The following is a 57,671-nucleotide window of genomic DNA, read 5'->3' on the forward strand; positions in this document are numbered from 1 at the left end:
TTTCATCTGATACCGTTATATTTATATTGCAATTTTCATTCTTTGAAGGATCAAATACGGAAGTTGCTGTAGCAGTTATGCTTGGAGGATTTGTAAGTAAATCTTTAACTTTTTTCATTATTGTTCCAGATACTGATGGATCAACTCCTTCTAAACCAAAGGCTAAATACACTACTCCGAAATGTTTATCTGGATCTATATAATATAAGCCTGCTGTACCTGATGAGGCTGTAACCTTGTTAACAATGGATGGTGATTTCTTAACCTTTATTTTCTCTGGTATTTTAATTTCAGGCATTATAGGTGATGGTGAAATATTAGGATCGTACATAAAAATAGGTACTGCTCCTTCTAATGGGTCAATTTCATCAAGATATACTTGGTTCATAGCAGAGTCTCTTGTATTAATATTAAAAGAAATATTTGAAAATGGAGTATTACTTAAACCTTTTACAGAATATATACCCACATCATCTTGTACAAATTCTGCTTTTAAATATTGATTATAGAATTTAGGATCAATATAACCTGCATAGTATCCCCATCCAAGATCTTGACTTGATATAAGTAATTTTCCTCCATTATCTAAATATCTCATTATTTCCTCTTGTATAGATGGATCGTATATGGCTCCCCAATCTCCAGCCCATACTACAAAATTGAATAATGCCATATCATCTGCTGATGGTACGGCATTATCATTAAATACATCTATTATAAAGTAGTTTATATTCGCGTCTATTAAACTTTTCTCAATATATGGAGCTATACCATATTCTCCTCCGTCATCGGATACTAGTAAGGCTTCAAGAGTTGTTGGGGTTGTGAAGGATTTTGTTGTCCATGGAGAGTAACCTATAGAGTTTTTAGATCTTACCCTTACATAATAAGTGGTTCCTGGATATAAGGTTTTTTCAAGAGTTGGTCTATATTCAGTTTTGTCTGTAGTTATATCAATGATTATCTTTTCAAAGTTTGGATCTTCTGCTACTTGAAGTTGGCTTTCTGTACTATTTGGAGCTACCCACTTAAAGAGAGGTCTTAAGGTGTTTGGATTCTCATTTAGCCAAGCAAAATGGGATATAAATGTTGGTGCAGATGGTACAGCCTCTTGCTTAACAGCTATATCACAAATAATATTTTCTCCTGAAACTGAGATATTTCTTACAGCGACTCCTGTGGGAATTTCTCCATAAGCATTACTGTTTGGTGTGCTATTAGCATCAAAGGTAGTATTTCCTGTAGATCCAGGGTATGGGTGTCCAGGATTTCCAGAAGATTGACGTTTTTCTAGTTGCCATAAACCATTTGCTTGTTCAAGAGCTACAAGATAGTGTAGTGTTGGATCAAGTCCTGGATACCACTCAACATCATTTTGATAATTTCTCATTTTTTCATCAACATGGTAAATAAGAAGTCCAAAGCCTCTTAAGAAACGATCAAATCCTATAGCTTGTCTATTTTCCAATAAGAAGTATTGAGGACCTTCTTCTCCGTCAGTCCAAAGTTTATATACTACTGATTCTTTTTCAACAGGTGGAATTGTAACATTAGTCAAATTATCTTTTGGTACAATTGGTGTAACCCATCCAAGCTGAATTTTACTCCAAGCATCGAAGTGGGAAGGTCCACCACCAATGCTATACCCTCCAGGACCAGTAGGTCCATTCCATGATCCTCCTGCCATAAGACTCCATCTCCCGAGTCCTAATGAAGAGTAATCTCTATCATAAAGGTCGGGAAGTTTACCAAATGCATGCCCCATCTCATGCACAAAAACTCCTACAGTTTGAGGAACAATTACAGGATTATTATTGTTATTAGAGTCATAATCTAACATGTATTCTGGTTGAATGGTATATCTTACCGGAACTTTTTGACCATCTATAGTTACGTATACTGCAGAGGCATGAGACCATATATCATTTGTATCTCCAGTCCACTCAGCTCCTTGGCCAGAATGGATAATAAAGATCACATCATAATTTCTCAAATCATAACCATTGTTGACTGCATTTTGCAAGACCTCTGAAACTAATACAAAGACTCCCCCGGAAAAACCATAATCTCCATCATTTATATATGTAGTGTAGGTATATTTTGCTGTATACCATGGAAGTATGGTGGCTGTTATATCAAATTGGTTGTAAGAATTTTCTAAATAAAACTCTCTTACACTTCCCACATTATATGGATTGATAGTACTCCAATCTGCACCTTCGCTATTAAAAAGGATATTAAAGTAGTTCGAAGGAATAACATCATCTGGTTGTTTGGGCTTATCTGTAAATTCTACTGGAATTACGATAGCCTTTCCTATACCTTGAGCCTTTTCAATAGTTCCATAAATTCTTGTTCCTTGTGGAATACTTTCGGGTGTTACTTCGGGAATTTTTGGTATCTCAACTTTCTTTTCTAAAAGTTTTTCATGAGGTGGCATTATGTGTATTTTGGTGATTGGGAAAGAGTGGGCAAAGGTAAATGTAAATAAGAGTAATAAGAAGATGATAGTTGTTAATAGAATTGATATACCCCTTCGCATCTTGAACCTCCCTCATTTATTTTAAAATTCCAATGTTAATTATTATATAATAAAATTATGGTTTTTGGGCTTGTAAAATTAAGGGGGTATAATGAAATGAACACAATAAGATTTATAATTATGGTTTTGAGTGTCTTTTTGCTTTGGGAATATACTTTTGCTCAAGGTATGCCGATTATTGAAAATAAAAGTTTGATTTTGGCAAGAGTAAAAAGTGTAATCTTAGGTAAATTTCCATATGTGGAATTAGTGTTAGAAGTATTAGAAAGTAGATCAGTAGAAGGATATAAAAATTTTGTTAAAGAAGGAGACTTGATTTTAGCTGTTCCCTATTCTTTGAAAAATATTGATCCTAAGGTTTTTCTTCTTACTGAAAATAGAAATCTACTTTTATGTTATTATTTGAGACCTTTAGATCTTATCTATGCTACTGTAGAGTTTGTAGGAGATGAGGGAGGAGCAGGCTATGTAATAAGAGAAGTGGATAGAGTAGGAGAGGTTTCAAAGGATAATATCAATGATGTAATTAAAGATTTTATGAAGGTTAAAGGAATAATAAAGGAGGAAGATGTTCAAGTAGAGGTGGAAGTAAAAAATAGTTATTATTTTGTAAGGGTTTTTGTTGGAGATAAAGTATATAATTTAGTTTTGGATAGATCTCTTGCTATTATCTCTTTTGATTAGCTTTTTCGTATAAAAATACTGAATCACCTTCATCTACACCTAAATTCTTTGCTACAATTTCACATTTTGCCTTAAGAAGGAAGAATATATTGTAGCCTCTTCCTTCTAATCCCTCATAATTGGCTTGCCCTTTCGATATTATTAATTTTGCATTATAAAAGATATCTTGATATTCATTGGATCCAAGCTCAGGTGGCTTTCCTACAGATCCTGATCCTGTGGTAATTACTTTAGAGTACTTATTAAGTCCAACCTCTATTACATCTTCGAGTATGGCATCATTTATTATAGGGTATTCATTTGCCACACTTATGATAAATTTTGTTTTAGATAATTCTTCTATCAGAATTTTATCAAATACTATTTCACCTGCATTATCCAAAAGATAAAGAATCTCATCTGTTTTTTCCAATTCTTGTTTAAAATAGTGATAATGATCTATAGCAAGAGGTGTATTTATGATATCTTTAATATATTCCCTTAAATTTAATTTGGATATATCAAGAATGCCAAGATCAATAATATTTCCAGATATTGCAACCTTTATAGCTGTATAGAGGGGGTCTTCAGAAGTTTCTACAATATTTTTAAGGGTATCATATAGCTTAAGGGCTAAGTTATTGTAATGTTTCTTTTCCTCATAATAGGGATCTTTAAGATTTGCCATCTCATAGATTTTTTTAAATGTAAGGTAAGTATTGTAGGCTGGTGATTCTGTAGGAGATAAAGTAGATATATACTCAGCAGCTTTTCTTATTATCTCAATCTTTTTTTCTTCAGATAAATTGGCTCTTTTCAATGCAGAAAGAGCTTGTTTTAAAAAGCAAGGATAGCAATCTAATTTTGTCCACATAGCATTTATTTTTTACTTAATTGTGAAATAAAAGTCAATTAAAGTAATTTTAAAAGGATTATTTTTTTAGTTTTTCATAAAGAATTAATGATGATTTAAAAAGTTCAGAAAATTTTTCTCTATCTTTTATATGTTGATATAAAGAGGAGTCTCTTATATTTCCATGTACAGCACTATTTCTTACTCCTTCTAAAATTTTAAAATTATCTTGCATCCATTTTTCTTTTAATATTTGTGGAATTTTATCTCTTAAGAATTCTTTTCTGTTGGGTATATCATGAATTTTAGTAATCCCTAATCTTTTTAGCATGCGTATAGTTATAGCTTCATATATCAAAATGAGGCTTTTCAGATATTGATTTTTCTCAAAAAAATATTTTGCTCTTTCTATCATTCGATCTTCTAAGAGTTCCTTTTCAAGAAGAGGTTGTAATTCTTTCTTTATATTTTCTGCACATAATGTTTTATAGCTTTCTTCAATATTGTCCAATTTTGCAGTAATTTCTTTTAATTCTTTTTGGGGTCTCCAGTTCATCTCTATTTGAAAATATGTATTTTCCGTATTTTGAATACCAAGATTTTTAAGGATTTCTGGAAAATAGCCTGAATATTTATAAATTTCATAAGATGTGGTCAATTTGAATAATTCATTTATAAAATCTATTTTTATGACAGGTGCTTCGTCTCCTTTCATTTCCAGGGCTCCATAATATATATCTAAGTCCACGATCTTTTTAAAATTTTTTATGTACATTATAGAGAAACTAAGGATAAATGGCATAAATCTATAACCATGGGTAATATCCAATATTATGTAAAGCTCGTCATCAGGGAGATTTTTTATTAAAAATTCTACATAAAATTTGTAATCTAAAGGGTCTATATTTATTAGCTCTATACCTGGTATGTAGTTAGAAAGTTTTTCTTGCCACTCGTTTAGAGTGTTTTTCGATATTCCAGATCTTTCTTCATCCCATACTTTATAATATAGTTCTTCTAAATTATTTTTATAATCTTCATCTATAGTATCGATAATTTCAGACCACGACGATTTGTCTGTTCCAAAGATATACCACTTATCTATATTCTTCTCATTAAATAAGTATCGATAAAGAGCAGATCCAAAAAAAGCAGTCTCGTAGGTTTGTCCATTCTCAAATTTATATTTTGTCTTTATGTACCCTTTTCCACTTTGATTTCTACCAATTCCTATGATAGAAAGAAGTATGTTTTTCATTTTTTTATGTGTAAACTTTTAAAAAGTCTTTTATGTAATCTTCTATTTTCTTTTTATGATCTTTGTCAAGAATTTCTCCTAATTTGTAAGATAATCTTAAATTTTTATAATCTTGATCTATAAATTCGTATAGTAGTCCAGCATGAGCATTAAAATTTCTTTCTAAATTTGAAGAAGGGTATTTTCTTTCTTTTTCGCCTTTTTCAAATATCCTCTTGAAGTTTTCTAACTCGTTATCAAGTAAAGTATATGCGCTGGATTCATTAAAAAGATTCTTGATTATCTTTTCGTTAAAGTTTTTTAGAGTATCTATTTTTACCCATTTTCTATGTTCTTCTATATATATTTTGTTTTCATATTCCTTATATATTTTATAAAAGGTTTCAAGAAGATAAATGTAGATCCACAAATTTCCCAAAGAGTATTCCATACATAATTTTATTTCTTTAGTATTATCTTTTTCTATTGAGAAGGTCTCAATTAGTTCTTTTATTCTTTTCAAAGTAATTTTTTCATAGGATAGGTTCAGTAATTTTTCAATATTATTCCAATTTATTATGGTAAGAAAGGCTAATGCAAATCCCTTTTTTATGGCAGATATACATTCATTAACACAAGAAATTATTTCTTTAATGAAGTTAAATTCTTGATAAAGGAGAAGAGATTCTGGGTAGTAATCTGTGTCAAATTTAAAAGGAAGTTTGTTTACATTTTTAAAATAATCTACGAAAAAAGGTGTTTTTGTTTCCTCGAAGGTTACTTCATACTCTTGTTCCTTTAGATTCACTGGAGTAAGATATACATAATAAAATTTTGGGCATTTAGCTTTATCAATATAGTTTTTGGCTTGCTGAGCTACAAGAAATCTTCTATATGCATCCACGATAACTAAAATCTGAAAATTTAGTCCTCTTGATACATCCAAAATTATTTCTCTTATTTCATCATCGGTACTATCTTGTATTGCTAAAAAAGCAATATCTGCAGTAATGATATGATTATTCAGATTGAATTTTTTACTTTCATAATTTCCTTTTACAGGAACTTCAACACATTTAATATTTTCCTTAGGAACGTTATATTGTAAAAGTTCTGATATTAACTTTTCTTCTTCGTATTTGTCAATGGATGCAGGTCTTAAAAGGAGAATTTTAAATTCTTCATTTTGGGAGATAAGATATTGGGTTATTGCTCCAATAGTAGAATTCCCTTTAAAGGATTTTTTGTTGGAGGTTTTATTATCATTAAAATGATAGATATATTCGTTTCCGCCCTTGGGTACAAGAGCACATATTAATTTACTCATCTCTTACTAATACACACCATCCTAAGGGGTAATATTTTTCTCCTAACTTTAAAGCCCATCTTGTGGATGGGAAAAATTTTGGTAATATATTTCTTTTTGTTATTACTTTATCTTTCAAAACACTTTCCGGTAAAAAGTATCCTAAGGAATTAAAATAATAAGTTTTACCGAATCCTATAGGAATATAAACAACTTTATTGTTCTCCAATCTTTCTTCTATTTTTTTATAATGTTCTATGAGGTTATTAAATAGGTCCTTATTTTCTTGAGTTTTGTTTTTTAATCTTTCTAAGATTTCTATTTCCTTTTTAACTAATAATAGGGAATAATTTTTTAAAGCTTTCCAAAGGTTATCATCTTTATTCTCAAAAAATTTATTCCAAAAATTAGGAAGATTTTTATTATAGATATTAAACTTTATCTCTGTATAAAACTCTTTTGATCCTGGTATTGCTAAGATGTATTGAGAAAGTTTTTTATGGGGTAATCTTTCTATTTTATAGACTTCTAAGTCTGTAATTGGAATACTAGATGTATCTTTTACTATTATATACTTCATTATGTCTGTAGATGGATCATATGGATCATCTCTTAAAGCCTTATCAATTTCTTTTTGGGTTATATCAAGTTGTTTTTGTTCTTTGCTTAGATTCTCAAAATAGTAAAATAGTAAAGCACTTCTAATGATTCCTTTTAAAGTACTTCCTGGAATGTATGCTTTATTTCCTGTAGTTATTGGCATATATATGCTTCTTCTCTCAAAAGGATCTATTTTGCTTTTAACTTTAAGAGTATACTTTGTTACTTGATCTATGTTAATTTTTTTGTTATTTAGAAAATCATAGATAGTTCTTTTTTCGTTAATTATAGTATTTGAAAGCTCAACCACAAAAGATTTGGGGTCTTTTCCTTTAAATATATTTAAGAGTTTTTCCTTATCTATTATTTTTAGTTCATTTTCTTGTATAACACAATCTGTTACATTGGAAAGCTCTTCACCACTTCTTATTAAAGTAGGGGTTATAGTTTTTATTTTAACCTTCATATTTAATCCCCTTCCTCATGAAAATTTCCAGCCAATAGATTTCCCATAGGAGATAACTCTCATATCTTTTATTGGCGATACATCTATATTTTCTCCTCTGTAAGGTGTCCTTACCAGGGATCCTTCTCCTATTTTGAAGTGGGTCTTTTTTCTATATCCTGTTGGTTTTTGATAATATATAAATCCATCCCTTTTTACCAAATTAAAATATATAATATTGTTTACTTCTTCCTTTCTTGGCGAGCTTAGAGATAATGTAATTTCAAAATCCCCATCATCTGGAAGATCTAATTCATCTTTTTCATAGAAGTCAAATTGTCCTTTTCCAGTACTTCTTTCCCCACCAATACCTTCCTCTATGAAAAGATTTAAGGCGGGAATAAATATTTCATTTAATGAATCATCTTTAGTTTTTAGAAAATATAGAAAAGGTTTAAGTTTCTTTCCTGTAGAAGTAGTGATAGTAAAAAATTCTAAATTTTCTTGAAAATATAGTCCTTGTGTTCTTTCTTCAGATATTGTTGGAACTCTTGGTATAGAAACTTTAGGCTCCAAATTTGTTTCCATAAATATAATATTTTCATCTTTTTCCCTAAATTCTTTTAGTTCTTCGTATTCTTCTTTAGAGATTAAGAATTTTGAGTTCATAGGTTTTAAGTTTTCTATTGTCTTTAAATAGATTATTTCATTGTCTTTATCGTAATTTTTAAGTAATTCTTTTAGCCCATTCCAAGAAATCCATTGAAATCTCTTAAACTTTTTGTGATCTTTATCTTCTTCTAGTTTTAGGGGAATATTGGGCATTGGTAAGAAAAGTATATCTTTTGAAGGTCCTTTTAATCCAGGAAATACTGATGAAATTATTAATTTCTCTTCAAATTCCTTAAATTTATTCTCATCAAATATTTTAAATAATGAATTACTAAGAGCAGAAAAAAGGGTATCTGAGTGAATTAAATGAGAGGTTCTATCCATTCTTCTAAGCCCTATATGTAATACGATAGGTCCTTCTCTAAAAAGCTTATAAATTTCAACTCTCATTCTTTTTCACCTTCATTTGTCTTTCTAATTCTTCAATTAATTTGCTAATATCTATATCACTTAAAGATTTTATGTTTGTGTTGATAGGCTGCTTTTTATTATCTCCAATATAAGAGTTAACATTTTTTACATAAAAATTAAGGTTTTCAAATTTGATTTGTCCATAACCTCTGGTGCCACTTCCTCCCAGATAATCATCTTCCAGCAATCTTAAACCTTCTATAAATCTAGTAGTTAACTCTTTTATGTTGTCTTTTTCGTAAAAACTTATTGCACTTGAGAATTTAAATCTTGCTCCTGCGGGAACTCTCTCCATAGTTCTTGGATGTAAAGCTGTACCCCTTATTCTATCTATAATATTTTCAGTTTTTTCTTCTGTATACTCACCCTCTAATATCTCTCCAAATTCCTTTCTAAAATGTTCTTCATCTAAGAAGGAATCTCTGACAATTAAACGGGTTAAGGTTTTATTTCTTGCTGAGTGAGAACCAAAAAGATTGCAAATTACACAATTTTCTTTACCACAACCGCATGGATCACCATTCTCTAAATTTAAATGTTTTCTTTCAAGAAGACATCTAATTTTACCTTTTAGAGAAGAACCGGGTATGTAAGGAACACCTTTGACTGTTTTAATTACAGGGTTATCAAGTCCACCAATCTCTCCTGTTTCTTTAGATCCACCTATGTGTAAGCCTGTAACTAAGGTTATCTCACCTTCTATAAATAATTTACCTATGAATTTATTCATTATTCTCCCCCCTTAAATTAATCTTTACCATAGAATTTCTGGTATGCTACAAGGGTTTCCATAAATTTTTGAATATTTTTAACATGGGTTTTGTCATCTGTAGCCTGCATTATTGGTTCTTTTAATAGTATATAGATCTCACCTAGAGCCTCTTTTTTGGATTTACTATCTTCTCTTCCTACTAAGTAGGCTAAGTAAGGTAGAGCCATTACAAGATCTGTAACAGACTTGGCTTTTTTAATAATTTCAAAGATTTTTCTTAACTTTGATGATGTGATATTAGAGGCTCTTTCTTGCATATAATCTTGTATTTGTTTATTGAATTTTTTAAATTCTTCTAATTCCAAGTTATCGAAGTTTAAAATTTTGTTTGAAAAACTTTGCTCTAATTTTTTTGTTACGTTTTCTTTCCATATAGATTCAAGAGATTTATTCTCTTTTATTGGATTGTTATTCATTGTTCACGCCCCCTTCTTGTTTTCATTTTGGCTATTTTAGTAGCAACTATTATTAATCTTGGATTTCTTATCTTTTCTTCCCCCCTTTCAAAGAGATTAGTGAGAAGAATCTTAGATAAGTTCTCTGCTAAATCTTTATAATCTCTTAAATAATACATAAATCTCCATATTGCAGGAGGGCTTATCTTACCTTTTAAGCTTGCTTCGAGAAGAGGATTAAAGCCTTTTATAGATCTTTGAATTTTTGAAATAACAGCTCTTGAGTATTTTTCTTTACTCATTTTTAAAATTCCTTTTGTTAATTTTTCAGAAATTTTCAAGGCTTCTTCAAATTCCCTATAGGTTAATATGTCTTCCTCTATACATATCTTTCCTTTTTGAGGCTTTTCTTCTTCAGGATATTTAAAACTTTTAGCCTTTTCTAAACCTTCTTCTATTAACGATGCTCCTCTTATTAGGGGGAAATTATCTGGCAAGTAGTATATACTTCCTGATATTGTGAATACATTTTTAGAACCTGTATATTCTTTGTATTTTGAGTGTATTTTTAATGCAAGTTCATTTATTTCATCATATGTACCAATAATGAATAGATCATCTCCTCCTATAAATACTGGATATATGTATCCTTTTTTGTCCTTTTCTGATGTCTGATTTTCTTTTTGTTTTTGACATTCTTTTATTAAATTGAGTACTTCTTTTTCAAAAAATAATTCTATCCTTCTACTCAATATACCATATCTTGTTAGGGAGATAGTTGTTTCTTTGTTCTTGATTCGTTCTTTTTCTTTTTCAGAAAGTTCTTTGAATATAGAGCCCATGTTGTCTGCATCCATTTTTAAGTAGGCAAGTTTTTTATCACCATATTCTTCACTATCTATCTTTTTTATGTTACTTTTTGCTATTTTTTCAAAGTCAGTAATTTCTATTCGATAACTGCCTAAAAGAAATCCATGAGGAATGAAATTTTTGTCTATAGATATGTCTTCAAGTTTATATATTCTTGTGTTTTTAGATTTAAAAGGATCTTCGGAAAAAGATAAAGAATAGCCAAGTGTTTCAAAAAAATCAAATACTGATTCAGGATAGTTTTTATTTATTTCTATTTTTTCTTCTATGAGATATTCTGATTCTATGGCTTTATTGGCTAACTCTATAAAAGATTTACATGTGCTACACCATCTTTCTTGTGGACTTGCATCTTCTATTTTTCTTTTACCGCATACTGTACAGTGTTCTCTTTCTTTAATATCTTCGTTTTTGGGACTGATGATTAGATCATAAAAATTTTCAATTTCTTTAAATCTACTCTTTTTTCTTATCTCTAATTTATCTTTAAGTTCTCTTTTTTTCTCAATAAAGTTAAATAAGTCGTTTATAGAAAGGTAACTCCATTCAATACCAAGATATAAGTCTTCTTCAAGAAGTTTCCACAAATTTTCTATAATAAAAGATCTAAGTTTTTTTAAGATATCTTCAGGAATGTATGATAATAAAAGTTCAAAATTACCTCCTCCAATGTATATAGCATTTACCTGAGAAAATCCTGTATTTTCAAGAATATATTTTGCCGAATATCTTGTTAATAGATCTAAAAATATGGATTTTCCTTTTAACATTCTGCCAGCCCTTTCTGAAGAGACGTTAAAAAGGAAACTTTGGATTCCAGAAAGGTCTCCGTTTATAAAAGTAAATAATTTTTTATCAAATATATTGTCTTGAGTATTATCTCTTTTTTGTGATTGCAGTCCTTTTTTTATTTTTTCTAAATCTTCTCTTGTTAATATTCCATTTGTATAATTTTTGTATAAAATGTGAGAAAGAGCTGTTGTAATTCTGGAATGATCATATATGGATATATCAGGTTCAAAACCTACAGTTTGAGCAGGTACATTGGAGAAGTAATATTCATAAAGAAGTAAAAGTTGTTCAAAATCTTCCACATATTTGAGTTTATTTAGAAATTCATTAAAGAGTTTGTCATATTCATATGGATCTATTTTTACTTCTTTTTTAGGGAATATATTTTCTAAAGTTGTTAACGGGTAAAAAAGATCATCAGCATTTTCGTCTATTCTTTTGAAGGGGGCTGATAATGGTATATTTGTGTACTCTCCTTTTTGTTCTTCTTTTTCCTCTCTTTCTGAAGAAGAAAGCCAATCTGCAATTTGTACTATAAGTCCGTATTCATTAGTAGGATTATGATGATTTAAAACTATATCTTCTACTTCTTCTGTTAGATTTTCAACTAAAAACTTGGGAAAATTTTTGTCTGAATTTTCTCTTATGACTCTTACTAATAAGGCAGAATATCTTGGGTGTCCATAAGAAATTTTCTGAAATTCTGGGGGTAATTCTTGTTTTTCAAATTTTTTAGTCCTTTCTAAGACTTTTCCTATATCGTGAAATAAAGAGGAAAGCAGAATTTTTTTATCATCCAAGTTTATCCCTCCCCATCAATATAGATATCTAAAACATCCCCCACTTTTATTGAAGGTACATGTGTTTCTATAACAACAGCTCCTAATCTTGGATCGTATACAGCAATAAATGGAGTAGAGTGGTAATAATGAATTAAAAAGCCATAAAGCCATATAGGACCTCTTCCACTTATTATTAAACCTTTTCTTGAATTAATCTTTGGGGGTGTTATTTCTCTAAGAACAGATGGTTCTATATTCTCACTAAGGGTAAAGGAGAGAATTGTATATTCCTTATCCTCTTCGGTTTTTATAATTACTCTTTCCCCCATGTTTTTCATTTTAACATATTTTTATTCATTAATGACAAATATTTACAAAAATCTTATTGATTTTTATGTTAATTTTACTTCCATTTTTGAAATATCTTTTTGATTATTATTAAAAAGATTACACTCCATAGAAATATAATTGGAATACTAAAATACCATTTCTTTTTTAAGCGGAGATTTTCTTTTTTTTTCTATGCCTTTTTCACATTCTTCTATTATATTTTTAGGAATTACCTTTATAGTTAGAGAAATTAATAGGGGAAGAATAACTAAATCATCTAAATAGCCTATTATAGGAATAAAATCAGGAATAAAATCTATAGGAGAGAGAGCATAAGTAATAGTAATTAGGGCAAATAGTTTAGCTATAAAAGGAGTGTTTTTCCTTTTTAGGGCTAAGAATATCGCTGGAATTTTTTTTTCTTTAAATATTTAGCTTTATCTTTCATTTTATGTACAGTATACCATTTTCAATCCCTTATAGGTACGCTACAAACTTTTTTGAGATTTTCGCCTGAGCTTTCGCTCAAGCGTTTCAATCCCTTATAGGTACGCTACAAACCAAAGATAAAGCAAATGCTATTGCACTTAAGAAAGAGTTTCAATCCCTTATAGGTACGCTACAAACGATATCTTCCTCGAGACTTTTATCAGTCTCGAGGAAGTTTCAATCCCTTATAGGTACGCTACAAACCGGGAGATTCCTCTCGGGAGCCTACCCGAGAGGAGAGTTTCAATCCCTTATAGGTACGCTACAAACATACTTCTTTTTGTACATATTCCGATTTGTAGAAATCGTTTCAATCCCTTATAGGTACGCTACAAACAAACAAGTAGGCAGAAAGTGTATCCCGTCTTGGCATGGTTTCAATCCCTTATAGGTACGCTACAAACGTTGTAGTAGATTTGCCAAAAAAAAAGGAAAAAGTGCGTTTCAATCCCTTATAGGTACGCTACAAACAATCGAGTATGAGCATACGTCTTAATTTACCTCTTATGTTTCAATCCCTTATAGGTACGCTACAAACAGGGAGTGCATCGCAATTTAATTTATCCCAATAGTGTTTCAATCCCTTATAGGTACGCTACAAACTCTTGTACTTTGTATTCCCCCAACTCTACATATTCTGTTTCAATCCCTTATAGGTACGCTACAAACCAGGTTCTCTTTGATTCCTTTCCCATCTGCTTACAGGTTTCAATCCCTTATAGGTACGCTACAAACATGTGATCGTCACAGAAATTGAGACAGAGGCAGATATGTTTCAATCCCTTATAGGTACGCTACAAACCAGGATGGCTTGCAGTTCGTCAGAGAATTGCAAGCCGTTTCAATCCCTTATAGGTACGCTACAAACAGTTCATCAGAGAACTGCAAGCCTAAAGGAAACGGTAGTTTCAATCCCTTATAGGTACGCTACAAACTGGCAACAAGTAATAGTCGTGTTGTAGCGCATCTTTGTTTCAATCCCTTATAGGTACGCTACAAACTATATTCATACTTTCTCATTTTCCCAACCTCCTTATCGTTTCAATCCCTTATAGGTACGCTACAAACGTTTCTGTCAATAGAGTATCATACTCTATGTTTTTTGGTTTCAATCCCTTATAGGTACGCTACAAACAAAACAATTCTGGAGGTGAAAGTATGAGGAAAAAAAGTTTCAATCCCTTATAGGTACGCTACAAACAGGGAGTGCATCGCAATTTAATTTATCCCAATAGTGTTTCAATCCCTTATAGGTACGCTACAAACTCTTGTACTTTGTATTCCCCCAACTCTACATATTCTGTTTCAATCCCTTATAGGTACGCTACAAACCAGGTTCTCTTTGATTCCTTTCCCATCTGCTTACAGGTTTCAATCCCTTATAGGTACGCTACAAACATGTGATCGTCACAGAAATTGAGACAGAGGCAGATATGTTTCAATCCCTTATAGGTACGCTACAAACCAGGATGGCTTGCAGTTCGTCAGAGAATTGCAAGCCGTTTCAATCCCTTATAGGTACGCTACAAACAGTTCATCAGAGAACTGCAAGCCTAAAGGAAACGGTAGTTTCAATCCCTTATAGGTACGCTACAAACTGGCAACAAGTAATAGTCGTGTTGTAGCGCATCTTTGTTTCAATCCCTTATAGGTACGCTACAAACTATATTCATACTTTCTCATTTTCCCAACCTCCTTATCGTTTCAATCCCTTATAGGTACGCTACAAACGTTTCTGTCAATAGAGTATCATACTCTATGTTTTTTGGTTTCAATCCCTTATAGGTACGCTACAAACAAAACAATTCTGGAGGTGAAAGTATGAGGAAAAAAAGTTTCAATCCCTTATAGGTACGCTACAAACAGGTTTCTACATAGCTACAGTAATAGAGGCAGAGAAGTTTCAATCCCTTATAGGTACGCTACAAACGGGAATGCGCGTTTGCGCGCATTCCCTATGATTGCAAGGTTTCAATCCCTTATAGGTACGCTACAAACTTTTTGTCAATACCCTCCCAAATATGTCAATACACTGTTTCAATCCCTTATAGGTACGCTACAAACTGAAATGCGCAAGAAGGAAGATACGCAACAGAAAAACGTTTCAATCCCTTATAGGTACGCTACAAACTATATCTGTTCTGTACAGTGCGCATGTTTCTGTACTAGTTTCAATCCCTTATAGGTACGCTACAAACATTTTCGAATATGCGAATTTGCGAAAGAGAGAAAAAGTTTCAATCCCTTATAGGTACGCTACAAACATGCTTTGTACTTGTATAAGTTTCTGGTGTAGCTTCGTTTCAATCCCTTATAGGTACGCTACAAACCTATGACAGAAAATCGAAAAAGGGAGGTAGGCAAAAAGTTTCAATCCCTTATAGGTACGCTACAAACTCTATATTCGCGAGTATTGACATATTTTTGAGGGTATGTTTCAATCCCTTATAGGTACGCTACAAACATATATACAAGCGTTCGATGTATATTCGAATTTTCGAAGTTTCAATCCCTTATAGGTACGCTACAAACCATTTTATACAGAATATCCTAGAACTTTAAATGAAGAGTTTCAATCCCTTATAGGTACGCTACAAACTCTATATTCGCGAGTATTGACATATTTTTGAGGGTATGTTTCAATCCCTTATAGGTACGCTACAAACTCAGACCAAACCGGTCAAAACCGGAACCAGACCGGTGTTTCAATCCCTTATAGGTACGCTACAAACCAGACCAGACCGGTATGAAAAAATTAAAACTGGAGGGTTTCAATCCCTTATAGGTACGCTACAAACTAGCAAGGACGAGATATATTGTAATATTCAAGCGATCGAGTTTCAATCCCTTATAGGTACGCTACAAACCTTTCATTCTTTATGGAGGATAAGAATGGGAAAAAAGGTTTCAATCCCTTATAGGTACGCTACAAACCTTTCACATGTCAACACTGAAAATATTAAAATTATGTGTTTCAATCCCTTATAGGTACGCTACAAACCCGAAGAAAGGGCCAAAAAAGATCTCTCTAAAAATTACTACCCTTATAGGTACACTACAATTTTGTTGGTAGTATAGCATGAGAAAAATTAGATGTAAATAGGTTTTGATGTGAAAATTTATATTTCTGTCGATCCCCCAGGGTTTTGGGGTTATCGGGGGTAGACTGTAAAAATAGTTTTTAAGAATAAGCTAAAATATTTTCTAATGAAGTAAAGAACTATTTTGGAAAATATTTGAGATAAAAAATCATTAAGAAATTAGTAAGAATCAAGTTGTGCAATAAAAGAAGGTTATCCCTAATTATTACATTTTCTGTCAATCTCAAAAAAATATGAATAAGCCTAATTTGATTGAGATTTTTATGTAACAAAAATTTAGACTTACGATGATATAGAGAAGTTATAAATTTTTGACTTAAATGGTATAATCTATAGAGATTTATTAAGAGGTTTATATAAATCAAGTAAGGAGTAGGGTAAAAAAATGTTTCTAATTAAAAAATTTAAATTTGATGCAGCTCACAATTTAGTAAGCTATAAAGGAAAGTGTGAGAGATTACATGGACATACTTATGAATTAGTAATAGTTTTGGAAGGTAAGCCTGATGAGGAAGGTATGATTATGGACTTTGTAGAATTAAAGGATATCGTGAAAAAGGAAATTATTGATGTACTGGATCATAGTTATATAAATGATATAATCTCACAACCCACAGCTGAGAATATAGCTATATGGGTTTGGAATAAATTAGAAGGAAAATTAAGAGGTAAAAATTTTTCTCTTTATGAGGTACAAATATGGGAAACATCAGATAGTGGAGTGATATATAGAGGTGGATAATTTAAAAGATGTACAAAATGAAAAAGATGAGAGAGGTATATCCCTGAAAAAAGTAGGGATTAAGAATTTTTATTATCCCATAAAGGTTTTTGATCAAAGGAGAGGGCACCAATATACGATAGCAAAAATAGATCTTTCTGTGGATCTTAGACACGATTTAAGAGGTACACATATGAGTAGGTTTGTAGAAGTGTTGAATGAAATTGATGTAATTAGACCTGAAAATTTAGAAAGAATTTTGCAGAAGGTTAAGACAAAGTTAAAAGCAGAAAGTAGCCATATAAAACTTACTTTCCCTTATTTTATATGGAAAAAGGCTCCAATTTCGCAAATGGAGTCTCCTAATAAAATAGAATGTATAATTGAGGCGGAGCTTTTTGAAGATTTGGAGATGGTTGTAGGGGTAAAAGTTCCTATTCATACTCTTTGTCCCTGTTCTAAGGAGATAAGCGAATTTGGAGCTCATAATCAAAGAGCTATAGCAAATATAGAAGTTAAGTCGAAAAAACTTATATGGTTTGAGGATTTAGTTGAAATAGCAGAGAGTTCTGCAAGTGCCCCAATTTATTCTCTTTTAAAACGTCCAGATGAAAAATATATTACAGAAATGGCATATGATAATCCAAAATTTGTAGAAGATGTAGTAAGAGATATAGTTTTTATTTTGGATAAAGATAAAAGAATAGAGTGGTATAGGGTGGAAGTAATAAGTTTTGAAAGTATTCATAATCATGAAGCTTTTGCATGTGTAGAGAAGGGGTGGCTAAAGAATGATAATGGAGTTAACACTTGATTTTTTAATTAAAGAGATGGAAAAAGTAGGAGCTCATTTTGATTCTTTTTCAATTTTTCTAAGAAAAAGTAGAATTATTCCATTAAAGATTTTTGACATTACTTCTCCTACTGCCAATATTTTGAAGCAGGAGATGCTTTCTATTGGAGGAGATGTTGTAGTTCATAAAAATGTTGTTAATTGTGGAATAAACAAAAATGATGTAATTCTTCTTGGGACAAAAAAACATTATGATATTCTTATTAAAAAATTGGAAAATATCAATTATTTCGATATTCCTAAAGTTTATAATCTTTTAAAGAATTTTTTTGAGAAGGATAAAGTATCTTATATTGAATCTCCTTGGAAGAGAAAAATAATTTTTGATAGAACTTTAATAATGGGAATAATAAATGTAACCCCAGATTCTTTTTATGCCAATTCTCGTAAGATAAATTTAGAAGAGATTTTAAATACTGCTAAATATATGATAGAAAACAAGGTAGATATTATTGATATAGGGGGGCAATCAACAAGACCTGGCTCTGATCCTGTAGATGAAGAGGAAGAAATTAATAGGGTTATTCCTGCTGTAAAGATAATTAGAGAAAATTTTTCAAATATTTTTATTTCAGTGGATACTTATAGAGCAAGAGTAGCTGAAAAAGCAATTGAATTGGGGGCAGATATGATAAATGATATTAGTGGGTTTAGATTTGACGATAATCTTGTCAAAGTTATTTCTGAATATAAAATTCCTTATGTTTTAATGCACATGAAAGGTACACCTAAGGATATGCAAATAAATCCATATTATGATGATGTAATTAAAGAAATATATGAGTTTTTCTTAGAAAGATTAAATTATGCAGAGGGATATAGGGTTGATCTGGATAAGGTAATTATTGATCCGGGTATAGGCTTTGGAAAGAGATATGAGGATAATTTAGAAATATTAGCCAGAATAACTGAATTTAAAAGTTTGAAAAAACCTATTTTAATAGGAGCTTCAAGAAAAAGTTTTATAGGAAAAGTTTTAGGTGATATTCCTCCTGAGGAAAGATTAGAGGGTACTCTTGGAGTTACAGCTCTTTGTGCACTTAAGGATGTTGATATTGTTAGAGTTCACGATGTAAAGGAAAATAAGAGAGTAATTGATGTTATAGAGGCTATAAAATGCATAAGGTCTTCATAGCATTAGGGAGTAATTTAGGTGATAAAAGAAAAAATATAGAAATAGCTATAGAAAAGATTAAAGAAATAGGAATTAATATTTTAAAAATGTCTTCTATAATAGAAACAGAACCTTATGGATATAAAGATCAGGACAGTTTTTTAAATGCTGTTTGTTTGGTAGAGACAAATCTTGATCCATTTTCCTTATTAAAAGTTCTGCTAAAAATTGAAGAAGAGTTGGGAAGAAAAAGGATTTTTAAATGGGGTCCGAGAAATATTGATTTGGATATTATATTTTATGATGATTTAATAATTGAAACGGAAGAATTAATAATACCTCATCCTGATGCCCATAATAGGATCTTTGTTATGGGACCTATCTCTGAGCTCGAGCCAGACTTTATACATCCAGTTTTAAAAAGAAAAGTGCTAGATATATATAAAAGTCTTTTATAGTATCTGTTCTCTTTTATTTTTCTCTATTCCTATTATCTGTCTTTCCGAATATTTTGTGGTTCTCATAATGTAGAAAATAACAGAATCTTCTTCCTCATCTATTATTAATTCTATTTCTCTTTTTAGTCTTTCATATTTTGCTTCTGTAATTTCTCCTTCAAGAACAGAATTTTGTATCCATTCTAAATACTTTCTTGCTGTATTTAGTACTTTATTAACTCTTTTCTGATTTACATCATAAACCATTATTATATACATTTACCAAGGAGATATGTAAGGAGAATATTTTTCTTCTCCTAATAAATGTTTCTCAAGTTTATAGAGTTCTAATCTTATTAATCTTCTGTAAGAGATTTTTCCTAAATCTTTATATTGAATAGTAGTTTTCATTTTTTCTTCAAAGTTTTGCACAAAGAGTTTCATCCCTTTTTCCTTAAGGTATACACCTTCCAATTTTTCGTCAAAATCTTTAGGTGTTATCTCTTTTTTATTTACCATAGAAAAGATAATTCTATCCACAATTATTGGTTTGAATATCTCTGCTATATCTAAATTAAGGGAAAATCTTCTGAAGTTTGTAGCATGTAGATATCCTATTCTTGGATCTAAATGGGTTTTGTATATTTCAGAGAGGATTGCTGTGTAGAGTAGGGAATTTCCAAAACTTATAAGGGCGTTCATATAATTAGAAGGTGGTCTTTTGGTCCTTTCCTTAATGAAGAAATCCTCATTTTCTGTAATATCATTGAAACAAGAATAATAAATATCTCTTATATTACCTTCTAATCCCATGATTTCATCTACTTTTTTGCAACCTTCAATACCTTCAGCCAAATCTTCTATGGATTGTATCTTAGGTTTTAATAAATCTTTACCTCTATTTGTATAATAGTTTAAAACCTTTCTTATATTATCAATAGCTCCTTTTACAAAACTTTTTGCTAATTCTAGTCTTTTTTCTTGATCTAAATAATATTCTGCTTGTTTTAGAATCATATATCCTGAATTGTAATGCTCCCTTGGATAAAAACTTCCCACATAATATTCATAGTAATTGTAAAAATGAAGAATTATTTCTTTTTGAGATAGATATTCTAATATTTCTTTATTTAAAGTTACTTCACCAAATATATGCAAATCTCTTACATTTTCTATTGGTAAATATTTTTTCTGACCATCAGAAGTTTCAAAATATATAGTGTTATGCTTTCTTTTTAATTCTCCACTGGTAAAGATATATATACTTTCGCTCATGACCAGCAAAACTCCCTATATGCACAGAGTTTACAATAAGGAATTTTTTGGGGTAACGGGGGTTTTCCCTTATATATGACAATCTCGATCCTTTTAATAGTGTCCTCAATTTTCTCTTCCAATTCTTTGTCTAATACTACTCTAACTCTTCTTTTTTCTTTGGGAAATATAAGTAATCCATCAGCTTTTATGCCATAGTTATTTTTAAGAGAATATAGGTAAAAAGCGAGTTGAATTTTGGCGATTTCTTGCACTTTTGAACTCTTTTTTATCTCTCCTAAAATTAATGTTTTATTTTCAGTTTTTATAAGGTCTATAATCATGTTTTCTAAGCTTATTTTTTTCTTTTCGTCTGTAAAACTTTCTTCATCTATTAATCTACCAAGCTCTAAGTATGGATGGTCTTGGTCTGGAGTTATTTGATGGGCCATAAGCCATGCTTGTCTTTCGCATATTAAGAAACTCTCAATTAAACTTCCTGTAATAATATTTCACCAGAGTAGGATACCGCTTTTAATTTTATATCCTGTTTCTTTGTCATAGAAATCTTCTAAATTATCCTTAGATATATATCCAAAGCCATATTCAATAGCTGGTAGATTTTCTGCTCTTACAGGGATTGATATTACATATTTATAGAAATTACTTTTTATTTTTAGGAATTCTATTCTTCTTTCATAAATATCTTTTATTTCTTTAAGTTTTATATATTGATTCCATAGATTTTCTGCTTCTTCATTTAATTCTATAAATACGTCAATCTTGGGTTGATCTTCTTCAATAAGTTTGAAATCTTCAATACCTATATATTTATCATTTTCATTTTCTGTATATCCCGAATATCTTAATGAATAAATTGCATCCAAGAAGTTTTTAGATATGTCTTTGGCCTTTCTTTCATTAATCTCATAAAAATAATTTTGTATATAGTTGAGAAATTCTACTTCTTCAATTTTTTCATCTTTTTTAAGAATATTGTTAGTAACATCCAAAAGAATTTTGTCATATATGTATGAAGCATATCTTCTTTTATCATCTTGTAATGAATATAGATATACCTCTCCTATATCTTTTAACCAGTTTCTATTACATCTTCCTGCTGATTGGTTTATAGAATCCAAGGGTGCAATATCTCTATAAACAATATCTAAATCAATATCCACACCTGCTTCTACTAATTGAGTTGTAACCACTATTCTTTTTTCTCCTTTTTTTATACTCTCGATTCTTTCTAAACGATCCTTTGGTATTATGTGGCTTGAAAGAAAAACTATATCTTCCTTAGTTTTTTCTTTTAAAAGACTGTAAAATTTTTGAGCTGAGTTTATTGTATTAAAGATAAACATATAAGATTTGTCAAGTTTGATGTCAATGTTTTCAATGAATTCCTCTAATAAGAGAGATTCATTAAGACGAGGAATTAATATTGTGCGATTTAATTTTGTAAAGTAGTCTTCAGCGTTTGTTAAGTTGAGGGTTTCGTCCTTTTTAAATATAAGGGGTTGAGTTGCTGTAGAGAAAATAATATAGGTATTAAATTTTTCTACAAGTTCTTTAAATATTTCCCTTAAAAGGTACCAATATTTAATAGGAATAGATTGTACTTCGTCTAATATGATAATACTTCCAAATATTCTATGTAATTTTCTTAGATTTGAATTTTTATTTGATATCAATGTATGAAATAGTTGTACAAATGTAGTTATTATTATCTCTGAATTCCAGCCTTCTATTAATATTTTTGCATGGTCAGGCTCTATTTCATTGTCATTGTATGTATAGTAGATTTCCGAAAGGTGGTGATGTTTTAATACTATGGTAGAATCTATGTTTCCAAAATACTTTATTAGGACTTTTTCGAGTACACTTGCATTTTGCTCTATAATACTTAGGAAAGGTAATGAGTATATAATTCTTGGGGTATATCCTTTCTTTTTTCTTATTTCTTCTCTTAGCTTAAGGGCGAAGGCAAAAGAAATGAAGGTCTTTCCAAGACCTGTTGGGAGAGTTAGAGAATAAATTTTTTGATCAAGGTCAATCTTTTTGTTTATTACTTCTTGATATGCATTTTCTCGAAGCTCATTTATAGGTTTTTTGTCAGTTTTTAAATCTTTTTTATAATGATCTACTACTATGTATGGAATATCTAAGGGGTTTCTTTCTGGCTTTCCTATAGTTACTTCACTTTTGTCTGCATCTATTAAGAGGGAGAAGAGTAGGTTATTTAATAAGTAGTATTCTGTAGCATTTTCGTGTTTAAGGTTTTTGATTTTTATTCTTTTAATCTTTATATCTTTTGATACTGCTTCTACGATATCTTTAAGTTTATCTTTTGTGATTTCACTAAATAAAGCTTCATCAATATTTTTTATCAATATATTAAATTTGTCTTCATCTATACTTTCAATTTGTCTATAGAGCAATTCTTTATCTTCTTCAGAAATATCAATTTCTATGAGTATGTCTAAAAAATTTCCATGATGCCTTTTAACATTTATATAAGAGAACATGGGGAGTATTATTTTGATATTATCCGAAATATTTTCTTTTTCAAAAACTTTCTTAGTGATGTAATAAGCAATGAAGGAGGAGAGGAGAGAGTGCCTTGTTTCTTTACTTCCCTCCTCTCCAGAAAGTAAATATTCTTGGAAAAAACTTGTAGCTTTTCCTATATCATGGGATAAAGTATTAATTTTTATTAATTTTTGTAGTTGTTCCTTTGATAGGAATAAGTTTTCCATAGGTACATCGTTTAAGAAACTGATAGCAAGATTCATAGTGTTATTTAAGTGTACTTCTAAATATTTATTTGGATGGGAAAATAAATTAGAGAAATATGACATTTGTTCCATCTTCTCCTTGATAAAATTTATCTATTTTAACTTTGATGGGTTTTCCTTGGCTTTCAAAGATGATATCTTCGTATCTTTCTACTATTCTATTACTATTCATTATTAATGGAATTCTTTCTTTAAAATAGCTTTTTCCTTCCTCAAAAATTATTTTGTTTTCTAATATTTGGGATATAGGGATTATTGTGGATACATAAATTTCATTATTCTCTTTCTCTGTAAAGTTTTTTATTCCAACAAACTGAAAATCTCCTAAAAGTTCTGAAAGGCCTAAAGAGAATGTGTAATAACTTCGATGGTTTTTAATATTTCCTACAAGTTTATTAAATAATTCTTCATTCTTATGGTAAAAATATATTCTATATCTTGGATTTTTAATAAACTCTGTTTTTACCTGGGTTCTTGCATCATGGTTTTTCTTTTTGACTGGTATCCAAATGTTTCCTTTTGTGTTTATCAAATTTAAGCCTAATCTTATCTTTTTAATAGGATTTATAATTTGCAATGCTATTTTGCAATTATTAAAGGAAAATGTTTCTAAATATTCTTTTCTATCTATTCCTAAAATAGCTCCAAGCATACCGAATATGGTAGGAGGGGGAGGAAAAGGAAAGGAAAGGGGAGATGATGTGGTATAGAATTTTCTAAAATGGGCAAATTCTCCAAAAATATCAAAAACCAAGACTTTCATTAAAAATCATCTCCTAAATCGGTAGTTCTTCTGCTTGGAAATCTTTTAGAGACTCATTTAACGATACTTCTTTACCGTCTAATACTAAGTTTACTCTTTCGTCTACTTTATATCTGATTTTTTCAATTTTATTATTATTTTCCGTTAATACCTTTATTAGTTCTGTGATGTCTATTTTTACTTGGGATATATCTCTTATTTTTTCATCCTCTATATCTGATATAAGTTTTATTCTTCTATCTAATTCGCCTATGTAAAAATATGAGTCAGGTTTATAGATAATTTGTATTAATAATCTTGGAACTTGACCAAATTTTGAGGTAGATATCAGGTTCTTTGTACCATGCCAAATTCCTTCTAACATATGATCGATATCTTCTTCGGTAAGGGGAATATTTTGGACTTTTGCTAAATTTTCATTTACTATTCCATAAAAGGCTATTAAAGAATAAGGAAGAATGTATTTTTCAGTAAATGTACCTTGAGTTTTGCCTGATTTTGATGGCATGACTGTTGTACCTTTTATATAAGTCAGATCAACTTTATGAAGAGATCTTCCAAATTTAAACTGTACTGGTCCAGTTAAAGTCATGGTTTTCCCTTCTACTGCAGTGGTTGCTCCAAAGAGTCTTATATCAATGCATTTTTCAATAATCTCGTTATTATCTTTGTATTCCTTTAATCTATCTTCTTTAGTTTTTAGTTCTCCTTTATCATCTCTTATTTCTCTGACAAAAACTTCTAACCCTTTATATTCATATAAATAGTCCCTTATTGTTCTTTTAAGTCTTACGTCTGTAACAATATTTGTTCCTGTTTCTTCATCTATTCTTGGTTTGTTTTCATCCATTGGATCACCATTTGGATTTGCATCTGTTACGTCATAGAGAAAAAGAATTTCAGATCTATTTTTTAGCACACCCATCTAAAACACCTCCTATTTTATTTTTTGTCTGGATAAATATATGGTTTTAGTTCATCTAATAGGTTCATACCACATGCAAAGTAGAAATTAAGCTCATCATTTGAAAGTTTCCAGTTATCTCCAGCGAGAAGTAGATAGTAGGAAGCTTCTTCTGCTAATTTTTGTTTTCCTATATCAAAGGAATCGTACTCTTGTAATTTATTTATTACTTTTGGAAGAAGCCCTTTAAAGTCTTTTTCTTCCATTTTTAAACTTTTTAGTTGTTTTCTAAAAGGATCACTACCTCTTTCTAAATATTGTACATTTAATAGCATTTGGGTTAAGGCGCCGAGCAAGAAAAGTCCCTTTTTAATAGGATGATTGAAAGTTGGAGAAAATTTTTTAAATATAGGCTCAAATAATCTTTCTTCTTCCATATTTATCACCTCCATAGGGATTAAATCTAAATAAAGTAGAAACAAAAGTGACATTAGGGCATCTTTTACTACATAGGAGAAATATTCATCTCTAACATACTGAGTTCTTATTTTCCTCGTAAAAAATTGAAATATGAAATTTTTGTCTATGGATCTATCTTTGAATATGCGATCTACAATTTCTAAAAAGTAATTTACAAGGTCTGTTTCTCTTTTGTCAGGATCTGATTTTGAAAAGAATGTCCATAGATTTCTCATAGTGAAATCTGTGTTAAATAACTTATCTACTTTTTCTTTTGCTTTAAATATACTTCTTAGTCGAGAGGGTAAAACATCTTCTATGAGTGCAAGGATTTTTTCTGCACTTTGTTTTCTTTCTATAAATAAAAAGTTTAAAGTAATGTAATCTTCGGTATCAGATAAATACTGTAAAATATCTTCTTCATCTCCAAGATATCTCTTGGCAGTATTTTTCTTTAGAGATAGCAGTTTTGGAGTATCGAAAAATATATTATAAACATCTTCTTTTATAAATTCCCTTCCTAAGAGGAATTTAGGAATAAGTTGATAAGAAATTCCTGCCATTTTGAAAGTAAGCTCTTTTTCAATGTATTCTTTTCCTTTTTCTAAACTTCGTCTACAATCTTCACATAATGGAAAATTCTTCCATGCTTCTTTTTCTTTGAAACCACCACAGATAAATCCTGGTTTATCTATTGTATAGAAGGCATATATACCGTCTCCTATGGTAACTTCTTTTTCCTCTAAGCATATAGAGCATTGGCCTATATTAGAACCTTTTTTACTCTCTTTTATTTTTACCAATTTTTCTAAGGTTTTTATAAAAACCTCCTTGTCTCCTATATATTCTGTTTTTCCTTCTTTTTTGAATTTTAAGGTTAGAAATATACCTTCCTTTTTCGAAATGTCTTTTGATTTTTGCTTAAATTCCTCAATTATTTCATTTTCGTGATTTTTTAATACTGTATAAATCTTTTCTAAATACTCTTTTTCCTCTTTGGATAGCTCTAAATTTTTTCGGGAAAACACATCTTTGAACCAATTTAAAACTTTAATGTATAGAGTTTTTTCTATCTCTGTAACTTTTGTTGAAGGTGTAAAGTTAGGTCCGTTAGAGGGTCCGCTTCTGTATAGGTATTTTATTTTCTTGTCTGATTCATAGTCTTCAAGTTCAATTCCTATATACTTTATTTCACCATTTTCTTCAAAAGTTAAGCAAAAAACGTTATTATATTTTTGGTTAGGGTTTGGATCTTCTATAAGGATTTCAATCTGGTTTTTGATATCCTTTTTTAGTAATATATCTCCTATCTCTTTAACCGCATCAAGCATCTTCATCACTCTCCTTTCCTCTCCATATTTCCCACATTCCAAATCCTGCTGAATTTTTATTTCCTAAGCCTGTCTCGTAGGTGAGATAAATTAATTCTGGATCCCCTAGGAGTTCGTAGATGCCAGTGTATCCTTCTATAATGGTGTCCTTAAATTTTATAATTTTTAAGTTTTCTTGTACTGAGAATTTTAAAGGTTTTATTTCAAGAGACATTTGTTCTGCATCTTTTCCGTAAAGAAGATGATATTTTTTCTTTGCGTTTTTCTCAATAAGTTTTGAGAATTCTTTATCAATTGGTTTGTAATAATGTACAATTTTTTCACCATCCTTTTTATGTAAAGTGCTGTATATGGTAATAGGGGATAAAGCTTTAATTATTACTTTATTTTCTATCTTTGGAGTAGTTACTATTTCAAGCTGAGAGATGTATATCTTTTTATTGCATAATTTAAATTCTCTTTCTTTAAAACTTCTTTCAGCTAAATTCCCTACTATATCTTCTATGGGAGAAGAGAAATATATGGTTATTTTTCTTTTGAATATTAATTTTTCATTATCTTTTGTGGGAATTCCTTTTTCTAATATGCGGGAAAAGGTGAAAAGTTTAAATCTTCTTTTTCCTAAGGGAAAACCTACATTATGAAGTTTGGTGGCAAGATCAGGGGTAAAAGTTTTGTATATGAGAGCTTGAATATGGTAGTTATAATGTTTTGGAAGTATTATGTCCCCATCTAGGCTTTCATATGTTAATTTTATTCTCATATCTTCCCCCTTTTTATAATTATACTAATTATACTATAATTATACTTATACATTATTACTTATTCTATTTTATTTACAATCTTATAATTTTTATTTTGAGAGTACCATAATAAAGTGACAAAAATAGACCCTGATAAAATATTTTTAGAGAAAAAATTTTAGGAGGGTTAAGAATATGATGAAATATAGATATGAAAATATGTTTCCCCATCAACTAAGGGAAGTTTTAAATAGTAAACCTATAGTTTATTTACCTATAAGTCCTATAGAGTGGCATGGAGAACATTTGATTTTTGGTACCGATGCTTTTAGGGCAAGAAAAGTATTGGAGTTGGTATGGGATGAAATAGGGGGAGTTTTATTTCCTACTTTATTTATAGGTGCTGATGGTATAAAGATAAAAAATGGAGAGAATTTATGGGGAATGGAGATGTTTGCAGAAGAAAAAATTCCAGGAAGCGTATTTGTGAAAAAAGATGTTCTTTATTATCTTCTTAGTGATGTACTTTTCTTTTTAGAGAGAACAGGATTTAAAATGGCAGTAGTTTGTAGCGGACATATGGCTAAAGAACAGATCAAGGTTATTGAGAGATTGGAAAGTGAATATAGGGGCAGGGTTATGAAGGTTTTGGGATGGCATTGGGGTAAGGTAAAGTATCCAGAGGAACTTGTATCAGCAAATCCTATGCATGCCGGAATAGAGGAAAGCAGTGAAATGATGAGTATAGATTTAGGTTATGTTGATCTTGATAGAATAGGAAGCAATAATGTGGATGTAAAGGTTGGGCTTACAAAAGAAGCTCTTAAAAGTATAGATGAAAAACTTGGGGAGAAAAGATTAAATTATGAGGCTCAATGTTTGATAAAAGAAATTAAATCTTTAATGAATTTGTGATACAATTTAATTAATAAATGATATAAAAATAAATAAATGGGGTTAATCTTGCAGAATATTAATTATTTAGAATCTCTCCTTGATAGGGAGAGAATAGTATATTTAGATTTTCCACAAGGAAGTGGAAGAACATATATACTAAAGTCTTTATACAATAAATTAAAATCCCAATCTATCTTTACTCATTATGCATCACATAGGACTCCTATTGGTGAATTTTTCTTATCATTGCTTAATTTGATTGATAAAAAAAGGTTTTTAGAAGAGAAGGGTCATATAGTTGGACCTATTTTAAGGCGTTATATACATCCAAGGTTTTTGTGTCTTTTGAAAGATTATGATGCTGAAGAGGTAATCACAAAAGATGCTGAGATCTCTCAAATTTTGGATATTATTAAGGTAATTCTTGAACGTAAAACTATAAAATACTGGTTTTTCGATAATTGGCAAGAATACTTGTATTTTAATGAAATTTTTTCAGAACTAATCCCCTATTTAAGGAAAAAGTATGATATAAGATTTTTAATTGCGGGGAAGGATTTTGCTTTGAATTGTTTTAGGCTTAATCCTGATAAGTATGTTGTACCTATAACTAAGGAAGGTATTGTAGTTTATGAAATGTCTAAGGCTTTTAATATTACCCCTAAAGAAGCTAAAAAATTATATAACTTAAGTAAGGGTAATTGGAATAATGCAGAAATTATTTTTGTGAATCAATTTAAACCTTTAGATGAGATTATACATGAAAAAGTCTCTAACCTTTCTGAGAGTGATAAAAATGCCCTTTTTACTTTCACCATAGTGGGTAAAACATTTTCTTCTACTACTATAAAGGCTGTTAAGGATATTTATGGCCCTCTTAAATTTATGAAGGAATTTGCTGAAAGCAGAATTCTAAAATGGGAATATCCTTTATGGAGATTTGCTTCAGAAGATGTACTTAATAATATTAGAAGCTATATAAAGGATGAAAAAGTTTTAAGAGAGAAATTTGCTAAAAAGCTTTCTTCATACAATTACTCTGATTTATGGGGAAGACTGGCTTTACTTTCAGAGGATGATATAAGAAGTTGGACTTTATTTAAACTTAAGGAATATAGAAGTACATATAATCTACAGAGAAAAAGCAATATTCTAAAGGAGATTCTTCAAAAAGAGATACCCAATAAGGATCTTTACAGAAGGGAATTAATTGATCTACTTATTAATTTCCAAGAATTTTCTTGGGCTTTAGAACTTATAAATGATTTGGAAAAAAATAATTTATTAGATTTAGCAACTAAGGTTAGATGTCTATCTTATCTTGGTAAATATGAAGAGGCAGAAGAAATTATTAAGAATAATTTTATGGATATTTCTGTATCTTATGAAACCCCAGAGATTCTTTCAAGAATAGGAAGTTATTATTTCTTATCTAAGAAGGTTGAGGATGGATTATATCTTTTTAACAAATATCTTGATCAAGTTATAAATCTCAAATCTTCTCCTAAGTATTTGGCTAATTTTTATAACATGCTTGGACTTTTGACTATGGGAGAGAATAAATATGAGAAGGCTTTATCCTTTTTTGAGACTGGCCTTTCTTTTGCAAATAAGACAAAGGACAAAGTAATTTTGCATAAATTATTGAATAATATAGGGGATTTGAAGGCTTACTTGAACGGTCCGAGAGCGTCTATTTCTGCTTCTTTGAAGGCATACGAGCTTTCAAAATATCTATCACCAAATTTAGTGGTTATAAGTTTAGGAAATCTTATAAAGAATAAGATTCAATATTGTAATTATGAAGAAATGATAGGTTTAATCAATATCCTTGAAAGTCTTTTAGAGGATATTAAATTTGATTATTTTTTATATTCAGGTTATAGGAGATTAGCAATATCATATCTTTCTTATGGAAAATTAAATGATTTGGAAAGAATAATTCAGAAACTGGAAGAAATTAAAAATATAAAAGAGAGTGAAATATTAGTGAAGATATTAAAGACTTTTCTAAATAAGGAATATGATATTTCTGAAGAAGAAGTCCTTAATACTAAGGAGGAACAAATAATTACCTTATATATGAAACTTTCTGCTGAAAGAGGATTTGATCTTTCAAAGTCATTAAGAGAATATCCTACAGACTTTCCTTTGCATGTTTTCTTGAAGGGGTTTATTCTAAGAGAAAGTTTTTTTAATCTTATAGGTTACATTGATGAAATGTTAGAAAGATGGGAGTTTTTAGATGCTTTATATTCATACATGCTTCTTGATGAATATATGGTTAAGAGAGAATTTTTTATGGGATTTCTTCCATATGTAAGATTGGAAGCTTTTGAGCTTGCTATTCTTCTTGGGATTGAAGATGTGATAAATAAAATAAAAGAAAAGATGGGTGATACTTATAAGGAGATAATACAAGAACACTCCAAATTAAGAGCTCTTGATCTTTATATGGGAAAAGCACTGATGGAGGCAAGAGAAGAGGAAGAGGCTATGGAGATTATATATAGAATTTTGACAGATTTTTTGGAAGATTTTATGGTAAGGATAGATATAGGGGATAGAGTCTTAGAGAAAGGAAATAGACTTTTATATGATTCTCATTTAAGACCTACTTATAGAAGAATGCCGTATACAATTAAGCTTTATTCCTTAGAAAAACCTTCTCCTAAAGTCTTCTTTATTATGAGAAATATACTTAAGAATTTTATTATCTTTTGGGAGAAAAAATATGGAATTTATGATCCTTTAACAGGTATTTTTAATAGATCTTATGGAGAAAGAAAAATAGAAGAAGCCTTTTCTGACTTTGTAAGAGAAAAAGAGAAATTTAGCGTTGTATTTATAGATATAGATTCTTTTAAAAAGATTAATGATACTTTGGGACATTTATATGGTGATTACTTATTGAAAGAAGTTGCTAATATTATTAAAAATTCAATTAGACAAAGCGATTCTGCTATTAGATGGGGTGGAGATGAATTTCTTGTAATTTTGAGAAAGGCTGATTATGATGATGCTTTAAAAGTGGTGGAAAGGATAAAAATGCATATTGATAATTCTACCAACGGAAAAATAAAAATAAGTTATGGAATAGAGACTTCTTCCGAAGATATTACTTCACCTTATGAATTAATAAGTAGGGCTGATTTTAAGATGTATAAGTATAAGTATGAAAGAGGGGAGAGGTAATTCTCCCCTCTTTTTTATTTATTTTCTATATCAAAATTTGAAAATGTCCATCCAAATTTTGCAGATGTAGTATAAGGATCTCCAAATTCAGTTCCTATTTCCCAATCTGTAACGTACATTTGGTCAAACTGTTCTGGAGTAATTCTTTTAGAGTATTGCTTAATAATATCTCTCAAATTTTTTAGAAAATCATTTATAGGTATCTTTACTTCTCCTTCCTTTAAATTCTCCTTTGATCTGTAGGCTATATAATCCCATGACATAGGAGATACATAGACCTCCCAAATTATATCTTTAACCCTTCCATTATATATAATTGGAATCTTTACTTCTGCAACCTTTCTACCAGCTGGTCCTAATTTTTGGGCGTATAGCCATACCATCATTTCAATATCACCAGAAGAAACTGATTTTTGTTTTTCTTCACGTGTGATCCATGTTTCCATGGCAAAATTTATTGGTAGATAGCTTTCATGCCATAAAGAGTATTTAAAGTTAAAATAGATGTCGGGGAATTTAGATACTTTTTGTGGAAGAACAAGTTTTTCGCAATATGTTCCTCGAACAGACCATGGTTTATACCCATAATAGACTTCTGGGTATCCATGTACCCATGAATTTTTATCCTTTAATACAATATTTTTTATGTCTGCATAATACTCTACTGTATCATCTTTTTCATAAAATGCCATCCAAGTTTCTCCTTCATAGCTTGAAATATTCCAAAAATTAAGCTCCATAGTAAGAGGAAGATTTTTAGTTTTGATATCTGCAGAAGAAGGTTCTCTAAGAATAAGAGCATCTTTATAGCGTGGTTCTGCCCCTAATATAGGTATCATAAAAAGAAGGAGAAAAATTAAGATAAGTAAGCGTTTCATTTTATACCTCCCCTCTATGTTTATTAATTATTATAGCATTGAAATTTATCTAATGTTATAACACGTTCGTGATTATAAACTTTAATTAAATGTTCTTTTGAATTAATGTTATGATCGAATATAAAAGAACCAAACCATGGCATAAACCATAAAAAACAAGCCTCATATTCAAAAAGTAAATCAGGATCGGGTATAGGTCCATTTTCGGTTAAAGCAAGAGGTTTTTTATAATCTGTTAAATGGGAAAGATAATCATAAGAAAATTTCATAGGACCATAATTTCCAGCAGGGACATAGTTATCTATACCAGCTATATCATAATACTCATCATCAATTTTCCATTCTTGATGAGGAGCATTCCAAATCCAAAGGAGATTATTTAATCCGTATTTATTTGTTAAAATGTCAAAAAGAAGATAATATAGTTCTTTGTAAGCTTTGGGTCCTTTTGCTCCCCACCAAAACCATTTCCCATCAGCTTCATGTAGTGGTCTCCATAATACAGGAATATTAGCTGATTTTAATTTTAAAAGTTCCTTAGCTATTAAATCTATATCCAACATCAATGCTTTATTTTCTTCTGTTCCAGGTTTTAAGGCTTCTTCTAGATCAAAGTTAGTGTTAATTGTATAAAATGTTTTATCTTTTCCACCTGTTGGAGCATACCAATGCCAGCAAAAAGTTACAACTCCATTATAATCTTTACCCCATTCTATGGCTTTTTCTATAGAGCCTTTATTTCCCTCTATCTCTATTATTGCATCTTGTGTCATGTTTTCAGTCCTTGTTTTAGATGAATAACTTAAAAGATCAAAACCTCTTAAAGCAGGAAGTTTACCTGTAATATATTCAAGGTAGGCTATTTCAGGCCCTGCTGACGTATTTGTATGTTGACCTGCAATTATGTATTTGGAGTATATTTTTTCAAAAAATTCTAAAAGTTTCTTGGCAGAATTGGCTAAATTATTTCTAATCTTAAATTCAGGAAATTTAAAGTTACTTTTTTCTTTCTTAAAAAGCTCAATATGATGAATTTTAAAATCTTCTGGAATATGGCCTATGGAAAGGGTATAATTTCCCTTTTTTAGTTTTAGGTCACCCATGAGGCGGTAATTTTCATTAGGAAAAAGATTAGCTTCTCCCAAGGCAAGATCGTTTAGGAAGCAATAACATTTTAAATGATATTCCTTAGAAGTATAGTAAATATAAAAATCGTAATAGGATTCTTCTAATATGGAGAAGTTAAATTCTAAAATTCTTACTTCTCTTGAATGGAAATGTTCCTTTCTTTCGGTAAAATTTTCTATTTTTATCATATTTTTAATACCTTTCCTCCTCTTATCTTACCTTGTTTTAATTCTAAAAGAGCTAAATTTGCAGATTCTAATGGATATATTTGAACCTCTGGCTTAAAATTAAACTTTTGAGCAAGAGTTAAAAATTCTTCTACATCTTTTCTTGTTACATTTGCTGTTGATTTTATCTCCTTTTCCATCCATAAATCTCTTTCATAATTTATATTTAAAAGAAATTCTTTATCTTTTTCTTCTTTTCTTATGGCATTTATTACAAGTCGACCTCCTTTTTCTAAATTTTTTAAGACCAATACAATAGGTCTCCAAGCAGGAGTAGTATCTATTATTGCTTTCAATTTTTCTGGTGTTTCTTCTTCAAAATCTCCTGTCCAAAAGGCTAAAAGTTCTTTAGCAAAGATTCTTTCCTTTTCATTCCTTGAGAATACAAAAATTTTAGAATTAGGATATAGAGCTTTTATCATTTTTAATACTAAATGACCTGAAGCCCCAAATCCAGAAAGTCCAATATTATCTCCATCTTTTATTTGAGCAAGTTTAAGAGATCTATAACCTACTGCTCCTGCACAAAGTAAAGGGGCAGCTTCTTCATCTGAGTAATTTTCAGGAATTTTATATGCAAAATCTTCTGATACTATGGCGTATTCTGCATAACCACCATCCACATCTCTTCCAGTTGCTTTAAATTCATCACATAAATTTTCTTGTCCTGAAAAGCAGAATTTGCATTTACCACAAGAAGAGTTTATCCATGCAATGCCAACTCTATCTCCTATCTCAAATCTTTTGGCTTTTTCTCCCTTTTCAACTACTCTTCCAACTATCTGATGTCCCAAGATAATGGGAAGTTTTGTGGGAGGAGTTCTTCCTTCAATAATATCCAGATCAGTTCTACATACTCCACAGGCAGAGACCTTTATTAAAATCTCCTTTTCCTTAGGTGATGGAATAGGTAGCTCTTCAAGTACTAATGGATTGTTACATTCTGAAAGATCGCATATTCTTTTTAATACCATTGCCTTCATCTTAATGTTTTTAATTACCCATACAAATTTGATTTATCTTTTAAAAATGTGGAAGCAATGATAATTCCTAAAATTCCCAAGACTATTAATAAATAAAAAACATATAAATAACTGCCAAAAATATCCCTTAGCATCCCTGAAATCATAACTCCTATAATAGCTCCGAAACCATAAGCTGTAAAGACAATTCCGTAATTTTTGCTATAATTTTTCTCTCCAAATAGAATGATGGTAGATGCTGGAGCTATTGCGAGCCAAGCTCCGAGAATTAACCAAAATAGCGAAAAAGAAATAATATAAAAAATTGGATTTCGACCCTGTGATAATAGCATAAGAAGAGTACCTATTATTACCAAAATATAAGAGGTAATTGCAGATTTCATGGGTAGTAGTTTATCGGTTATCCAACCAAATAGTGGTCTACCTAAAGCATTGAAAATAGCAAAAATAGATATAAGTCTTGCAGTAATATTTGGATCTAATTTTACTAATTCTTCTCCCACAGGACTTGATATTCCAATAATCATTAATCCTATTAAGGTTCCTATTAAATAGCAAAACCATAGCCCATAAAATTTAGGACTTTTTAACATTTCTTTTGGATTTAACTCAGACAATATTCTCTTTTGTGTGGATTGAGTTTTTTTTAAATCAAGTTTTTCTGAAGGAAATTTAAAGAAAAATCCTGTAAAAGTAATTAAAAATATAAAAATAGCTCCTAAGATTTTAAAAGTATTAAAGGGTCCATATAAGCTTATTAGCTGTCTTGCTAAGGGAGCAGTTATAAGAGGAGATAATCCAAAGCCTGATATTACAAGACCCATAGAAAGTCCTCTTTTGTCTGGGAACCACCTTGATATTACAGCAATGGGTACTCCATATACTATTCCAACGCCACTTCCTGCTATTATCCCATATGTTATTGAGATATAGTTGATTTGTGGTAGAAACCCAGAAAGAATCCAACCTAAACCAACCAATAAACCTCCAAAGATAATAACATATTTAGGCTTAAATTTGTTTATAAATCCTCCCGAAATAGCCATAAAAAGAGAAAAGAAAAACAGAAAGAGCATATAAGGAATACCGCTTTGGGTTGCTGTTATGTTTAAAAGATTTTCTAAGGGTTTTCTAAAAACACTCCATGAATATACAGTTCCTAAGCATATGTATATGATTATTCCCAAGGGTATATAAATCCATCTTATTTTGGGATAGAGGAAAAGGTTAGAATTAGATTTCTTCAAAATAATCATTCCTCCTTTCTTCGTTATATATTTCTTGAATATTCTATCATACCCTTGACAAATTTTATTGTCGTACTGTATTATATAACTAATACAGTAATACATATTGAAAGGAGGTGTAAAATGACTGATTTTGATGAGCGTATTCCTATATATCTTCAAATTATGGATCTGATTAAGAAAAAAATAATTAAGGGTGAATTAAAAGGAGGTGATAAATTGCCTTCAGTAAGAGAGTTGGCATTGGAATTAAAGGTAAATCCTAATACTGTTCAGAGAGTTTATCAAGAATTAGAGAGAGAAGGAATAATAGTTACTGTTAGAGGTACAGGATCTTTTGTGGTCAGTGAAGAAAAGAAACTTATGGAGATGAAGGAAAATTTAGCAAGTGAAAGGATAAAGGCTTTTATAAAGGAGATGAAGGAAATTAATTTATCTAAGGAAGACTTGAATCTTCTATTAGCCAAATATTGGGAGGAGGTTAATTAAATGGGAGTTTTAGAGGTTAAAGGTTTGTATAAATATTATGGAAAAAAATGTGCATTAAAGAATGTAAATTTGACTGGAGATTTAGGAGAAATTGTAGGGCTTTTTGGCCCTAATGGAAGTGGGAAAACCACTTTATTAAAATTAATTATAGGATTTTTAAGACCTTCTTCTGGGAGTATAAAAGTTGACGGTAAAGATATAAACTATAATACCAGAGCTATAGTCTCTTTTTTACCTGATAATAATTTGCTTCCTTCATGGATGAAGATTAAAGATGCCTTTAATTTTTATAAAGATTTTTTTCCTTATTTTGAAGAGAAAAAGTTTAAGGATTTGTTGGAGTACTTTGATTTAAAATTTGAGAGTAAAATAAAAGAACTTTCCAAAGGTGAACAAGAAAAAGTATGTTTGAGCCTTGCTATTTCAAGAAAAGCAAAGGTCTATCTTTTGGATGAACCTTTGGGAGGAATAGATCCAGCGTCACGTGAAAGAATATTAACTGGTATTTTGAAGAACTATAGAGAGGATAGTTTAATGATAATTTCCACTCATCTTATTGATGATGTAGAGTCTATTATTGATAGGGCTGTATTTATCTCCAATGGGGAGATTCTAATTGATGGGAAAGCAGAGACTCTTAGAGAAGAAAAGAAGATGTCCATAGATAAATTATTTAGGAATACATTTTAAGGGAGGTTACGGGTATGTTAAATTTATTTAAATATGGGATATTAGGAAAAAAGAGATATTATTTAATTATTACTATTGTAACTATTGGGGTATACATCAGTCTTTTTATAGGATATCTTTATTTTAGGAATTTAACCCCTGAAGATGGTTTTGTTTTATCTTTTATATTGTTATTGGTGTCAATAATTTTAAATGGGATTTTTAATATTACAAGTTTAGCATCAGAGGATATGAAATCTCTTTATTACTCCATTCCAATTAATCCTAAATATATTTATATTCGTAGAATGCTTATGGGATTATTAGAAAGCTTATATATTTTAATCTTAAATCTAAGCTTCATGACAATAATAATTAATCATATGAATCCAGCATTTAAAAGTCTAATTATCAATTATTTACAAAGGGGTGGAATTTACACCATAATACTTCTAATTCCTGGTTTATGGGAAGTTGTTATATTAGCTTCAACCTTTCCTATTGCAAATGGTCTTCCTTCAGAGAAAAATCCTTTTAAAAGGATGCTTTATATGATAGTAATTCTTATTCTGGTTTTTGGCGATAAAATAAGAGCTATAATTTGTAAGTGGTTTCCATACAGTCTTAATTTTAATTTACCTCAATTTAATTTTGAGAGTATTACTGGCTCATTAGAAACCTCAATAAGTGTATCTGGTGGTAGCTATAGTATTAATATTTTTGTAATATTATTTGATATCATTGTTACTATCTCTTTTTTAATGTTAAACTCCTGGGTTTTTGAGAAAAAAATGGAGATAAAATAGTGATTATGAGGGAATTTAATAAGATGTGGTTTTTAGTTAACAAAATTATTAAAGAAAACTCTTTGTTAAAATATATTTTGCTTGTTCTTTTGCTTATTCTCTTAAATCCTATATTTACAATTACTAATATACTTTGTCATGAAGGAGGACATGGAATTTTTGTACTACCTGCGATTATTCTTAATAGAGAGATTCCAGAACCCCCAAAAGTTCAGGGATACGAAGGTGGTATATATGATGAAAATCCATTTAAAAATTTTCCTCTAGCAGCTGTTCTTTGTGTGTTGTCTTTTCCATTAGGTACTTTGGCAGATTTGCTTCTTTTTATTTTCTCTTATAAATTAGCTAAGGATTATTACAAAAAGGCTGGACGCTTTAAATATTTATTCATATCCTCTATGTTTCTATCTTTATCTTTGATCTTTTTCAGTAGTATGGTTACAAATTTATTCTTGGGAGCAGATTTTTCTTTCATTTGGGAAGGTATTGGTTTTCCTATGAAATTGCCTTTATTAGAAGTGTTTTTTAATTATATAGTTCCCTATATATTGTTACCTCTGTATTTAATTATTAAAAAGAGGTTTGAGGTCTTACAAATAATATCGGTAGTATTGGCCATATATATTGGTTCTGAAATATCTTTCAAGTTAGTTGTTAATCCTTTTTATGAAATGTTTATGCGTAATATTTGGTACTTGTTTATTATAGGGACTTCCCTTCTAATATTAGTGTTGTTGTTTTTTAATATGTTATTAAAAAATTTAAAGAGAGGAGGGTTAATATGAGGAAATACTTATTGGGAATCTTTATTTTAATTTTTTATATTTCATCAATATCTTTTGCTGATGTATCCAGCTACAAAGTATTTGCTCAGCTTTCACCTAAGGAAAGAATTATTAGTGGAAAAGTAGAAGTAAATTACGTGAATAATACTGAAAAAGAGCTTTCAGAGATTTACTTTTATCTTCCTGCTAATCTTCTGAAGGAAAATAATCCTTACATTCATCCAGTATTGGTAGATTCTGAATATGTGAGGGGATTTGATCCAGGTTTTACTAATATATCAAGGGTTACCGATCTTTCAGGAAAGGATATAAGTTATACCTTAGAAAATGGAAAGGTTCTTCTTCAAAATTATTCATTAAAGGATAACTATTTGAAGGTAATACTTCCTGAGAAACTCAGTCCTGGAGAATCTTATGGTTTAATTATATATTTTTCTACCAAGTTTCCAGAGTCCTATGCAGGAGATATGGCTTTTTGTAAAAATGCTTTTGTATGGAGATTTGGGTGGTTTCCATATGAGATTCCTTATGTAAAGGATGAATGGGACAAAGGAGGTAGACTTGTTTCAAGTAATTTTTATCTTGAACTCTTAGTGCCAAAAGAATACAAAGTTGCAGTAGGTATGGATGAAGTAAGAGAAGAAGTAGAGGGAAATTGGAAAAGAGTAATTGGGGTAAATGATAGCCCAAGGAGATCCTTACCTATTGCAATAAGTCCAGATTATCAAGTATATAGATTGGCAGATGGAAGATTCCCTGAAATATACGTGTACTTTTATCCTGGGAGAGAATATAAAGCAAGGATTTTAGCATCTTTTGCGAGAGAAGTTTATGATTATTATTCTAAGGTTTATGGAAGTTCTGAACATAGGAGAATTAATATAATTGAAGGGCAAATAAATAATTTTTGGGGAATGGCTGCTGATGGTTTTGTGATTTTAGGTAATACAGCTTTTTATTCATCAGATCTTATTACTCCTTACCTTTGGGAGAGACTTTTAGAATATTTAATTGCTCATGAATTTGCTCATCTTTGGTGGGGAATAGGTATAGGTATGGATTTAAATAAAGAAAATTGGATATCAGAAGGTTTTGCTGAATATCTTTCTATTACATATTTTGAAAGGAAGTATGGGGCAAAAGGTGGAAATCTATTTCCTGATTTAGGAGATGATTACTTTTTACAACTTCTAAAAGATTACGTTTTTGGAGAACTTAATTTAAGAGAGTGGAATTCAGAACTTCCATATTTAATGTATTTAAAAGATGGATGGGATGAAGAAATAGTTAAAGATTATTGGAACAGTTATTTAAATGGTTATAGTACTAAGGTATATAATAAGAGTTATCTTGCTTTAAGGGCTTTAGCTTTTGAAGTTGGAGAGGAAAAATTTGATGAAATAATAAGGGAATTGTATAGTGATTATAAGTACAAAATTTTGGAGACTACAGAAATAGAGAATTACTTAAAAAATAAGTTTGGATTAGATTGTGATAAGTTTTTTAAGGATTGGTTTTACTCTAAAGGAAAGGTGGACTATGAGATATATAGGGTAGAGAATATTAATAAAGATGGTAAGAATTTTGTAAGAATATATATCAAAAATAATGGTAATATAAATATGCCTTTGCAATTGGAAGTAGTGGGAGAAAAAAGTGTAAATTCAAGGGATATATGTTCAGGAGTTGTAAGAGTAATTTATGATGGTGAATCAGGATATGTAGATGTGCCATTGGAAGTTCCATTTAAGTATGCAGTAATTGATCCAGATTCTAAGATTCCAGATGCAAATAGAGTTAATAATTGGTATCCAAGGAAGATTATCTATACTTCCAAGAGGAGAGCCTCTTTAGATGCATATGTGGTTTATTATAACACTGTTCCGTCTTTTAGTATTGATCTTTCTACAGGGAAGATAAATTATGCATCATATAATTTGGAAATTTATGACCCTATGAATTTTAATCTATCTCTTGAAGGTTTTTATGGAGAAGATTACAAGGGATTTAGTTTATCTTATATCTATAATCTTCCCAAAGATGATTCCTTTTTATTCCAGTTATGGTATATGGATCCTAATGTGATAGCTGGTGGTATATCATATACAAAAAATATATGGAGGAAATTTGATATTGGTATAAGTGGAAATTATTGGGATAAAGCCTATGTCTTAAACTTTTCCTTGTTATATAATCAAATGCTTAATAATAAATTATATGTCGATTTTGGGATTCAAAGATTTGCTGATTATTATTCAAGAGCACTTTTAAGTAATGTTGATTTAAGATTGGCGTTTTCTTCTACTGGATTTAGTTTTTATAGGATTCAAGCTGGTTTTAATAAGTATTTTTTAGTTTTTCCTCAGAGTTATTTGAGTTTGGATGGAATAGTGGGTTATATCAATGGGAATCCAGATTATGAAGAGATGTTGTCTCTTTCTGATTTTAAATCTTTAACAGATGAATACTTAGGAAAATTTAAATTAAGAATTTTGGCTAATTGGGATTTACCTATACTTAGGGATCAAGAGAAAAAATACTTTAACCTGTTTATATTGAGGAATTTAGATTTCAATACTTTCTTGGAATTTGGTGGGATATGTGATGATATAAATGTTGTTTCATTGAATAATTTAAAGTTAGGCCTTGGTTTTGAAATTAAATATGGATTTACTACTGTTGCTGAAATTCCCTTTTCTTTAAACATAGGATATGCTTTCCCTGTATGGCAAGGAACTCCTAACCCTAATGAATCTGGAAATTTATACTATTATATAACGATTGGTTTTTGAAATTTAATAGGGGAGGGCAAACTCCCTCCCCTATTTGATATGTTTTATGATCTACTTATGAGAAACTCCATTTACTTTTAGAATTTGAACATTTATAGTTTCAGAAATTGGGATATCAGGACTTACGTTTAAATTCATGATATATCTCAAAGATCTTACTAACATTAGTTTAAATAAGTCTTTATAAGTTGTATTAAATCCTTCAGGAATTTCTGTTGGTCCATTTGTTACATACCATTCTAAGGGTGCTGTGGTAGCTAAAACTCTACCTTTATTATATCTATATTCTATATATGTAGGAAAAGTATTAACACCATCTCCTGTTTTTTCTTTTATGTAAATCATTAAGTTAGCGATATTAGCGGTATCTAAATTATCAAATCCACCATGACTTGCATAATTTCCGTATAGTTGTTCTGGGAAATTTTTAGTAATAGGATGTTCAAAATATACTAAGTTATTGTAGGAATCGTAGGCATCCCTCCAAGTAACACCTCCAGGAAGATGAGAAGTATAGTTTCCATACGCCCAACCATTATCACATGCTATCCAAAAAATTGTGCCACCATTTGCTATGAAATTGTTAAAGGTTTCTATATTGTTTGTATAGAAGTCATAGAAGTCTTGAGGCTGATCTCCTTCAATAATTATTAGGTCTCCTATATTTAAGTTTAGGTTTGGATTTTGATCTCTTATACTTCTATATTCAAACTGGTTTTGACTTGTTCCTTCCGTCATTCCAATTTCTGTTGTTAATATATCACCTATTACTGAAGAGGGAATTCCTGCATTTGACCATCCTGTTTCTGTTTCTCTAAATATTACTATGTGTTTTATAACCTTGGTTAATATCATTGTTTCAGCAGTAATAGTTTGATTGTCAGCGACTTCCACTATTACGTTGGCTGGTTGATAATTTTTATCTATATCTTGTGCTAAAATAAGGTAAGTACCTGCTGGTATATTTTGAAATTTATATGATCCACTATTTCCTGTAACTACGTAGGTATTATTTATATTCAGGGGTGAATCTTCTGTTTGCGGTATTAGATTTACTTTTATATTATTTGATTGATTCTCAGGTTTATCAAAATAATAGACATTTCCTTGGATAGTTGAACTTCCTAACAATGGATTCTCTGGTGGTGGATTACATCCAGAGAGAAAGATACTGAGAATTAAAATTATTGGCCATATTATAATTTTCTTCACTGATTGGTTACCTCCGTTTAAATTTTTTAAAATAGGATAATTTAGAAAAAAGAAGAATCTAAAGATAGAATCGCCTCCTTAGGGAAAAATTTTCTAATTAGTTCAGTTTTTATCAAAAGAATTAATTAGAATTTATTTTTAATTATATCATTTTATATATAAAAAAGAAATTTTTTGGTGTATAATTTTTTAAGTATAATAAGCAAAAGGGGTGTAATCCATATGCCTGCTAATCTTCCTCCACAATATTTTGAGGCTGAAAAGAGATTTAGGGAAGCTAAAACTATAGAGGATAAGATTCAAGCTCTTAAGGAGATGCTTGCTATTTTACCAAAGCATAAAGGTACAGATAAAATGAAGGCAGATTTAAGAAGAAAACTCTCTCAACTTATGGAGGAAGCTGAAAAAAGGTCAAAAAAAGGTGGTGGTAGATCATGGGATTATATAGAAAAAGAAGGAGCAGGGCAGGTTGTTATAATAGGTCCACCTAATACTGGAAAATCTTCGTTTTTTAGTCTTCTTACAGGAGTACAAAGCTTTGTGGCAGATTACCCCTTTTCTACTATTTATCCTGTGGTAGGTATGATGCCTTTTGAAAACATACAAATTCAGCTTATAGATCTTCCGCCCTTTTGGGAAAATTCAGATTCATGGATGTATAATCTTATAAGAAATTCAGATTTGACCTTAATTTTTCTCTCCCCAGATCAAGGTTCTATTTTAGAGGAATATGTTAAGATTAAAGAAATGCTGCAGAATAGGAAGATTAAATTGGTCTCTGAGAATCCTAGTAAAGATCCTTATTCACCTATAAAAGAGGTTAGAGGAATGATTTTGATAAATAAAATTGATCTATTGGATCCTTCTGAATTAAAAGAAGATGTTAGTATATTAAAGGACGATTTAAAGTTGTGCTTAATCTCTGCTGAGAAAGGAATTAATATGGAAGAAGCAAAGAGAGAGATATTTAATGCTTTAGAAGTAGTAAGAGTCTATACTAAAAAGCCCGGATATCCTCCAGATTTGCAACATCCATATATTTTAGAGAAGGGAGCAAAAGTGCTTGATGTGGCTGAATTAATTCATAAAGATATAGCCAAAAATTTAAAATATGCAAAACTTTATACAAGAGATGGTAGTGTAAAGGGAATTCCAGTGGAGAAAAATTATCAAGTAAAAGATGAAGATATTTTAGAATTCCATACATAGGAGGTAAAGATTATGAGATGGGCAGTAATTGGTACTGGACAGATTGTAAGGGATAGATTTCTCCCGGCTCTTGAAGAGGTAATGGGTGCTAAGCTTACTGCGATAGTTACAACAAATTCTGAAAAGGCAAGAGATTTAGCTGAAAAATACGGGGCTAAAATTTACGAAAGAATTGAGGATTTAGAAGATGTGGATGTGGTATATATAGCTACTCCTAACAAATTTCATAAAGAACAAACGATAAAATGTGCGGAGAAGGGTATTCATGTTCTTTGTGAGAAACCTATGGCTATGAATGTGGAAGAAGCAGAGGAAATGATAAGAGCTTGTGAAAAAAATAAAGTAGTTCTTGGAATAGCTAACATGGGTAGATTTAATCCTTATAATATAGGTGCAAAAAAACTTTTAGAAGATAATATTGTGGGAAAACTTGGAATAGTAAAAGCAAGTTTTTCCTTTGTTAACTTAAATAGAGATAAGTGGAGATATGATCTTAAACTTGCAGGTGGAGGAGCTGTTATGGATATTGGGGTTCATGTAATTAACACTTTACATTTTTTTAGACCTAATAATAAAATCGTTGAGATATGTGCGATTAATGATAATTATGGGTATGAAGTAGAGCAAAATGCTGGAGCAGTAGCAAAGTTTGATGATGGGGTTTTAGTACTCATGGATGCAAGTTATGATACTTCTCTTTCTGTATCTTTTGAGATAAGGGGTAGAGATGGAATTTTATATGTGTTAGATACTCTTTATCAGGAATACGATGGTAAAGTTATTTTAAGAAAAGAAAACAACTTTACCCTTTATACTTTTTATGGAGAGAATCAATATGTGGCAGAAATAAAGGATATGGAGGATGCTATTTTGAATAAAAGGGATCCCAAAACATCGGGATTTGAAGGGTTAAAGGATATGAAGGTGATTTCTGCTTGGTATGATTCTGCTTTAAAAAAGAAACTTGTTAAGATATTCTATTAGCTCTAAGGCTCTTTTGAGGAGGCAATCATTACACTTATAAAAATCAACAATCCACCTAATATGGTATTTACAGTAATTTCTTCTCCTAAAATAATATGGGAGAAGAAATAACCAAATACTGATTCTGTACTAAGTATTATTGAAACAACACTAGGGTGTAAGTATTTTTGAGATAGGGTTTGAAAAATATAAGCTATAAAAGTACTTAATAGTGAAATGTAAGTTAAAGATATTATAAAAGTTTTGTCTATTATTATGCTTAATGATTCTTTGTATAATATGATTGTGAATAAAGATAATAATGATATAGATAAGAATTGGTAAAAAGTTAAAGAAATTGGATCTATGGTACTCACAAATTTTTTAGTGTATATAATGTGTAGAGCAAAAAATAAGGCACAAAATAGACTGAGAATATCACCTGTATTTATATTCCATCTTTCACCGTTATAAAAGAGCAGAAGAACTCCTAATAGGGAAATAAAGGCACTTATAATATGAATTAGGGATGGTTTTTTATTACTTAGGGGCCAATATAAAAAAGGGACTATTATGACATTTGTACTTGTGAAGAAAGCATTTCTGCCAGGAGTTGTGAATTTTATTCCTTCTGTTTGTAGCCAAAAAGCTAAAAATAAAAAGGTTCCTAATATAAAGCCTTTAATAATTGAGAAAAGATCTGTGTTTATTAATCTTTTGTAATAAATGAAAAATAGCAGTAAAGATGCAATAGAGAATCTAAGAAAGATAATATAAGAAGAAGATAAATAAAGAGTACAATTTTTTACTGCGACAAATCCCCCTCCCCATATTATTGAAGATAGAAATAATAATATAATTGCTAATACCTTAACATTCATTCTCTATTAATACATCATTAAGATATTTAGATTTTTCAGATATTTCGTACTTGTTAAATAAGGATATCAATATACTAAATTCAAAATTTTCAAATATACATCTATACTTTTTGAGTTGATTTTGACCACAAGAATTGCTGCCTAAAGCATTTTGTTTATAATCGGTATTGAAAACAATGTAATTACGTTTTTGGAGTTCATGAAAATATTTAGTTTTTTGTAAATCTTCATCTTCATAATAGTATGCACTAAAGCTAAAAGGTGTTTTTGAACCAGCAAATAATCCAAATCCTAATTCATTTGTTAGGCTTACAAATCTGCATTCTTCTCTATTCCCGGCGTCTTGAGGTTTAATATATTTTATTATTAGGTCATTTATATTTTTTTCATATATGCCTATTATAGAGCTTTCTTTCATATCTGGATAATTTATTTCAGGGCCTCTACCATACCATAATACCTTTTCAAGATTTTTGTCTAAGTACCATTTAAAGCCTATTTTAGGAAGCATTGTAGGTGCTAAATGCTTGTCCCCCTCTGTATTTCCTTTTATTTTTATATATATATTCCCATCCGGAATTATAAGATATTTATATTCTAAAATGTATAACCATGATGAATTTAAAGTTCCATATGTAGCAGTTACGTAAACTTCAACAAAACTTTTGTGGGGTGTAATGTTTACTTTATCGATTCTCTCTTGTAAAAATGGTAGTCTGTATTTCTCGATATAATCTTTTACTATATTTCTATCATTATCTATTGGAGCTCTCCATAAATTAAAAAAGGGTCCCTTGTATAGTAACTTGAAACTATTTTTGTAACCATCAGTTAATTTAGCATTTACTTTATCGAATTTTATGTTGAAATCTTCTCCTTTTATAGTAATATATTGTTCATTTTCTTCCATAGAATAATCTTTAGGTGTCATAATTTTACGTTTTGTGTTGTTATTTTCTTTTAGTTTAAATTGATAATAGGAGATAACATGACCTTTATGTGCCCAAATTGTATTTTCTTTAAGTTGAAAGACGAAGTTTATAAAGATCTCTTCATTGTAATTTTTAAGTATTTGTGGAATATCATCTATCACTATGGTTTTTTCTTCTTGAGGATCAATATTAAGACTATTTATGGTTTTATTAAATAGGATCTTGTTTAAACTAAAAATTTCTACAGATAGGGTAATGTTTGATAGGTCTGAAAAATAGTATAAGTTTTTTACTATAAATTCCCCTTTGTTTAAATCTTTAGGTTTAATTTTGATTGGAGAAAATACATTTTTAGCTTCTAAGAGTCCTGGCTTAATACTCCTATCAGGAAATAGGAGACCATCAATACAGAAATTTGAATCCTCTGGAAAATCCCCACCAAAGATAAAATTTTCGTTGTTCTTTATTAATAGGCCATGATCGCAGTATTCCCAAATAAATGCACCCTGGAAATTATCATAATTTTCCATGAATTCTTCATATTCTTTTAGGCCTCCAGGACCAGTACCCATAGCATGTGCATATTCACAAAGAATATAGGGTTTCTTAGTGTTTTCAATTATTTCTTTAAGAGATCTATTGGAGTTTTCTGGTTCTATCCATGTATACATTGTAGAATATATATCTACAATTTTGGCATCTTTATCTCCCTCATAATGGATTAAGCGAGATTTATCAATACTTTTTATCTTTTGGGCTGCATAAATAAAATTGTCTCCAAAAGAAGATTCATTACCTAAGGACCACATTATTATGGATGGGTGGTTCTTATCTCTTTGTACTGTTCTTTCAATTCTATTTTCGAAGGATAATCTCCATTCTGGATTATTGCTGATGAAATTGTATTTGTTTATTATTTCAAATCCATGGGTTTCTAAATCACATTCAGCAATAACATAAATTCCATATTTATCACATAGATCATAAAAATATGGAGAATTTGGATAATGAGACGTTCTTATAGCATTAAAATTGTGTTGCTTAAGGATTTTTATGTCTTTTTCTACTACTTCTTTAGGAGTATAGTATCCTAATTTAGGATGAAATTCATGTCTATTTATTCCTTTTAATTTAATTTTTTTGCCGTTCAAAGTGAAGGTATTTCCTTTTATTTCTATTTTTCTGAATCCTACTTTTTGGGGAATTACTTCTATAACTTTTTCATCTTTTTCTAAGACTATAAATAAATCATAAAGATATGGTTCTTCATCTGACCATTTTTTAATCTTAAGGTTGCCTATGGTTAATTCTAAAGAGTTGTTTTTTGAGAACTCATATATATTTTCTGATATTATTATTTCCTCCTCATCCATTAATATTGTCTTTAATTTATAGTCTTCTAAAATTTTATTAAATTCAATTTTCAAATTTAAAGATCCTTTTGAATAATCTTCATCAAGATACGGAATTACAAAATAATCATAAATTCCATCCTCAGGTTCAACTATTAATTCTACATCTCTTGTGATTCCCCCAAGTTTCCACATATCCTGATCCTCTAAATAACTTGAATCTGACCATTTATATACTCTAACTACAATTAAATTATCGTTTTCTCTTACAACATGACTTATATCAAATTCGGAAGTTAATCTTGACCCTTTACTATATCCTACTTCTTTTCCATTTAACCAAACACTAAAAGCTGAAGAAACACCATGAAATCTTAAAATTATTCTTTTCTCCAACCAACTTTTGTCGATATTAAATCTTCGTCTATATATACCACAAGGATTTTTTGTGGGTACATAAGGTGGATTTATAGGGAAAAGGTAAAGAAAATCTGTATAGTATGGTTTATCGTAACCTTGAGTTTCCCAGGGTGATGGTACGATTATTTCATCCCAATTAGTGTCATCAAATTCTTCTGTCCAGAAATTATTAGGTGAATATTCTGGAGATTCAATAAACATGAATTTCCAAACTCCATTTAAGAGTTTATATCCTATACTTAAACCTTTTTCATAAGTTTTTGCTTTTTCTAATTCTGTAAAAGGTATAAAGTATGCTCTTGGTTTTAGAACATTTATTCCAGTGATTTTATAGTTTTCCCAGAGTTTCATAGATTCCCTCCTTTTCTATTTCTTCTAAGAATTTTAAAAATATACTACTAGTCCAGCTAAATCCAGTGTCACATAATCCTTCTCCTGTTATTGGATCAAAATTTTCATTAAAATAGCTATTTAAAACTAATTTTATAAATTTAGTTTTAATATCTGTAGAAAATTCTTTAAAGCTTAAATCTTCTAATGAAGAAGTAAGTAGAAATGTGGTGGGACCCCAAATAGGGCCTCTCCAGTATCCTTTTGGGTCAAAATCTGGACTATCTATTGCTTCTGTGGTAAGACCATGTTGGGTAATAAATCTTTTCTGGATATTAATGATTATTTTTTCAATAATGTTAAGTGGAAGTTTATTAGTGAGTATTAGAGGAATATATTTTTGTAAGCTATTGCAGTTTACAATATTGTGTTTCTGATCAAAAACAATAAATTCATTTTGATTCCATAATTTTATTAATTTGTCAAATAACTTTTCTGAAATTTCTTTAAAATTTACGTAATCATTATATCTTTTTAATTTTTGAGCCATATCAGATAGAAGATCAAATAGAATAATAAGATATGAATTTAAATCAGGAGATTCAACAGGTATAGTTTTTTTGAAAACTGTTGAATTATCCCAACCACTTTCATTCCCATGATTATATTGAATAAGAAAGTCTTTATCATCATCTCTGTGATTTAACCACCAAAATCCCCAACTCTTAAGAGGTTCATAGAATTCTTTTAAATCTTCATAAGCTATAAGATTATTTTTTAGGAAGTATTTAAAAATATATCCAATAATGGGGGGTTTACAGAAGTTTTCATGAAAGTATATGTCGTTTATAAAATCTGGTATTAATCCATCTTCTCCCTGAATAGAGAAGAAAATTCTTAGATTATCAAAACTTAAATCTGGAAATTTTTCTATAATTGGAATTATTGTAAACAATACATCCCAACTCCATATATTTGTCATTTTATTTTTTGAAGAGAAATATCCTTCGTATTTTATTAATCCTCTGGGTGATACTGTATTTGCCCAAAGAATATATTTTGCTAAGGTTATTTGAAAATTGTTATTACTTATCTTAAATTTCGAAGAAAAGTCTTCAAATTCTTTTCTTGTTTTGTTTACAGACTCATCGAAGGAAGGTATAGTATATTGGGGATTTTCACATTTAAAATCTAAAACAGCTAATTCACAACTTTCTCTGATAGGTGTAATAGAGAGGATGGAATATTCTGTTCTTAATCCATTCCATTTATTTATTAGTTTGTATTCTCCCTCTTCAATTTTTATAAACAGAAATAAATTGTTCCTATGAGAACAATTAAACTCTATTAAAGAATTGTTTCTTTCAATTACATAGTCGTAGCTTTTTGTTAAAAATTCCAATTTAATAGGAAGTTTGTAAGTTTTTATCTTTAAGATGTTGGGATTACTAAAAGAGATATATAATTCTCCAACTTTGTATTCTATCTTTAGTAAATACGGTAACATAGAAATATCTTTTATCTTTTCATTAACAATGATTTTTATAATCTCTTTTTCAACATCATCCCCACCTGTTAGATGTCCGATTAAAATATTGTCATCTTTATCAAGTAAAATTCTTATATAAGATCCTCTTCTTGTAAATGGTATCTTACTTAATTCATATTTGCTTTTTATCATTAAATCACCTCTTTATTCCTACACTTGCAATTCCCTCAGTAAAGTATTTTTGTGCCAAAATATAACATAGCAATGGTGGTAATGATACAATGGTTGTTATTGCCATGATTTTGTTTATTTCAATGTGATGTAATCCTCTAAACTGAGCTACACCTAACATAAGAGTGTATTTTTGAGGATTATTTATAAATATTAAAGGTCCTAAAAAGTCATTCCAACAAGTTACAAAATTAAAAATGGCTAATATAGCTATAGCGGGCTTCATAAGTGGTAAGAAAATTTTTGTAAATGTTTGTAATGGATTTGCACCATCTATGGCAGCAGCTTCTTCTAATTCTTTTGGTATGGTCAATAGAAATTGTCTCAAAAGAAAAATATAGAAAGGTCCTCCAAACCATGCTGGTATGATAAAGGGTTTAAGAGTGTCTATCCATTTTAAGGCTTTGAAAAGTACATATTGAGGAATCATTGTGACATCCCAGGGTATCATCATAGATGCCAATAGAATTGTAAATAGAAGTTCTCTTCCTTTAAATTTGTATCTTGCAAAGCCATAGGCAACGAGTGTGCATGAAAATATTTGACCTAAAGTATTGAAAATAACAATGAGTAAAGAGTTTTTGAGATATAAATTAAATGGTTGTGCATTCCAGGCCTCTTTAAAATTTTCTAAATGCCATGAGGATGGTATAAATTTAGGAGGATAAGTAAAAAGTTCAGTTGAGGGTTTTACTGAGCTTATGATCATCCAAATTATAGGAAATACAAAATATATTGATAGAAATATCATCAATATATAATAACCTAAACTAACTAACAACCTTTTCAAAATAATACCTCCTTTATTTTATTTATGATTCTGCCTCATAATAAACCCATAAATTTGATGTTTTAAATAAAATCATAGTTAGAATAAAGATTATAATAAACATAAACCAAGCGTTAGCAGCAGCGTATCCTAATTGAGAGTATCTAAAAGCATTGTGGTATACATACATAGCAAATACGTAGGAGCTTCTTGCTGGACCTCCACCTGTCAACAATAGGGCTAATGTTAGAACTTGAAATGCGCTTATTAGGGTCGTTATTAAATTAAAAAGGATGGAAGGAGATATCATTGGTAAAGTGATTTTCAAAAATCTTTGCCAGTTAGTTGCTCCATCTATATAAGCTGCTTCGTATAATTCTATTGGAACATTTTTAAGAGCAGCGAGAAATATAAGCATTGTATTACCCATAGTCCATAAACTGGCTATAACCAAAGAAACAATACTCCATTTTCTATCCCCAAGCCAATTTATTCCACTTATTCCCAATAAGGATAGAAAATAATTTAAAATTCCATATTCTTTATCATAGATCCATGACCATACTATAGCTATAGCTACTCCTGAAACTATAGTTGGAAGAAAAAACAATACTTTAAACATAGATGTAAGTCTAAATTTTGGGTTAATTAGTATTGCACAAAATAATGCAAAGATGGTATTCAAAGGAACATAAAGTAAGACATATCTAAATGTTGCTTTAAGAGCATTGTAAAATAGTGGATCTTGAAACATGTCTATATAATTTTTAAGACCTATGAAATTGGTTTTCCCTACTATAGGCCAATCATAGAAGCTCATTATACATGAGAAAATTAATGGCCCTAAAGTGAATGATAGTAATCCTATTATCCAGGGAAGGATAAAAAGATATGGAATATATTTATTGTATTTCATGGTTTTGTTTTTCCTCCATTTTATCTGAGATATGGGAGGAGACTTTCAAAATCTCCTCCCATATTTCTTAATATTATCTTTAGCTACTTAAGAAATCTTTTACATTTAGTAACAAGTTCATTTAAATATTCTTTAATTTTATTTTCATCAGCTTGTTCACTGAATATCTTTTCTATTGTTACTGCTAATTCGTCATATACTTTTCTCATATTTCTATTGAGATTAAATGAAGGTACAGTGTCTTTAGAGGCTTCAACCATTTTATAGAATGGTTGATAGTATGGATCTTTTAAGAATCCCATTTCAGATGCGACACTTTTTCTTGTGGGTAAATCTCCTTTTCTCATTTTTATTGCATCTTTGTTGTAACTGTAATATTTGACAAATTCCCATGCTTCTTTTATATTTTTAGAATCTTTTGCTATTGATATAGCAGAAACATTTAATATACTTTTTACTTTTTTCCCTTTAAAGGCTGGGAGAATATGAACTCCAAAGTTTAATTTTGCTTCTTGAAATTCGGGTAGACGCCATATGCCACTTTCTAACATACCAACTTTTCCTGCCTTGAATAAATCGCCTCCAGATTGTATTTGTTGGGTGCCAGTTAGAACAGCAATACCTTCTCTTAACATCTTAGTAAATAGGGCTAAAGTTTCTATCATTTCTTTGCTGTTTAAATATCCTTCTATTTCTTTTCCATCTAAACTACAATATCTTCCTCCATTACTCCATAAGAATTGTTCAAAATCATAAGGATCTGGACTAATAGGAAAGGCAAAACCGTAGATTTTTTGCGAAGGATTGGTTATTTTTTTAGCTTTATCTATTAATTCATCCCAGGTCCAATTGGGAGAAGGGGGTTGGACATTATTTCTTTTGAATAAATCTTTATTCCAGTAAACTACGTGGCTTGTGAATCCTACAGGTAGACCATAATATTTATTTTCATATTTACAATAGTTGAGAACTGCAGGATAGTAATCGTTCAGATTTATGTTTTTTTCATTTTTAATTAAATCATCTAACGGTAAAAGAGATTCAGCATAAGTTGGGAAATCCCACATATACATAACATCTGGTGGGTTTTTGGCCCCAAAGGATGCTGCAAGTTTTTGATCAAAATTATCGCCATAACTTTCTACTTGTACCTTAATATTAGGATATAGTTTTTCAAAATTTTTGGCTATAGCTTGTTCAATTTGAAAAAGCTCTCCAGTATCCCATGTTGCAAATCTTATTGTGGTTATTTTTTGGGGTGATGAAATAGTAATGAATAAAAGAAAAATAAGAAGGGAAAATAAGGTTTTGGGTAATGATCTTTTTTCTTTAGAGGCCATTTTATATACCTCCTTTATAGGTAATGTTAAGAATAGTTTAAAATAATTTTAGTAAAATGTCAATATTTTTAGTAAAATTATTTTGGAATAAGTCGGATTTTAGGTTATGTTGAGAAAAAAGTAAGAATTTAGTAATATCATTAATAGGAAGTCGGTAAGGGGAAAGAGTTAATATGAAAAGAAGTAAAAACAACGTAACAATTAAAGATATAGCGAATAGGTTAGGAGTTTCAATTACTACTGTTTCTCGTGTATTAAATTATGATGAAACTTTTAACGTCTCAAGTGAATTAAAAAGAAAAATATTTGAAGTGGCTGAAGAGTTAAATTATGAAGTAAAACCTAAAAAAAGAAAAAGGACAAGTAGATTATTGATAATAAGGACTATTTCTGAAGATTTAGAAATGCAAGATTTATATTATTTATCTCTAAGAGTAATATTAGAAAAACTTGCTAAATATATGAATATAGATACTGTAACTATTCATAAAGACGATATGTTTAATATTGATTTAAAAGATATAAATGGAATAGCTATTATTGGTGTACTTAACAATGAAGAGTTAAGTAATCTTTTAACCAAATCTTCTAATATTGTAGTTTTAGATGCTTATGTTGAGAATCCAGTAATAGACTGCGTAATTATAAATATGAAACAAGCTGTGAAAGATGCTATTGATTATTTGTTTTCTTTAGGCCATAGGGAGATAGGTTTTATAGGTGGCGATATAATGGATAAAAGAGAATATTATTTTAGAAAATATGTGAAGGAAAAGGGATTATCTATAAATGAGAATTATATAAAACGTGGAGATTATACACCTAACGGAGGGTATAAAGCTGCTAAGGAGCTTTTAGCACATAATATAAATCCAACAGCAATTTTTGTGGCAAATGATTCGATGGCTATAGGTGTTTATAGGGCTTTATTTGAAGCTTCATTAAAGATACCTGAAGATATAAGTATTGTTGGTTTTAACAATATATCTATATCTAAATTTTTGAATCCTCCTCTTACTACAATAAGTATTCCTATTGAAGATTTAGTTGAGACAGCCATCAATTTATTGTTAGAAAGGATAGAAAAAAATAGAAAAAATTCAAAAAAAGTCATTATAGCTACGGAGCTTGTTGTAAGGAATAGTTGTAAGGAAATTAGCTTATGATAAAAAATCTATGTTTTTTAGTTTTCAAAATAAATATACATTGGATATACTTAATTGATATACTATTAGTTAGCTAATTATTGGAGTGGATATATGTTTTATGGAAAAGAAGAGTCTTTATATGGGTTATTTAAAGGTGTAATAAAGGAGCATTTTAGGAGAAGAGAAAAGCTACTTTCTGATCTAAAGGTTTATAGGGGGCAAGCTCCTGTTCTTCTTCTTTTGGCTGAAAAAAATGGCCTAACTCAGAAGGAGATAGCAGAAGAATTAAAGATAAAGCCATCTACCGTCACTCTAATTCTTAGAAGGATGAAAAAAAGAGGTCTTGTCTCAAGTAAAAGGGATGAAAAAGATAAGAGATATACGAAAGTGTATTTAACTGAGGATGGAAAAAAATTTATTTGTAGATTAAGAGAGATATATAGACAATTGGAAGAGGAATGTTTTAATGGTTTTTCTGATGAGGAAAAGGATCAATTAATGAATTTTTTAAGGAGAGTAATAGATAATCTAAGAAGGTTAAACGAATAATAGGAGGATTTGGTAAATGAAGAAGCTTATAAAATATTTGAAGCCTTATACTCTTTTTGCTATATTAGCCCCTATTTTTATGCTCATAGAGGTGATATGTGATCTTTATCAACCAACTCTTCTTGCCCACATTGTAGATAATGGTATTTTAAAAAATAATTTTTCTTTAATTCTAAATACTGGACTCATAATGCTTGGTATTGCTTTTATTGGAATGATAGGTGGAGTGGGTTGTACAGTTTTTTCCTCTTTAGCCAGCCAATACTTTGGTAGAGATCTAAGGAATGAATTATTCAAAAGAGTACAAAAATTTTCCTTTAAAAATATAGATAAATTTCATACTTCTTCTTTGATAACTAGATTAACAAATGATGTAAATCAAGTTCAGACTCTTGTTATGATGTCTTTAAGAATTATGGTTAGAGCTCCTCTTCTTTTTATAGGTGGTATTATAATGGCTCTTTCCCTTAATAAAAGTTTATCAGTCATTTTTTTGTTTTCTATCCCCATATTAATCCTTACCTTTTTAGTTATTATGAAGAAAAGTTTCCCTCTTTTTGGTGAGATCCAGAAAAGAATAGATTATATGAATAACGTGGTAAGAGAAAATTTGGTTGGTATAAGGGTGGTGCGAGCTTTTAGAAGAGAAGATTATGAAAAAGAGAGATTTAGATATGCAAATTCTTTATTAATGAATGCAGTTATTAAAGCTGTTATGTTGTTAATAATTGCTATGCCTCTTTTCATGTTAGTTATGAATTTCAGTATATTAGGATTACTTTGGTTTGGGGGTCTTTTGGTTAATCGTGGAAGTATGAAGGTGGGGGAAGTAATGGCATATATTAACTATATAGGGCAGATTATGTTCTCATTAATGATGATAGGTAATATTTTAATGTTTGTATCAAGGGCTTCAGCTTCTGCTTCAAGGGTTATAGAAGTTTTGGAAGAGAAAATTGATATCCAAAGCAAAGAAAATGCAGATAAGAACCCTATAAGTGAAGGCAAGATCAAATTTGAACATGTCTATTTTAGCTATTCTAATAAAGAGGAATATGTACTAAAAGATATTAATTTTGAGGTAAATCCGGGTGAGGTTATAGGGATAATTGGAACAACCGGTTCTGGTAAATCTACTTTAGTAAATCTTATCCCAAGACTTTATGATATATCTTCAGGGAGAATCTTAATTGATGGAAAAGATATTAGAGATATGGATATTAAGATACTTAGAGATGCTATATCCATGGTTCCACAAGAAACTATACTTTTTTCAGGTACTATAAGGGAGAATATATGTTGGGGAAGAGAGGATGCTAATGAGGAAGAAATAATTAATGCTGCAAAAATTGCCCAGGCCCATGAGTTTATTATAAGACTTCCTCAAGGTTATGACACTGTTATAGGAGAGAGAGGAGTTACATTATCTGGAGGTCAGAAACAGAGAATTGCAATTGCAAGGGCTTTAGTAAGAAAGCCTAAAATACTGATTTTGGATGATGCCACTAGTGCTGTTGATTTTGTTACAGAGCAAAAGATTATCCATGGAGTGAGAGAGATAATAAGAAACTGTACTACTTTTATTGTGGCTCAGAGAATTAGTACTATGATGAATGTAGATAAGATAATAGTACTTGATAAAGGAGTAATAGTAGGATTTGGTTCTCATTCTGAATTACTTAAAGAAAATAATTTTTATAGGGAAATTTATAAATCTCAGATAGATGAAGAGGTAATGAGGTATGCGTAGAGAAGGCGAAAGACCATTTGGTGGGCCTGGAAGATTAGGACCACATTTTAATTTTGAGAAAGTAGAAATTAAAGATCCATGGGGTACTTTAAGAAAGCTCTTTAAATATATGAAAAAATTTAAGTGGGGATTTATTTTTGTTTTTATTTTGACATTTATTTCTTCCATATTGGGAATTGTAGGTCCTTATCTCATAGGTAAGGGTATTGATACTTATATAATTCCTAAAAGATTTGATGGTTTTCTTAGCTTTCTATTAGTTCTCGGTGGAATCTATCTTTTATTATCCTTTCTTGGATGGATTCAAGGTTATGTAATGTTGAAAACCACTCAAAATTTGGTTTATGAAATGAGAAGGGATTTTTTTGGCAAAATTCATAGACTACCAATTAAGTTTTTTGATTTAAGATCTTATGGGGACATTATAAGTAGAATTACTAACGA

48 protein-coding genes and 1 CRISPR repeat array (2 of these 49 only partly in view) are annotated in these 57,671 nt (G+C 30.0%); of the genes, 18 read left to right on the forward strand and 30 right to left on the reverse strand.

Annotated elements, in window-relative coordinates:
• Positions 1-2,542, reverse strand: partial view of a M6 family metalloprotease domain-containing protein gene (locus ACY3JM_RS03285; protein ID WP_463111714.1) — the 5' portion only. The gene continues 545 nt to the left of window position 1, outside the view; the window shows 2,542 of its 3,087 coding nt (coding positions 1-2,542); it begins with the start codon at positions 2,540-2,542; its stop codon lies beyond the left edge, outside the window.
• Positions 2,543-2,638: 96 nt separating this feature from the next.
• Between ACY3JM_RS03285 and ACY3JM_RS03290 the strand changes: the two genes are divergently transcribed.
• On the forward strand, positions 2,639-3,226 hold the full coding sequence (locus tag ACY3JM_RS03290) for a hypothetical protein (RefSeq protein WP_463111715.1): 588 nt from the start codon (positions 2,639-2,641) through the stop codon (positions 3,224-3,226).
• Here ACY3JM_RS03290 and ACY3JM_RS03295 read toward each other — a convergent pair.
• The 10 genes from ACY3JM_RS03295 to ACY3JM_RS03340 form a co-directional block, all read right to left on the reverse strand.
• Positions 3,210-4,079 carry a damage-control phosphatase ARMT1 family protein gene (locus ACY3JM_RS03295; protein ID WP_463111716.1) on the reverse strand — a complete coding sequence of 290 codons (870 nt, stop codon included), beginning with the start codon at positions 4,077-4,079 and terminating at the stop codon, positions 3,210-3,212. The genes ACY3JM_RS03290 and ACY3JM_RS03295 overlap by 17 nt on opposite strands.
• A gap of 58 nt (positions 4,080-4,137) precedes the next feature.
• A complete protein-coding gene (csx2, locus tag ACY3JM_RS03300) occupies positions 4,138-5,316 on the reverse strand; it encodes a TIGR02221 family CRISPR-associated protein (RefSeq protein WP_463111717.1) in 1,179 nt (392 codons plus the stop codon).
• Positions 5,317-5,320: 4 nt separating this feature from the next.
• The gene (locus ACY3JM_RS03305; protein ID WP_463111718.1) at positions 5,321-6,622 is read right to left on the reverse strand and encodes a hypothetical protein; all 1,302 of its coding nucleotides are present in this window, start codon (positions 6,620-6,622) and stop codon (positions 5,321-5,323) included.
• On the reverse strand, positions 6,615-7,667 hold the full coding sequence (gene csm5, locus ACY3JM_RS03310) for a type III-A CRISPR-associated RAMP protein Csm5 (RefSeq protein ID WP_463082603.1): 1,053 nt from the start codon (positions 7,665-7,667) through the stop codon (positions 6,615-6,617). The genes ACY3JM_RS03305 and csm5 overlap by 8 nt, the downstream gene beginning before the upstream one ends.
• Before the next feature lie 15 nt (positions 7,668-7,682).
• Entirely contained in the window at positions 7,683-8,708 is a 1,026-nt protein-coding gene (gene csm4, locus ACY3JM_RS03315; RefSeq protein ID WP_463111719.1) for a type III-A CRISPR-associated RAMP protein Csm4, read from the reverse strand.
• Complete coding sequence (gene csm3, locus ACY3JM_RS03320) at positions 8,698-9,459, reverse strand: type III-A CRISPR-associated RAMP protein Csm3 (RefSeq protein WP_463111720.1); 762 nt, start codon at positions 9,457-9,459, stop codon at positions 8,698-8,700. Before csm3 ends, csm4 begins: the two co-directional genes overlap by 11 nt.
• 17 nt (positions 9,460-9,476) lie before the next feature.
• The gene (gene csm2 / locus ACY3JM_RS03325) at positions 9,477-9,917 is read right to left on the reverse strand and encodes a type III-A CRISPR-associated protein Csm2 (protein WP_463082600.1); all 441 of its coding nucleotides are present in this window, start codon (positions 9,915-9,917) and stop codon (positions 9,477-9,479) included.
• Positions 9,914-12,358 carry a type III-A CRISPR-associated protein Cas10/Csm1 gene (cas10, locus tag ACY3JM_RS03330; RefSeq protein WP_463082599.1) on the reverse strand — a complete coding sequence of 815 codons (2,445 nt, stop codon included), beginning with the start codon at positions 12,356-12,358 and terminating at the stop codon, positions 9,914-9,916. The genes csm2 and cas10 overlap by 4 nt, the downstream gene beginning before the upstream one ends.
• Before the next feature lie 2 nt (positions 12,359-12,360).
• Positions 12,361-12,678, reverse strand: coding sequence for a CRISPR-associated ring nuclease Crn3/Csx3 (gene crn3 / locus ACY3JM_RS03335; protein WP_463111721.1), 318 nt, complete (start codon positions 12,676-12,678; stop codon positions 12,361-12,363).
• A 138-nt stretch (positions 12,679-12,816) separates the two neighbouring features.
• Positions 12,817-13,101 (reverse strand): YkvA family protein, encoded by a 285-nt coding sequence (locus ACY3JM_RS03340; protein ID WP_463111798.1) that lies wholly within the window; start codon positions 13,099-13,101, stop codon positions 12,817-12,819.
• Positions 13,102-13,136: 35 nt separating this feature from the next.
• Positions 13,137-16,160: a CRISPR direct-repeat array (repeat unit 30 nt; unit sequence GTTTCAATCCCTTATAGGTACGCTACAAAC).
• A gap of 485 nt (positions 16,161-16,645) precedes the next feature.
• On the opposite strand from ACY3JM_RS03340, the gene queD reads away from it, so the two are divergent.
• Genes queD through folK form a run of 4 tightly spaced genes read left to right on the forward strand, consistent with a single transcriptional unit; the run spans position 16,646 to position 19,406 of the window.
• Positions 16,646-17,002 (forward strand): 6-carboxytetrahydropterin synthase QueD, encoded by a 357-nt coding sequence (gene queD, locus ACY3JM_RS03345; protein ID WP_463082597.1) that lies wholly within the window; start codon positions 16,646-16,648, stop codon positions 17,000-17,002.
• The gene (gene folE2 / locus ACY3JM_RS03350; protein ID WP_463082596.1) at positions 16,995-17,795 is read left to right on the forward strand and encodes a GTP cyclohydrolase FolE2; all 801 of its coding nucleotides are present in this window, start codon (positions 16,995-16,997) and stop codon (positions 17,793-17,795) included. Before queD ends, folE2 begins: the two co-directional genes overlap by 8 nt.
• Positions 17,773-18,969, forward strand: coding sequence for a dihydropteroate synthase (gene folP, locus ACY3JM_RS03355; protein WP_463082595.1), 1,197 nt, complete (start codon positions 17,773-17,775; stop codon positions 18,967-18,969). Before folE2 ends, folP begins: the two co-directional genes overlap by 23 nt.
• Entirely contained in the window at positions 18,951-19,406 is a 456-nt protein-coding gene (gene folK, locus ACY3JM_RS03360) for a 2-amino-4-hydroxy-6-hydroxymethyldihydropteridine diphosphokinase (protein ID WP_463082594.1), read from the forward strand. Before folP ends, folK begins: the two co-directional genes overlap by 19 nt.
• On the opposite strand, the gene cas2 is transcribed toward folK, so the two are convergent.
• The 8 genes from cas2 to cas6 are packed head-to-tail and all read right to left on the reverse strand — an operon-like array spanning position 19,401 to position 27,660.
• A complete protein-coding gene (cas2, locus tag ACY3JM_RS03365) occupies positions 19,401-19,664 on the reverse strand; it encodes a CRISPR-associated endonuclease Cas2 (RefSeq protein WP_463082593.1) in 264 nt (87 codons plus the stop codon). The two genes, folK and cas2, sit on opposite strands and share 6 nt — an antisense overlap.
• Entirely contained in the window at positions 19,665-20,660 is a 996-nt protein-coding gene (gene cas1b / locus ACY3JM_RS03370; RefSeq protein WP_463111722.1) for a type I-B CRISPR-associated endonuclease Cas1b, read from the reverse strand.
• Positions 20,657-21,148 (reverse strand): CRISPR-associated protein Cas4, encoded by a 492-nt coding sequence (gene cas4, locus ACY3JM_RS03375; RefSeq protein WP_463111799.1) that lies wholly within the window; start codon positions 21,146-21,148, stop codon positions 20,657-20,659. Before cas4 ends, cas1b begins: the two co-directional genes overlap by 4 nt.
• 3 nt (positions 21,149-21,151) lie before the next feature.
• Positions 21,152-23,512 carry a CRISPR-associated helicase Cas3' gene (cas3, locus tag ACY3JM_RS03380; protein WP_463111723.1) on the reverse strand — a complete coding sequence of 787 codons (2,361 nt, stop codon included), beginning with the start codon at positions 23,510-23,512 and terminating at the stop codon, positions 21,152-21,154.
• Positions 23,487-24,203, reverse strand: coding sequence for a type I-B CRISPR-associated protein Cas5b (cas5b, locus tag ACY3JM_RS03385; RefSeq protein WP_463111724.1), 717 nt, complete (start codon positions 24,201-24,203; stop codon positions 23,487-23,489). Before cas5b ends, cas3 begins: the two co-directional genes overlap by 26 nt.
• Before the next feature lie 13 nt (positions 24,204-24,216).
• Positions 24,217-25,128 carry a type I-B CRISPR-associated protein Cas7/Csh2 gene (cas7b, locus tag ACY3JM_RS03390; protein WP_463082588.1) on the reverse strand — a complete coding sequence of 304 codons (912 nt, stop codon included), beginning with the start codon at positions 25,126-25,128 and terminating at the stop codon, positions 24,217-24,219.
• A 17-nt stretch (positions 25,129-25,145) separates the two neighbouring features.
• A complete protein-coding gene (locus ACY3JM_RS03395) occupies positions 25,146-26,903 on the reverse strand; it encodes a TIGR02556 family CRISPR-associated protein (protein WP_463111800.1) in 1,758 nt (585 codons plus the stop codon).
• Positions 26,890-27,660, reverse strand: coding sequence for a CRISPR-associated endoribonuclease Cas6 (gene cas6, locus ACY3JM_RS03400; RefSeq protein ID WP_463111725.1), 771 nt, complete (start codon positions 27,658-27,660; stop codon positions 26,890-26,892). The genes ACY3JM_RS03395 and cas6 overlap by 14 nt, the downstream gene beginning before the upstream one ends.
• A gap of 175 nt (positions 27,661-27,835) precedes the next feature.
• On the opposite strand from cas6, the gene ACY3JM_RS03405 reads away from it, so the two are divergent.
• Positions 27,836-28,555 carry a creatininase family protein gene (locus tag ACY3JM_RS03405; RefSeq protein ID WP_463082586.1) on the forward strand — a complete coding sequence of 240 codons (720 nt, stop codon included), beginning with the start codon at positions 27,836-27,838 and terminating at the stop codon, positions 28,553-28,555.
• Between the two features lie 36 nt (positions 28,556-28,591).
• Positions 28,592-31,732: a diguanylate cyclase gene (locus ACY3JM_RS03410; RefSeq protein ID WP_463111726.1), complete on the forward strand. Its 3,141-nt coding sequence runs from the start codon at positions 28,592-28,594 to the stop codon at positions 31,730-31,732.
• A 14-nt stretch (positions 31,733-31,746) separates the two neighbouring features.
• Here ACY3JM_RS03410 and ACY3JM_RS03415 read toward each other — a convergent pair whose 3' ends face one another.
• The 4 genes from ACY3JM_RS03415 to ACY3JM_RS03430 are packed head-to-tail and all read right to left on the reverse strand — an operon-like array spanning position 31,747 to position 36,204.
• Positions 31,747-32,610, reverse strand: coding sequence for a GH12 family glycosyl hydrolase domain-containing protein (locus ACY3JM_RS03415; protein WP_463111727.1), 864 nt, complete (start codon positions 32,608-32,610; stop codon positions 31,747-31,749).
• A 23-nt stretch (positions 32,611-32,633) separates the two neighbouring features.
• A complete protein-coding gene (locus ACY3JM_RS03420; protein ID WP_463082583.1) occupies positions 32,634-33,926 on the reverse strand; it encodes a glycosyl hydrolase in 1,293 nt (430 codons plus the stop codon).
• Complete coding sequence (locus ACY3JM_RS03425; protein WP_463082582.1) at positions 33,923-34,948, reverse strand: zinc-dependent alcohol dehydrogenase family protein; 1,026 nt, start codon at positions 34,946-34,948, stop codon at positions 33,923-33,925. Before ACY3JM_RS03425 ends, ACY3JM_RS03420 begins: the two co-directional genes overlap by 4 nt.
• 14 nt (positions 34,949-34,962) lie before the next feature.
• On the reverse strand, positions 34,963-36,204 hold the full coding sequence (locus tag ACY3JM_RS03430; RefSeq protein ID WP_463082581.1) for an L-lactate MFS transporter: 1,242 nt from the start codon (positions 36,202-36,204) through the stop codon (positions 34,963-34,965).
• A 114-nt stretch (positions 36,205-36,318) separates the two neighbouring features.
• Between ACY3JM_RS03430 and ACY3JM_RS03435 the strand changes: the two genes are divergently transcribed.
• Genes ACY3JM_RS03435 through ACY3JM_RS03455 form a run of 5 tightly spaced genes read left to right on the forward strand, consistent with a single transcriptional unit; the run spans position 36,319 to position 41,736 of the window.
• Positions 36,319-36,684, forward strand: a complete 366-nt coding sequence (locus ACY3JM_RS03435; RefSeq protein WP_463111728.1) for a GntR family transcriptional regulator — start codon at positions 36,319-36,321, stop codon at positions 36,682-36,684.
• Complete coding sequence (locus tag ACY3JM_RS03440; RefSeq protein ID WP_463082579.1) at positions 36,685-37,374, forward strand: ABC transporter ATP-binding protein; 690 nt, start codon at positions 36,685-36,687, stop codon at positions 37,372-37,374.
• Positions 37,375-37,388: 14 nt separating this feature from the next.
• Positions 37,389-38,159, forward strand: a complete 771-nt coding sequence (locus ACY3JM_RS03445) for a hypothetical protein (protein WP_463082578.1) — start codon at positions 37,389-37,391, stop codon at positions 38,157-38,159.
• A 5-nt stretch (positions 38,160-38,164) separates the two neighbouring features.
• Positions 38,165-38,944, forward strand: a complete 780-nt coding sequence (locus tag ACY3JM_RS03450) for a hypothetical protein (protein WP_463111729.1) — start codon at positions 38,165-38,167, stop codon at positions 38,942-38,944.
• Positions 38,941-41,736 (forward strand): M1 family aminopeptidase, encoded by a 2,796-nt coding sequence (locus tag ACY3JM_RS03455; RefSeq protein ID WP_463111730.1) that lies wholly within the window; start codon positions 38,941-38,943, stop codon positions 41,734-41,736. The genes ACY3JM_RS03450 and ACY3JM_RS03455 overlap by 4 nt, the downstream gene beginning before the upstream one ends.
• Positions 41,737-41,787: 51 nt before the next feature.
• Here the strand turns inward: ACY3JM_RS03455 and ACY3JM_RS03460 are convergent, their stop codons facing one another.
• A complete protein-coding gene (locus ACY3JM_RS03460; RefSeq protein WP_463082575.1) occupies positions 41,788-42,948 on the reverse strand; it encodes a carboxypeptidase regulatory-like domain-containing protein in 1,161 nt (386 codons plus the stop codon).
• A gap of 222 nt (positions 42,949-43,170) precedes the next feature.
• On the opposite strand from ACY3JM_RS03460, the gene ACY3JM_RS03465 reads away from it, so the two are divergent.
• Both ACY3JM_RS03465 and ACY3JM_RS03470 read left to right on the forward strand, forming a co-directional pair.
• Positions 43,171-44,157, forward strand: coding sequence for a GTPase (locus ACY3JM_RS03465; RefSeq protein ID WP_463111731.1), 987 nt, complete (start codon positions 43,171-43,173; stop codon positions 44,155-44,157).
• Positions 44,158-44,169: 12 nt separating this feature from the next.
• On the forward strand, positions 44,170-45,141 hold the full coding sequence (locus ACY3JM_RS03470) for a Gfo/Idh/MocA family protein (protein WP_463082573.1): 972 nt from the start codon (positions 44,170-44,172) through the stop codon (positions 45,139-45,141).
• Between the two features lie 2 nt (positions 45,142-45,143).
• Here the strand turns inward: ACY3JM_RS03470 and ACY3JM_RS03475 are convergent, their stop codons facing one another.
• The 6 genes from ACY3JM_RS03475 to ACY3JM_RS03500 all read right to left on the reverse strand — a co-directional run bounded on the left by ACY3JM_RS03475 (position 45,144) and on the right by ACY3JM_RS03500 (position 53,780).
• Positions 45,144-46,001, reverse strand: a complete 858-nt coding sequence (locus ACY3JM_RS03475; protein WP_463082572.1) for a DMT family transporter — start codon at positions 45,999-46,001, stop codon at positions 45,144-45,146.
• Positions 45,991-49,056: a glycoside hydrolase family 2 TIM barrel-domain containing protein gene (locus ACY3JM_RS03480; RefSeq protein WP_463111732.1), complete on the reverse strand. Its 3,066-nt coding sequence runs from the start codon at positions 49,054-49,056 to the stop codon at positions 45,991-45,993. Before ACY3JM_RS03480 ends, ACY3JM_RS03475 begins: the two co-directional genes overlap by 11 nt.
• Positions 49,034-50,716: an MGH1-like glycoside hydrolase domain-containing protein gene (locus ACY3JM_RS03485; protein WP_463082570.1), complete on the reverse strand. Its 1,683-nt coding sequence runs from the start codon at positions 50,714-50,716 to the stop codon at positions 49,034-49,036. The genes ACY3JM_RS03480 and ACY3JM_RS03485 overlap by 23 nt, the downstream gene beginning before the upstream one ends.
• 4 nt (positions 50,717-50,720) lie before the next feature.
• Positions 50,721-51,506 (reverse strand): carbohydrate ABC transporter permease, encoded by a 786-nt coding sequence (locus ACY3JM_RS03490; protein WP_463083646.1) that lies wholly within the window; start codon positions 51,504-51,506, stop codon positions 50,721-50,723.
• Positions 51,507-51,567: 61 nt separating this feature from the next.
• Positions 51,568-52,440: a carbohydrate ABC transporter permease gene (locus ACY3JM_RS03495; RefSeq protein WP_463082569.1), complete on the reverse strand. Its 873-nt coding sequence runs from the start codon at positions 52,438-52,440 to the stop codon at positions 51,568-51,570.
• Positions 52,441-52,523: 83 nt separating this feature from the next.
• Positions 52,524-53,780 (reverse strand): ABC transporter substrate-binding protein, encoded by a 1,257-nt coding sequence (locus ACY3JM_RS03500; RefSeq protein WP_463111733.1) that lies wholly within the window; start codon positions 53,778-53,780, stop codon positions 52,524-52,526.
• Between the two features lie 173 nt (positions 53,781-53,953).
• Between ACY3JM_RS03500 and ACY3JM_RS03505 the strand changes: the two genes are divergently transcribed.
• The 4 genes from ACY3JM_RS03505 to ACY3JM_RS03520 all read left to right on the forward strand — a co-directional run.
• A complete protein-coding gene (locus tag ACY3JM_RS03505; protein ID WP_463082567.1) occupies positions 53,954-54,946 on the forward strand; it encodes a LacI family DNA-binding transcriptional regulator in 993 nt (330 codons plus the stop codon).
• 93 nt (positions 54,947-55,039) lie between these two features.
• On the forward strand, positions 55,040-55,477 hold the full coding sequence (locus tag ACY3JM_RS03510; RefSeq protein ID WP_463082566.1) for a MarR family winged helix-turn-helix transcriptional regulator: 438 nt from the start codon (positions 55,040-55,042) through the stop codon (positions 55,475-55,477).
• 16 nt (positions 55,478-55,493) lie between these two features.
• Complete coding sequence (locus ACY3JM_RS03515) at positions 55,494-57,227, forward strand: ABC transporter ATP-binding protein (RefSeq protein WP_463082565.1); 1,734 nt, start codon at positions 55,494-55,496, stop codon at positions 57,225-57,227.
• Positions 57,220-57,671 carry the beginning of an ABC transporter ATP-binding protein gene (locus tag ACY3JM_RS03520; protein WP_463111734.1) on the forward strand. It continues 1,363 nt past the right edge of the window, so only the first 452 of its 1,815 coding nucleotides appear in the window; the start codon lies at positions 57,220-57,222; the stop codon falls past the right edge of the window. The genes ACY3JM_RS03515 and ACY3JM_RS03520 overlap by 8 nt, the downstream gene beginning before the upstream one ends.

The organism is Dictyoglomus sp. SSW, assembly GCF_055181335.1.

Coding starts and splice junctions, on each gene's coding strand:
- ACY3JM_RS03290 (WP_463111715.1), top strand. CDS start 2,639: ATGAACACAATAAGATTTATAATTATGGTTTTGAGTGTCTTTTTGCTT.
- ACY3JM_RS03295 (WP_463111716.1), bottom strand. CDS start 4,079: ATGTGGACAAAATTAGATTGCTATCCTTGCTTTTTAAAACAAGCTCTT.
- csx2 (WP_463111717.1), bottom strand. CDS start 5,316: ATGAAAAACATACTTCTTTCTATCATAGGAATTGGTAGAAATCAAAGT.
- ACY3JM_RS03305 (WP_463111718.1), bottom strand. CDS start 6,622: ATGAGTAAATTAATATGTGCTCTTGTACCCAAGGGCGGAAACGAATAT.
- csm5 (WP_463082603.1), bottom strand. CDS start 7,667: ATGAAGGTTAAAATAAAAACTATAACCCCTACTTTAATAAGAAGTGGT.
- csm4 (WP_463111719.1), bottom strand. CDS start 8,708: ATGAGAGTTGAAATTTATAAGCTTTTTAGAGAAGGACCTATCGTATTA.
- csm3 (WP_463111720.1), bottom strand. CDS start 9,459: ATGAATAAATTCATAGGTAAATTATTTATAGAAGGTGAGATAACCTTA.
- csm2 (WP_463082600.1), bottom strand. CDS start 9,917: ATGAATAACAATCCAATAAAAGAGAATAAATCTCTTGAATCTATATGG.
- crn3 (WP_463111721.1), bottom strand. CDS start 12,678: ATGAAAAACATGGGGGAAAGAGTAATTATAAAAACCGAAGAGGATAAG.
- queD (WP_463082597.1), top strand. CDS start 16,646: ATGTTTCTAATTAAAAAATTTAAATTTGATGCAGCTCACAATTTAGTA.
- folP (WP_463082595.1), top strand. CDS start 17,773: ATGATAATGGAGTTAACACTTGATTTTTTAATTAAAGAGATGGAAAAA.
- folK (WP_463082594.1), top strand. CDS start 18,951: ATGCATAAGGTCTTCATAGCATTAGGGAGTAATTTAGGTGATAAAAGA.
- cas2 (WP_463082593.1), bottom strand. CDS start 19,664: ATGTATATAATAATGGTTTATGATGTAAATCAGAAAAGAGTTAATAAA.
- cas1b (WP_463111722.1), bottom strand. CDS start 20,660: ATGAGCGAAAGTATATATATCTTTACCAGTGGAGAATTAAAAAGAAAG.
- cas3 (WP_463111723.1), bottom strand. CDS start 23,512: ATGGAACAAATGTCATATTTCTCTAATTTATTTTCCCATCCAAATAAA.
- cas5b (WP_463111724.1), bottom strand. CDS start 24,203: ATGAAAGTCTTGGTTTTTGATATTTTTGGAGAATTTGCCCATTTTAGA.
- cas7b (WP_463082588.1), bottom strand. CDS start 25,128: ATGGGTGTGCTAAAAAATAGATCTGAAATTCTTTTTCTCTATGACGTA.
- ACY3JM_RS03395 (WP_463111800.1), bottom strand. CDS start 26,903: ATGAAGATGCTTGATGCGGTTAAAGAGATAGGAGATATATTACTAAAA.
- cas6 (WP_463111725.1), bottom strand. CDS start 27,660: ATGAGAATAAAATTAACATATGAAAGCCTAGATGGGGACATAATACTT.
- ACY3JM_RS03405 (WP_463082586.1), top strand. CDS start 27,836: ATGATGAAATATAGATATGAAAATATGTTTCCCCATCAACTAAGGGAA.
- ACY3JM_RS03410 (WP_463111726.1), top strand. CDS start 28,592: ATGGGGTTAATCTTGCAGAATATTAATTATTTAGAATCTCTCCTTGAT.
- ACY3JM_RS03415 (WP_463111727.1), bottom strand. CDS start 32,610: ATGAAACGCTTACTTATCTTAATTTTTCTCCTTCTTTTTATGATACCT.
- ACY3JM_RS03420 (WP_463082583.1), bottom strand. CDS start 33,926: ATGATAAAAATAGAAAATTTTACCGAAAGAAAGGAACATTTCCATTCA.
- ACY3JM_RS03425 (WP_463082582.1), bottom strand. CDS start 34,948: ATGAAGGCAATGGTATTAAAAAGAATATGCGATCTTTCAGAATGTAAC.
- ACY3JM_RS03430 (WP_463082581.1), bottom strand. CDS start 36,204: ATGATTATTTTGAAGAAATCTAATTCTAACCTTTTCCTCTATCCCAAA.
- ACY3JM_RS03435 (WP_463111728.1), top strand. CDS start 36,319: ATGACTGATTTTGATGAGCGTATTCCTATATATCTTCAAATTATGGAT.
- ACY3JM_RS03440 (WP_463082579.1), top strand. CDS start 36,685: ATGGGAGTTTTAGAGGTTAAAGGTTTGTATAAATATTATGGAAAAAAA.
- ACY3JM_RS03445 (WP_463082578.1), top strand. CDS start 37,389: ATGTTAAATTTATTTAAATATGGGATATTAGGAAAAAAGAGATATTAT.
- ACY3JM_RS03450 (WP_463111729.1), top strand. CDS start 38,165: ATGAGGGAATTTAATAAGATGTGGTTTTTAGTTAACAAAATTATTAAA.
- ACY3JM_RS03455 (WP_463111730.1), top strand. CDS start 38,941: ATGAGGAAATACTTATTGGGAATCTTTATTTTAATTTTTTATATTTCA.
- ACY3JM_RS03465 (WP_463111731.1), top strand. CDS start 43,171: ATGCCTGCTAATCTTCCTCCACAATATTTTGAGGCTGAAAAGAGATTT.
- ACY3JM_RS03470 (WP_463082573.1), top strand. CDS start 44,170: ATGAGATGGGCAGTAATTGGTACTGGACAGATTGTAAGGGATAGATTT.
- ACY3JM_RS03475 (WP_463082572.1), bottom strand. CDS start 46,001: ATGAATGTTAAGGTATTAGCAATTATATTATTATTTCTATCTTCAATA.
- ACY3JM_RS03480 (WP_463111732.1), bottom strand. CDS start 49,056: ATGAAACTCTGGGAAAACTATAAAATCACTGGAATAAATGTTCTAAAA.
- ACY3JM_RS03485 (WP_463082570.1), bottom strand. CDS start 50,716: ATGATAAAAAGCAAATATGAATTAAGTAAGATACCATTTACAAGAAGA.
- ACY3JM_RS03490 (WP_463083646.1), bottom strand. CDS start 51,506: ATGATATTTCTATCAATATATTTTGTATTTCCTATAATTTGGATGATC.
- ACY3JM_RS03495 (WP_463082569.1), bottom strand. CDS start 52,440: ATGAAATACAATAAATATATTCCATATCTTTTTATCCTTCCCTGGATA.
- ACY3JM_RS03500 (WP_463111733.1), bottom strand. CDS start 53,780: ATGGCCTCTAAAGAAAAAAGATCATTACCCAAAACCTTATTTTCCCTT.
- ACY3JM_RS03505 (WP_463082567.1), top strand. CDS start 53,954: ATGAAAAGAAGTAAAAACAACGTAACAATTAAAGATATAGCGAATAGG.
- ACY3JM_RS03510 (WP_463082566.1), top strand. CDS start 55,040: ATGTTTTATGGAAAAGAAGAGTCTTTATATGGGTTATTTAAAGGTGTA.
- ACY3JM_RS03515 (WP_463082565.1), top strand. CDS start 55,494: ATGAAGAAGCTTATAAAATATTTGAAGCCTTATACTCTTTTTGCTATA.